The organism is Thermus tengchongensis, from assembly GCF_021462405.1.
GTDB lineage: Bacteria > Deinococcota > Deinococci > Deinococcales > Thermaceae > Thermus > Thermus tengchongensis.
The window spans coordinates 54,300-105,479 of sequence record NZ_JAKEDU010000004.1 but is presented as its reverse complement, the minus strand read 5'-3'; the positions used below and the strand labels follow the sequence as shown (position 1 = coordinate 105,479).

Annotated in this window: 70 protein-coding genes and 1 other RNA gene (2 of these 71 running past the window's edge); 42 read left to right on the top strand and 29 right to left on the bottom strand. The window is 68.7% G+C overall.

Annotation, left to right across the window (positions count from 1 at the left end; translation table 11 throughout):
• The 25 genes from rnpB to L1087_RS06580 all read right to left on the bottom strand — a co-directional run.
• Nucleotides 1-127: RNase P RNA component class A (rnpB, locus tag L1087_RS06700), an RNA gene on the bottom strand; it reaches 245 nt to the left of the window's first position.
• Between the two features lie 303 nt (nt 128-430).
• Complete coding sequence (locus tag L1087_RS13195; protein ID WP_039456918.1) at nt 431-727, bottom strand: hypothetical protein; 297 nt, start codon at nt 725-727, stop codon at nt 431-433.
• On the bottom strand, nt 685-1,875 hold the full coding sequence (locus tag L1087_RS06690) for a phage head morphogenesis protein (protein WP_234558202.1): 1,191 nt from the start codon (nt 1,873-1,875) through the stop codon (nt 685-687). The genes L1087_RS13195 and L1087_RS06690 overlap by 43 nt, the downstream gene beginning before the upstream one ends.
• A complete protein-coding gene (locus L1087_RS06685; protein WP_234558201.1) occupies nt 1,859-3,370 on the bottom strand; it encodes a phage portal protein family protein in 1,512 nt (503 codons plus the stop codon). The genes L1087_RS06690 and L1087_RS06685 overlap by 17 nt, the downstream gene beginning before the upstream one ends.
• Entirely contained in the window at nt 3,370-4,653 is a 1,284-nt protein-coding gene (locus L1087_RS06680; RefSeq protein ID WP_135342894.1) for a terminase large subunit domain-containing protein, read from the bottom strand. The genes L1087_RS06685 and L1087_RS06680 overlap by 1 nt, the downstream gene beginning before the upstream one ends.
• Nucleotides 4,643-5,176, bottom strand: coding sequence for a phage protein Gp27 family protein (locus L1087_RS06675; RefSeq protein ID WP_052155158.1), 534 nt, complete (start codon nt 5,174-5,176; stop codon nt 4,643-4,645). Before L1087_RS06675 ends, L1087_RS06680 begins: the two co-directional genes overlap by 11 nt.
• On the bottom strand, nt 5,173-5,355 hold the full coding sequence (locus tag L1087_RS06670) for a hypothetical protein (RefSeq protein WP_071677781.1): 183 nt from the start codon (nt 5,353-5,355) through the stop codon (nt 5,173-5,175). The genes L1087_RS06675 and L1087_RS06670 overlap by 4 nt, the downstream gene beginning before the upstream one ends.
• Nucleotides 5,356-5,357: 2 nt before the next feature.
• Nucleotides 5,358-5,687: a hypothetical protein gene (locus L1087_RS06665; protein ID WP_071677780.1), complete on the bottom strand. Its 330-nt coding sequence runs from the start codon at nt 5,685-5,687 to the stop codon at nt 5,358-5,360.
• A 10-nt stretch (nt 5,688-5,697) separates the two neighbouring features.
• Entirely contained in the window at nt 5,698-5,946 is a 249-nt protein-coding gene (locus L1087_RS06660; RefSeq protein ID WP_071677779.1) for a hypothetical protein, read from the bottom strand.
• A gap of 60 nt (nt 5,947-6,006) precedes the next feature.
• Nucleotides 6,007-6,453 (bottom strand): hypothetical protein, encoded by a 447-nt coding sequence (locus L1087_RS06655; RefSeq protein ID WP_234558200.1) that lies wholly within the window; start codon nt 6,451-6,453, stop codon nt 6,007-6,009.
• Entirely contained in the window at nt 6,446-7,243 is a 798-nt protein-coding gene (locus L1087_RS06650) for a helix-turn-helix domain-containing protein (RefSeq protein ID WP_234558280.1), read from the bottom strand. The genes L1087_RS06655 and L1087_RS06650 overlap by 8 nt, the downstream gene beginning before the upstream one ends.
• Nucleotides 7,243-7,506: a hypothetical protein gene (locus L1087_RS06645; protein WP_234558285.1), complete on the bottom strand. Its 264-nt coding sequence runs from the start codon at nt 7,504-7,506 to the stop codon at nt 7,243-7,245. The genes L1087_RS06650 and L1087_RS06645 overlap by 1 nt, the downstream gene beginning before the upstream one ends.
• Complete coding sequence (locus tag L1087_RS06640) at nt 7,506-7,745, bottom strand: hypothetical protein (protein WP_135342889.1); 240 nt, start codon at nt 7,743-7,745, stop codon at nt 7,506-7,508. Before L1087_RS06640 ends, L1087_RS06645 begins: the two co-directional genes overlap by 1 nt.
• Nucleotides 7,742-7,933, bottom strand: coding sequence for a hypothetical protein (locus L1087_RS06635; protein ID WP_167816940.1), 192 nt, complete (start codon nt 7,931-7,933; stop codon nt 7,742-7,744). The genes L1087_RS06640 and L1087_RS06635 overlap by 4 nt, the downstream gene beginning before the upstream one ends.
• Entirely contained in the window at nt 7,906-8,121 is a 216-nt protein-coding gene (locus L1087_RS06630; protein ID WP_234558199.1) for a hypothetical protein, read from the bottom strand. The genes L1087_RS06635 and L1087_RS06630 overlap by 28 nt, the downstream gene beginning before the upstream one ends.
• The gene (locus L1087_RS06625; protein ID WP_234558198.1) at nt 8,105-8,488 is read right to left on the bottom strand and encodes a hypothetical protein; all 384 of its coding nucleotides are present in this window, start codon (nt 8,486-8,488) and stop codon (nt 8,105-8,107) included. Before L1087_RS06625 ends, L1087_RS06630 begins: the two co-directional genes overlap by 17 nt.
• A complete protein-coding gene (locus tag L1087_RS06620; protein WP_234558197.1) occupies nt 8,485-8,865 on the bottom strand; it encodes a helix-turn-helix domain-containing protein in 381 nt (126 codons plus the stop codon). The genes L1087_RS06625 and L1087_RS06620 overlap by 4 nt, the downstream gene beginning before the upstream one ends.
• Nucleotides 8,866-9,062: 197 nt before the next feature.
• Nucleotides 9,063-9,308, bottom strand: coding sequence for a hypothetical protein (locus L1087_RS06615; protein ID WP_126170796.1), 246 nt, complete (start codon nt 9,306-9,308; stop codon nt 9,063-9,065).
• A 269-nt stretch (nt 9,309-9,577) separates the two neighbouring features.
• On the bottom strand, nt 9,578-9,859 hold the full coding sequence (locus L1087_RS06610) for a hypothetical protein (protein WP_039456873.1): 282 nt from the start codon (nt 9,857-9,859) through the stop codon (nt 9,578-9,580).
• Nucleotides 9,849-10,034, bottom strand: coding sequence for a hypothetical protein (locus tag L1087_RS06605; protein WP_234558196.1), 186 nt, complete (start codon nt 10,032-10,034; stop codon nt 9,849-9,851). The genes L1087_RS06610 and L1087_RS06605 overlap by 11 nt, the downstream gene beginning before the upstream one ends.
• Nucleotides 10,034-10,459 carry a hypothetical protein gene (locus L1087_RS06600; protein WP_234558194.1) on the bottom strand — a complete coding sequence of 142 codons (426 nt, stop codon included), beginning with the start codon at nt 10,457-10,459 and terminating at the stop codon, nt 10,034-10,036. The genes L1087_RS06605 and L1087_RS06600 overlap by 1 nt, the downstream gene beginning before the upstream one ends.
• Entirely contained in the window at nt 10,446-10,784 is a 339-nt protein-coding gene (locus tag L1087_RS06595) for a hypothetical protein (protein WP_234558193.1), read from the bottom strand. The genes L1087_RS06600 and L1087_RS06595 overlap by 14 nt, the downstream gene beginning before the upstream one ends.
• Complete coding sequence (locus L1087_RS06590; RefSeq protein ID WP_071677771.1) at nt 10,781-11,575, bottom strand: AAA family ATPase; 795 nt, start codon at nt 11,573-11,575, stop codon at nt 10,781-10,783. Before L1087_RS06590 ends, L1087_RS06595 begins: the two co-directional genes overlap by 4 nt.
• A gap of 10 nt (nt 11,576-11,585) precedes the next feature.
• Nucleotides 11,586-13,517, bottom strand: a complete 1,932-nt coding sequence (locus L1087_RS06585; RefSeq protein WP_234558192.1) for a DDE-type integrase/transposase/recombinase — start codon at nt 13,515-13,517, stop codon at nt 11,586-11,588.
• The gene (locus tag L1087_RS06580; protein WP_172962549.1) at nt 13,495-13,776 is read right to left on the bottom strand and encodes a helix-turn-helix domain-containing protein; all 282 of its coding nucleotides are present in this window, start codon (nt 13,774-13,776) and stop codon (nt 13,495-13,497) included. Before L1087_RS06580 ends, L1087_RS06585 begins: the two co-directional genes overlap by 23 nt.
• Before the next feature lie 42 nt (nt 13,777-13,818).
• Here L1087_RS06580 and L1087_RS06575 point away from each other — a divergent pair, with 42 nt between their 5' ends.
• The 34 genes from L1087_RS06575 (at nt 13,819) to L1087_RS06410 (ending at nt 41,479) form a co-directional block, all read left to right on the top strand.
• Nucleotides 13,819-14,466 carry a helix-turn-helix domain-containing protein gene (locus L1087_RS06575; protein ID WP_234558191.1) on the top strand — a complete coding sequence of 216 codons (648 nt, stop codon included), beginning with the start codon at nt 13,819-13,821 and terminating at the stop codon, nt 14,464-14,466.
• A gap of 94 nt (nt 14,467-14,560) precedes the next feature.
• On the top strand, nt 14,561-14,830 hold the full coding sequence (locus tag L1087_RS06570; RefSeq protein WP_105318015.1) for a hypothetical protein: 270 nt from the start codon (nt 14,561-14,563) through the stop codon (nt 14,828-14,830).
• Between the two features lie 71 nt (nt 14,831-14,901).
• On the top strand, nt 14,902-15,915 hold the full coding sequence (locus tag L1087_RS06565; RefSeq protein WP_071677767.1) for a phage protease: 1,014 nt from the start codon (nt 14,902-14,904) through the stop codon (nt 15,913-15,915).
• Nucleotides 15,915-16,298 (top strand): hypothetical protein, encoded by a 384-nt coding sequence (locus L1087_RS06560; protein WP_135342879.1) that lies wholly within the window; start codon nt 15,915-15,917, stop codon nt 16,296-16,298. Before L1087_RS06565 ends, L1087_RS06560 begins: the two co-directional genes overlap by 1 nt.
• Nucleotides 16,298-17,206 (top strand): Mu-like prophage major head subunit gpT family protein, encoded by a 909-nt coding sequence (locus L1087_RS06555; protein WP_234558190.1) that lies wholly within the window; start codon nt 16,298-16,300, stop codon nt 17,204-17,206. Before L1087_RS06560 ends, L1087_RS06555 begins: the two co-directional genes overlap by 1 nt.
• Nucleotides 17,203-17,640, top strand: a complete 438-nt coding sequence (locus L1087_RS06550) for a gp436 family protein (protein ID WP_039456851.1) — start codon at nt 17,203-17,205, stop codon at nt 17,638-17,640. Before L1087_RS06555 ends, L1087_RS06550 begins: the two co-directional genes overlap by 4 nt.
• Nucleotides 17,640-18,137, top strand: a complete 498-nt coding sequence (locus L1087_RS06545) for a phage virion morphogenesis protein (RefSeq protein WP_234558189.1) — start codon at nt 17,640-17,642, stop codon at nt 18,135-18,137. Before L1087_RS06550 ends, L1087_RS06545 begins: the two co-directional genes overlap by 1 nt.
• Nucleotides 18,134-18,625 carry a hypothetical protein gene (locus L1087_RS06540; RefSeq protein ID WP_234558188.1) on the top strand — a complete coding sequence of 164 codons (492 nt, stop codon included), beginning with the start codon at nt 18,134-18,136 and terminating at the stop codon, nt 18,623-18,625. The genes L1087_RS06545 and L1087_RS06540 overlap by 4 nt, the downstream gene beginning before the upstream one ends.
• 1 nt (nt 18,626) lies before the next feature.
• Complete coding sequence (locus L1087_RS06535) at nt 18,627-18,830, top strand: hypothetical protein (protein ID WP_054391861.1); 204 nt, start codon at nt 18,627-18,629, stop codon at nt 18,828-18,830.
• 14 nt (nt 18,831-18,844) lie between these two features.
• Complete coding sequence (locus L1087_RS06530) at nt 18,845-20,257, top strand: DUF2586 family protein (protein WP_234558187.1); 1,413 nt, start codon at nt 18,845-18,847, stop codon at nt 20,255-20,257.
• Nucleotides 20,258-20,268: 11 nt separating this feature from the next.
• Nucleotides 20,269-20,685 carry a hypothetical protein gene (locus L1087_RS06525; RefSeq protein ID WP_039456840.1) on the top strand — a complete coding sequence of 139 codons (417 nt, stop codon included), beginning with the start codon at nt 20,269-20,271 and terminating at the stop codon, nt 20,683-20,685.
• 8 nt (nt 20,686-20,693) lie between these two features.
• Nucleotides 20,694-20,945, top strand: coding sequence for a DUF6848 family protein (locus L1087_RS06520; protein WP_039456838.1), 252 nt, complete (start codon nt 20,694-20,696; stop codon nt 20,943-20,945).
• A gap of 1,125 nt (nt 20,946-22,070) precedes the next feature.
• Nucleotides 22,071-22,505 carry a division/cell wall cluster transcriptional repressor MraZ gene (gene mraZ / locus L1087_RS06515; protein WP_038028266.1) on the top strand — a complete coding sequence of 145 codons (435 nt, stop codon included), beginning with the start codon at nt 22,071-22,073 and terminating at the stop codon, nt 22,503-22,505.
• A gap of 6 nt (nt 22,506-22,511) precedes the next feature.
• Nucleotides 22,512-23,372: a 16S rRNA (cytosine(1402)-N(4))-methyltransferase RsmH gene (gene rsmH, locus L1087_RS06510; protein WP_234558186.1), complete on the top strand. Its 861-nt coding sequence runs from the start codon at nt 22,512-22,514 to the stop codon at nt 23,370-23,372.
• On the top strand, nt 23,372-23,635 hold the full coding sequence (locus L1087_RS06505; protein WP_135260308.1) for a hypothetical protein: 264 nt from the start codon (nt 23,372-23,374) through the stop codon (nt 23,633-23,635). The genes rsmH and L1087_RS06505 overlap by 1 nt, the downstream gene beginning before the upstream one ends.
• Complete coding sequence (locus tag L1087_RS06500) at nt 23,632-24,951, top strand: peptidoglycan D,D-transpeptidase FtsI family protein (protein ID WP_234558279.1); 1,320 nt, start codon at nt 23,632-23,634, stop codon at nt 24,949-24,951. The genes L1087_RS06505 and L1087_RS06500 overlap by 4 nt, the downstream gene beginning before the upstream one ends.
• Nucleotides 24,935-26,245 (top strand): UDP-N-acetylmuramoyl-tripeptide--D-alanyl-D-alanine ligase, encoded by a 1,311-nt coding sequence (locus L1087_RS06495; RefSeq protein WP_234558185.1) that lies wholly within the window; start codon nt 24,935-24,937, stop codon nt 26,243-26,245. The genes L1087_RS06500 and L1087_RS06495 overlap by 17 nt, the downstream gene beginning before the upstream one ends.
• Nucleotides 26,233-26,940 carry a hypothetical protein gene (locus tag L1087_RS06490; protein ID WP_234558184.1) on the top strand — a complete coding sequence of 236 codons (708 nt, stop codon included), beginning with the start codon at nt 26,233-26,235 and terminating at the stop codon, nt 26,938-26,940. Before L1087_RS06495 ends, L1087_RS06490 begins: the two co-directional genes overlap by 13 nt.
• Nucleotides 26,931-27,788: a phospho-N-acetylmuramoyl-pentapeptide-transferase gene (locus tag L1087_RS06485; protein WP_234558182.1), complete on the top strand. Its 858-nt coding sequence runs from the start codon at nt 26,931-26,933 to the stop codon at nt 27,786-27,788. Before L1087_RS06490 ends, L1087_RS06485 begins: the two co-directional genes overlap by 10 nt.
• Nucleotides 27,785-29,038, top strand: coding sequence for a Mur ligase family protein (locus L1087_RS06480; RefSeq protein ID WP_234558180.1), 1,254 nt, complete (start codon nt 27,785-27,787; stop codon nt 29,036-29,038). The genes L1087_RS06485 and L1087_RS06480 overlap by 4 nt, the downstream gene beginning before the upstream one ends.
• Nucleotides 29,017-30,075, top strand: a complete 1,059-nt coding sequence (locus tag L1087_RS06475; RefSeq protein ID WP_234558178.1) for an FtsW/RodA/SpoVE family cell cycle protein — start codon at nt 29,017-29,019, stop codon at nt 30,073-30,075. The genes L1087_RS06480 and L1087_RS06475 overlap by 22 nt, the downstream gene beginning before the upstream one ends.
• Nucleotides 30,063-31,082, top strand: a complete 1,020-nt coding sequence (locus L1087_RS06470) for a UDP-N-acetylglucosamine--N-acetylmuramyl-(pentapeptide) pyrophosphoryl-undecaprenol N-acetylglucosamine transferase (RefSeq protein WP_234558177.1) — start codon at nt 30,063-30,065, stop codon at nt 31,080-31,082. The genes L1087_RS06475 and L1087_RS06470 overlap by 13 nt, the downstream gene beginning before the upstream one ends.
• On the top strand, nt 31,079-32,419 hold the full coding sequence (gene murC / locus L1087_RS06465; RefSeq protein ID WP_234558176.1) for a UDP-N-acetylmuramate--L-alanine ligase: 1,341 nt from the start codon (nt 31,079-31,081) through the stop codon (nt 32,417-32,419). The genes L1087_RS06470 and murC overlap by 4 nt, the downstream gene beginning before the upstream one ends.
• On the top strand, nt 32,409-33,206 hold the full coding sequence (locus L1087_RS06460; protein WP_234558175.1) for a UDP-N-acetylmuramate dehydrogenase: 798 nt from the start codon (nt 32,409-32,411) through the stop codon (nt 33,204-33,206). The genes murC and L1087_RS06460 overlap by 11 nt, the downstream gene beginning before the upstream one ends.
• 33 nt (nt 33,207-33,239) lie before the next feature.
• Nucleotides 33,240-33,824 carry an FtsQ-type POTRA domain-containing protein gene (locus L1087_RS06455; protein WP_038042245.1) on the top strand — a complete coding sequence of 195 codons (585 nt, stop codon included), beginning with the start codon at nt 33,240-33,242 and terminating at the stop codon, nt 33,822-33,824.
• Nucleotides 33,821-35,065 carry a cell division protein FtsA gene (ftsA, locus tag L1087_RS06450; RefSeq protein WP_038042244.1) on the top strand — a complete coding sequence of 415 codons (1,245 nt, stop codon included), beginning with the start codon at nt 33,821-33,823 and terminating at the stop codon, nt 35,063-35,065. Before L1087_RS06455 ends, ftsA begins: the two co-directional genes overlap by 4 nt.
• A 25-nt stretch (nt 35,066-35,090) precedes the next feature.
• Nucleotides 35,091-36,146, top strand: a complete 1,056-nt coding sequence (ftsZ, locus tag L1087_RS06445; RefSeq protein ID WP_038042243.1) for a cell division protein FtsZ — start codon at nt 35,091-35,093, stop codon at nt 36,144-36,146.
• 12 nt (nt 36,147-36,158) lie between these two features.
• The gene (locus L1087_RS06440) at nt 36,159-36,659 is read left to right on the top strand and encodes a crossover junction endodeoxyribonuclease RuvC (protein WP_038042241.1); all 501 of its coding nucleotides are present in this window, start codon (nt 36,159-36,161) and stop codon (nt 36,657-36,659) included.
• A gap of 109 nt (nt 36,660-36,768) precedes the next feature.
• Nucleotides 36,769-37,308, top strand: a complete 540-nt coding sequence (locus L1087_RS06435) for a hypothetical protein (protein ID WP_234558174.1) — start codon at nt 36,769-36,771, stop codon at nt 37,306-37,308.
• Nucleotides 37,305-37,646 (top strand): DUF6992 family protein, encoded by a 342-nt coding sequence (locus L1087_RS06430; protein WP_234558173.1) that lies wholly within the window; start codon nt 37,305-37,307, stop codon nt 37,644-37,646. The genes L1087_RS06435 and L1087_RS06430 overlap by 4 nt, the downstream gene beginning before the upstream one ends.
• A 105-nt stretch (nt 37,647-37,751) precedes the next feature.
• Complete coding sequence (locus L1087_RS06425; RefSeq protein WP_234558172.1) at nt 37,752-38,417, top strand: DUF4397 domain-containing protein; 666 nt, start codon at nt 37,752-37,754, stop codon at nt 38,415-38,417.
• Between the two features lie 175 nt (nt 38,418-38,592).
• Entirely contained in the window at nt 38,593-39,183 is a 591-nt protein-coding gene (locus L1087_RS06420) for a class I SAM-dependent methyltransferase (protein WP_234558171.1), read from the top strand.
• A 17-nt stretch (nt 39,184-39,200) separates the two neighbouring features.
• On the top strand, nt 39,201-40,076 hold the full coding sequence (locus tag L1087_RS06415; protein ID WP_234558170.1) for a R2-like ligand-binding oxidase: 876 nt from the start codon (nt 39,201-39,203) through the stop codon (nt 40,074-40,076).
• 44 nt (nt 40,077-40,120) lie between these two features.
• Nucleotides 40,121-41,479: an alpha/beta fold hydrolase gene (locus tag L1087_RS06410; protein WP_234558169.1), complete on the top strand. Its 1,359-nt coding sequence runs from the start codon at nt 40,121-40,123 to the stop codon at nt 41,477-41,479.
• Here the strand turns inward: L1087_RS06410 and L1087_RS06405 are convergent.
• The gene (locus tag L1087_RS06405; RefSeq protein ID WP_234558168.1) at nt 41,411-42,805 is read right to left on the bottom strand and encodes a phytoene desaturase family protein; all 1,395 of its coding nucleotides are present in this window, start codon (nt 42,803-42,805) and stop codon (nt 41,411-41,413) included. The two genes, L1087_RS06410 and L1087_RS06405, sit on opposite strands and share 69 nt — an antisense overlap.
• 134 nt (nt 42,806-42,939) lie before the next feature.
• Here L1087_RS06405 and L1087_RS13190 point away from each other — a divergent pair, with 134 nt between their 5' ends.
• Genes L1087_RS13190 through L1087_RS06395 form a run of 3 tightly spaced genes read left to right on the top strand, consistent with a single transcriptional unit; the run spans nt 42,940 to nt 44,846 of the window.
• A complete protein-coding gene (locus L1087_RS13190; protein WP_267964759.1) occupies nt 42,940-43,068 on the top strand; it encodes a HEPN domain-containing protein in 129 nt (42 codons plus the stop codon).
• Entirely contained in the window at nt 43,038-43,388 is a 351-nt protein-coding gene (locus L1087_RS06400; protein WP_234558167.1) for a nucleotidyltransferase domain-containing protein, read from the top strand. Before L1087_RS13190 ends, L1087_RS06400 begins: the two co-directional genes overlap by 31 nt.
• A gap of 9 nt (nt 43,389-43,397) precedes the next feature.
• Nucleotides 43,398-44,846 carry an SDR family oxidoreductase gene (locus L1087_RS06395; protein ID WP_234558165.1) on the top strand — a complete coding sequence of 483 codons (1,449 nt, stop codon included), beginning with the start codon at nt 43,398-43,400 and terminating at the stop codon, nt 44,844-44,846.
• Here L1087_RS06395 and L1087_RS06390 read toward each other — a convergent pair.
• Nucleotides 44,764-45,531, bottom strand: a complete 768-nt coding sequence (locus L1087_RS06390; protein WP_234558164.1) for a beta-carotene 15,15'-dioxygenase, Brp/Blh family — start codon at nt 45,529-45,531, stop codon at nt 44,764-44,766. The genes L1087_RS06395 and L1087_RS06390 overlap by 83 nt on opposite strands.
• A gap of 152 nt (nt 45,532-45,683) precedes the next feature.
• On the opposite strand from L1087_RS06390, the gene L1087_RS06385 reads away from it, so the two are divergent.
• The 5 genes from L1087_RS06385 to uvsE all read left to right on the top strand — a co-directional run bounded on the left by L1087_RS06385 (nt 45,684) and on the right by uvsE (nt 49,108).
• Entirely contained in the window at nt 45,684-46,466 is a 783-nt protein-coding gene (locus L1087_RS06385) for a bacteriorhodopsin (RefSeq protein WP_234558163.1), read from the top strand.
• A gap of 88 nt (nt 46,467-46,554) precedes the next feature.
• Nucleotides 46,555-47,178 carry an SDR family NAD(P)-dependent oxidoreductase gene (locus L1087_RS06380; protein WP_234558162.1) on the top strand — a complete coding sequence of 208 codons (624 nt, stop codon included), beginning with the start codon at nt 46,555-46,557 and terminating at the stop codon, nt 47,176-47,178.
• Nucleotides 47,179-47,181: 3 nt separating this feature from the next.
• Nucleotides 47,182-47,694 (top strand): flavin reductase family protein, encoded by a 513-nt coding sequence (locus L1087_RS06375; RefSeq protein ID WP_234558161.1) that lies wholly within the window; start codon nt 47,182-47,184, stop codon nt 47,692-47,694.
• Nucleotides 47,691-48,200: a YceI family protein gene (locus tag L1087_RS06370; RefSeq protein ID WP_234558160.1), complete on the top strand. Its 510-nt coding sequence runs from the start codon at nt 47,691-47,693 to the stop codon at nt 48,198-48,200. Before L1087_RS06375 ends, L1087_RS06370 begins: the two co-directional genes overlap by 4 nt.
• Before the next feature lie 86 nt (nt 48,201-48,286).
• Nucleotides 48,287-49,108, top strand: a complete 822-nt coding sequence (uvsE, locus tag L1087_RS06365; RefSeq protein WP_234558159.1) for a UV DNA damage repair endonuclease UvsE — start codon at nt 48,287-48,289, stop codon at nt 49,106-49,108.
• Here the strand turns inward: uvsE and L1087_RS06360 are convergent.
• Nucleotides 49,050-49,679, bottom strand: coding sequence for a response regulator transcription factor (locus L1087_RS06360; RefSeq protein WP_135342858.1), 630 nt, complete (start codon nt 49,677-49,679; stop codon nt 49,050-49,052). The genes uvsE and L1087_RS06360 overlap by 59 nt on opposite strands.
• Nucleotides 49,676-51,180, bottom strand: the 3' portion of a protein-coding gene (locus L1087_RS13310) for an ATP-binding protein (RefSeq protein ID WP_234558158.1). Its footprint extends 184 nt past the window's final position; only the last 1,505 of its 1,689 coding nucleotides appear in the window; the start codon falls outside the window, past its right edge; the stop codon is at nt 49,676-49,678. The genes L1087_RS06360 and L1087_RS13310 overlap by 4 nt, the downstream gene beginning before the upstream one ends.

The window sequence follows — 51,180 nt, the reverse complement described above, 5'->3', positions numbered from 1 at the left end:
TCTTTTCTCTGTGGCACTTTCCGTCGGGTTACCCCGCCCAGGCGTTACCTGGCACCCCGCCCTATGGTGCCCGGACTTTCCTCACCCAGGGGGGTTGGCCCCTGAGCGCGACCGCGCCCCCGTCCCGGGGCACCCCTATTCTACCACAGGCAAAAGCATTGAGGAAATCGCTCACGCTCCAGGACAGAAACCCGCCTGAGCGCCCTCCCGGAGAGGGAAAGACGCTGTGCACAGGAGGGAGGAAACCCGGCCTGAAAGGCCCAAAAAGGCGGGGGGAGGCCGGGGCTAAGGGGAAGGCCAGGCCACCCCCTTCCCGGGCCTTCCAGGGGGGTTACAGGGCCGTGTAAGCGCTTTCAAATCGGGGGGTGGGATGGCGGGGCGGAAGAAGGGGGGCCGGGGGTTCTCCCCGGCCCCCCTGGGCCTGCCGCCCTCAGGGCTCCAGTCCCACCCGGGCGAGGAAGGCCTCCCAGGTCTCGGGAAGGGGGAAGCCGTGGGCCCGAAGCCTGGGCCCTTCAGCGAAGACCTCCCGGGCCAGGGCGAGGGCGGCCTCCCGGTCCTCCCGCGCGGCGTCCCTCAGGTACCCCCGGAAGGGGGTCCACTCCTCCACAGCGTCCAGGAGCTCGTCCGGGTCGGCCTCCTCCCCCCGGTCCAGGAGCTCCCTCACCCAGGCCACGTAGGCCCGGGCTAGGGCGAGGGGGGCGTAAGCCAGGGAGGTCTTTTGAGCCATACCACCTTGTCCCAAGGGACGTCCAGCTCGCTCAGGTCCCGCACGCTGTAGCCGGTGGCCAGCGTCCCGCTGTGGAAGGAGTATACCACGAACCAGAGGGCCTTGAGCCTGGGCCCCCGGGCCTCCTCAGGGATGAAGGAGGCGGGGGCCAGGGCGGCCAGCACCGGGCCCTGGTCCCGGGCGTAGGCGAAGAGGGCGGCCTCGGGGTGGGCCGGGGCCTCGCGGCACAGGCCCTCGTAGACCTCGGGAGGGGTGCCCGGGGCCAGGTGCCCGTCCATGACCCGCTGGGCCACGTGGAGCTCCAGGCTGGTGGCCCGCTCCCGGCCGAGAAGGGGCCTCAGCTCCTCGGGAACGGAGCGCCCCCGGCGGTTGAAGGGGGCCCGCACCATCTCCCCGGCGGCGAAGAGCCAGTCCCGAGGGGCGGGCCTCCCCTGGCCCCGGCTCTCCGCCAGGCCCCTGAGGTGGGCCCGGGCCTCGGGGAGGGCGGCGAGGGCCCGCAGGAAGGCCCGCCAGAGCTCAGGGTGGTAGCCCCGGGGGTCGGGGCTCCACTCCTCCTCCGTGGGGGGGCGGCCGAAGCCCTCCTGGGGCTCGTGGGGAGGGGGCTCCTTCCAGGCCCGCCTCTCCCCCTCCTCCCGGGTGTAGGTGACCAGGGCCGTGCGGCAGTTGTGGTGGAGGGGCGGGACGTGGGTGCGCCAGAAGGGGTGGTCGGCGGGGAGGACGATCCCCGCGAGGGGCCTGCAGATCCGGGAGGTGCGCCCGTCCAGGACCACGGAGAGGCCCCAGTAGGGCCTGAGCTCCCGGACGGAGACCGCCTCCTTCCACCGCCCCGCCCCGTAGGCTAGCTGGAGGTTGGTGCGGAAGACGGTCTCCAGGCGGTGGCGGCTCCCCTCGCCCCAGGCGTTCTTGACCCGGTCGGAAAGCTCCCTTTGGAAGTCCTCAAAGGGCCTCCCCTCTTCCAGGGCCCGGGCGAGGGCGTCCATCGTCTCCTGCACCATGTCCAGCGCGGCGAGGCCCGCCACGAAGAAGGCCCGGCGCCTCGCCTCCTCCCCCAGGGCGCGGAACTCGGGATCGGGGAGGGGAAGGCGGGCCCGGAACCAGCGGAGGGCCTCCTCGGGCCGCAGGGGGTCGGGCTCAACCGTCCAGGCCACTGTCCTGCCGCTGGGCCCATCTCCCCGCGAGCTCGGAGAGGGTGAGGGCGGCCTCCAGGAGCTGGGCGAGCTCGGCGAAGGAGATCCCGGGGAAGAGAGCGAGGAGGCGCCGCCTCAGGTCCTCGTACCCCTCGGCCTCCCCGATGGCTTGGAGGAGGGCGGAAAGCCCGGGCATGGGGGCCTTTTCCAGGAGCCTATCCCCCAGGCCGTCCACGAAGGCCTGGCCCGCCACCAGGCCCCGCTCTTTTCTCTCCTGGGGGGCGAGGAGGGGGGTGAGGACGGGGCCCTGGGGGTCGGGGGCGGGGACGCCGAACTCCTCCCGGAGCCAGGCCTCGGGGATGGAGAGGCCCATGCCCAGGAGGGTCTGGAGCACCCGGGCCCGGCTCTCCAGATCCTTCTCCTCCTCCACCTCGGGCACCACGAAGGGGGCGAGGTCCAGGAGCTCGGGGCCGAAGTTGAAGGCCACGAAGGGCTTGAGGAGGCCCTCCCGGAGGGTCTTGGCCAGGGCGCGGGCGTCGGCCCGGAGGAGGTCTATCCGCACCCGCTCGTGCACCTTGGCCAGGGCGTAGCTCCCCCCGTCCCCCTCGCTGGAGGTGAGGGTCTGGCCCAGGACGGCCTGGGCCATCTCCCGGTTGCAGAGGCGGATGAGGCGCTCGTAGACGTCTGGACCCTGGCCCTTGGCCGCCTCCAGGATCTCAATCTCCGTGTCTTTGGAGATGACCCCGGCGGCGTCGGCCCCGAGGGCGCGCACCGCCTCCTCCAGGCGCCGCCTCTCCTCCTCCCCGGCGGCCGGGTCGTACTTGCCGATGCGGTAGGGCTGGCCGTAGACCTCGGCGAAGACCACCCAGTCCTTGAGGGCGTAGTGCTTGAAGAGGTAGAGCCAGGCCACGCTGCGCATGAGCCCGGCCCGGGTGGGGAGGCCCGAGCGGGCCCTGTAGCGGTGCTCTATGGCCCCGCCGTAGGGGAGGGCCTCCCCTTCCGGCCGCTCCTGGGAGGCGAGGTAGAAGCGGTCCTCCTCGGAACGGTAGACCAGGCTCCCCGGGTGCACCCAGCGGAAGGCCTTGGGCCGCCAGAGGAGGCCGTCCCACTCCCAGGCCACGGCCACCAGGCTCACCCCCTGGGGGATGGCGGAGAGGAGGTCCAGCATGAGGCCCTCCAGGGGGAGGTCCCACCACACCTCCTCCACGGCCCGGAGGATCCGGCGGGCATCCCGGCCCTCCTCCGCGGGCTCCAGGCGCCAGTCCAGGCCGATGACGGCGAGCTTGCGGGTCTGGAGGAGGGAGAAGAGGAGGGCGTCCCTTTCCTCCATCTCCTCAAAGAGCTCGGCCTGGAGGGCGAGGTCCCCCTCGTCGGCGAGGCGGAGGACACGGGCGAGGCGCTCGGGGGTGAGCCCCCGGGCGGGGTAGACCCGGTAGGGGGAGTCCAGGGGGAGGCGGCGCGCGGAAGGCGGTGGGCTTTTGGGGATGGGGCGGCCGTAGGGGTCCAGGATGGGCATCAGTAGGCTCCTTTCCACCCGGCGAAGGCCCGGCGGAGGACCGACCTGTACTCCACGGGGCCCTTACGGGTCTCGGCGGCGTGGAGGGCGAGGGCCAGGGCCCAGAAGCGGTCGGCGTGGCCGCGCTCGCTCCTCTCCGCGTCGTAGCGGACGTTCCCGGAAGGGGTGATGATCCGCCGCACGGCGTGGAGGTCCTCCCGGAGGGCCCGGTCCTCGGGGATGCGGATCCGGCGGTCCTCAAAGAAGAGGCGGAGGCGCTGGGCGAGGTCCGCCTTGACCTCGAGGGTGAACTTCACCGGCTCCACCTTGTAGCCGAAGGCCCGGCGGGCGTTCTCGGCCAGCATCTCCCCGAGGCCCGTGGCGTCCAGGCAGGCCCGGCGCACCCGGGGGAGGAGGGCGTGGAGGCGGGCCTCCTGCTCGGCGAAGGGAGCCCGGTGGAGAGCCTCCACGAGGCGCGCCCAGTACACGTCCCCCACCCGCTCCAGGACCACGAAGACGGTGAGGTCCCGGTGGCGGCCCACGTCCATCCCCAGGTAGGCCCGCTCGGGGTCCCACTCCCCCCGGGGGTCCTCCCTGGCCTCGGCGGCGAGGATGAGGCTCCAGGGGAGGAACGCCTCCTCCTCGGAGACGAACTCGCAGAGGTATTCCTGCTGCCAGATGAAGTCGTCGGCGAGGCCCGCCCGGAGCTCCTCCGGGTCTATGGGCAGGCCCTCGGCCACCGCGTCCAGGAGGGTGACCCGGTGCCGGCTCCAGACCTCTCCCCCCTTCTCCCAGAGCTCGTAGAACTTGCCCCGGGGGCCGTTGGGGGTGCTCATGATCCTGATCTTGAGATCGGGCCTCCGCGTGATGATGGGGAACATGGCCGCCCAGATGGCCTCGGAGTCCTGGTGGAAGGCGAACTCGTCCAGGAAGACGTTCCCGGTGTAGCCGCGGGCGGTGCGGGGGTTGGCGGGGAGGAAGACGAGCCTGGACGTGTTGGGCAAGCGGATCTCCAGCTGGGTCACCTCCTCCCCCGCCTCAAAGAAGCGGCTCTCCAGGGTCTCCGCCGCCTGCTTCAGGGCCGCGAGGTGGCGCTTGGCCTTCTCCGCGAGCTCCCGGCTCTGCCGCTCGCCGGCGGAGAGGAGGATCCAGAGGGTGCCGGGGCGCTCCACCGCGTCCAGGACCACCTCCAGCGTCCCGGCGAAGCTCTTCCCCGTCTGCCTCGCCCAGAGGCCGATCTTGAAGCGGGATTGGTCCCACACCCAGCGCCGCTGGTACGGGAGGAGGAGGCGCTCAGAGTCCATAGATGTCCCGCTTGATGGCCTCAATGACCTCGGGCTCAATCTGCCGGGCGCGGAGGCTCTCCTCCACCTTCTGGGCCGCCTCCTCCCGCAGGGAGCGGTCCAGCCTCTCCAGGCTCAGGGCCACCCGGGCGGCCTCGAGGCCGAGCCGCACCACCTTCTCCGGATCCACCTCCTCCCCGAGCTCCAGGTCCTGGAGGTAGCGGAGAGCTTTGTGCACCACGATGTTGGCCAGGGCGGCGGCGTAGGAGAGGCGCTTGCCCGTGGCCTCCTCTACCGCCTCCACCAGGCGCTCCATCTGCAGGACCTGGTCCAGGGCGGGGGCCAGGTGGCGGGCGTGGCGGCGGACGCTGGAGGGGCTCACCTCGTGCCCCTGGGCCCTGAGCCAGAGGGCGATCCCCTCCATGCTGTAGGGCCTGCCGTCCTCCTCCGTCTCCTCCCCCAGGAGCATGGCGTCCACCCGGTCGCGAAGGTCCTCCGGGAGGGTGCAGACCTTGCAGAGGCGGTGGCGCTTGTAGCCCTTCACGGCCGCACCCAGCCCACCAGGGCCGCCACCAGGGCCAGGGCCAGGAGTCCCCGCTCCCAGAACCGGGCCCGGCGCTCCCTCTCCAACTCCTCCCGGAGGAGGCGGAGCTCGGCGAGGATCTCCTCGTGGTGGCGGCGGAAGGCCACGGCGAGGGCGTGGATCTCCTCCCTGAGCTCCACGGCTACCTCCTGGGCAGGAGGACCCCGGGGTCCTTCAGGTTCCCCTCCACCAGGTCCATGCCCTGGGTGGTGAGGCGGACCAGGGTGAACTCCCCGTCCTCGTCCCAAACCGCCTCCACGTAGCCCTTCTGCTGCAGGTAGCGCACGGCGGCGTTCATCTCGGAGCGGGCGGGGAGGACGTGGGAGAGTTCCATGACCCGGGCCAGGACGCCTCTCGGCATGGCGTAGGGGTCGTGGATGTTGACGGGGGCGTCCACCCCGAAGGCGTTCAGGTACAGGGCTTGGAGGATCGTGCCTCGGATCAAGCGCTGGCGGTTCGGATCCCTGAACATGGCGCTCCTTTCACGGGAAGAGCTTGTGGACGGGGAGGCCCAGGAGGCTGGCCACGATGCCGAGGAGGAGGGCCAGAACCGTCCAGAAGAGGGGGCGGCTCCAGAGGGAAGGGGCCTGGGGCTTGGGCATCATGCGGTAGAGGCGGAGGGCCCAAAGGCGCTCCCTGAGAGGGCGAAGGTCCGCCTCTGAGGCCCCCAGGCGGGCGAGGAGGGCGAGGGCCTCCTGCCAGAGCTCCAGCTCCAGATCGCGCTCATCCACGGCACCCCCAAAAGCTTGGCCCCCCGGAGCCTTCCGGGGGGCAGGTTTCCCACCTTAGGCCTATTCTACCCCGGGGGGTGGGGGGGTGTCTACCTCGGCCCGGCGGGCGAGGCGCACGAAGAGGTCCAGGAGGTCCAGGGGGGCGTGGGTCTGGAGCCGCCCCGCCGAGGGGTTGAAGCTCACCAGGGTCTGGGGCTTCCCCTTGCCCAGGTAGGCCTCCAGGAGCTGGCGCTCCCCGTACCCCAGCCCCCGGACGAAGGCCCGGGCGTCGTGCCGCCACAGGCGCAGGTTGTGCCCCTCTATGCCGAGGGGCGGGACCGGGGGGACGTAGACGGGCAGGAAGGCCGGGGCCTCGGGGGGGCGGGCGTGGAGGTCGGCGCGGCCCCCGAAGGCCCCGGGCCTGGGGTCCTGGGGGTGGACCGGGACCCAGCGGGCCTCCCCGTGTTCCACCCGCCAGAGGGCCAGGGCCACCCAGGCCGCCCGCCAGAGGTCCAGGGGCTCATGCATGGCGGCCCTCCCCGTTCAGGGTCCACCCCTGTTCCGTACGAACGACCAGCCCGGCCTCCGCCAGGCCGTTCAGCTTCCCGGCCAGGGTGGACTTGGGAATGCCCGTTCGCCGGGAGAGTTCGGACAGAGAGAGGGCTCCGCCCGCAGAACGCAAGGCGTTCACAATGGCCAGCCCCCGTTCGTCCAGGTCCACCTCCAGGGTGCGCTCCCGCTCTACCTGGCGTTCGCGGTAGCGGACGGCAGAGGCCGAACGGGAGCCCTCCTCCTGTTCAGCCTTCTCCCGAACGGCCTGAACGAACCCCCCGGAAGCCTGAACGCCCACGCCGGAAGGCTGAACGAAAGCCTGAACGGGGGGGCTTCGCCGTTCAGGCTCCAGCCGAACGGCGGGAAGGTCCTCCCGGCGGCTCTCGGCGGTGGGCTGAACGGCCACCATCTCCCCCACCACCTTCCCCACCACGTAGGTCCCCACGGGGACGAAGAGGCTCATGGCCAGGGTCTCCCAGAGGGCCACCCCGGGGGCGGCCCGGTGCATGGAGAGGGCGTTGCCGAGCCACACCAGGGCCAGGGCGGCTACCGCCCCACCCCCCGCCCAGGCCGAGCCCCGAAGGAGGGAGTTGGAGAGGAGGGAGAGGAGGAAGGCGGTGAACTCCAGGCTCGCCGCCAGGCCCCAGGCGAGCCAGGGGGGGAGCCCCCCCAGGGAAAGGGCGTACCACTGGGCCAAATGTCCGGTGCTCATGGAAAGGGTGCTCAGATAGGCCAGGATCAGCAGGGACACCAAAAACGCCTTCATCATGCTTTCCTCCCGCGCAAAAGGTCCGCCGCCTCCAAGAGGGCGAGGAGAGCCCGGCTCTTGGCGGCCTCCAGCTCCCGGAGGCGGGCCTCGAGGGCGCGGTGGCGGGCCTCGAGGCTCTCGTGAGCCCTCTCCAGGGAGGCAAGCCGGGATAGGGCCCGGGAGAGGGCTTCCGCGGCCTCGTAAACCCGGTAGACCTCCCCGCCCGCGGCCCCTTCCAGGGCCGCCTGGGCGAGGAGGGCGAGGGCCTCCTTGGGCTCCATCACTCCCCCGGGGTGAGGGGCTGCCACATCCAGCGGACCTCGCCCCCCACCTCCTTCCACCACACGAGGCCGCCGGGCACCCGGAAGGCCTCCGTGAGCCGCCCCACCCCGGGGCAGTAGGGCCACCCCTGGGCGGTGATGCCCTGGAACACGGGCCGCACCCGCGAACCGGTCTGCCTCCTGAGGAAGGCGGCCAAAAGCTCCTGGGTCTCCCAGAAGGGCACAAAGGACTCCCTCATGCCCACCTCCACGCCAGGGCCAGGAGGACCCCGAGAAGGCCGAAGAGGGCGGCGAAGAGGAGAAGGCCCACGCTGGCCCCCTCGGGGAGGGGGCCCCGCCGGGAAAGGGCCAGGTAGGCGAGGAGGAGGAGAAGCCCCACCTGGGCCGCCGCCACGTAGATCAGCGTGAGCTTGAGTAGCGCCGCCACAGGGCCTCCTCTACCGCCTCGAGGTCGTAGCCCCAGTCCAGCTCCACCAGGACCTCCCCCCGGAAAAGGGCCACCGTCCAGCGCCCCTCTTCGTCCAGGAAGGCCCACACCAGAAGCCCCCCGCGCTCGCGCGGGTAGCGCGCCACCAGCCCCTCCAGGACGGCCAGGACCTCATCGCCCTCCTCCATCGGCCACCTCAAACAGGCCGGGCTGGGCCCAGCGGGGGGAGCGGTGGACCTTCCAGTGCCGCCAGGCCAGGTCCAGACCCCGCACCGCCGCGTGCAGCTCCTCTATGCGGGAGAGGAGGCTCTGGCGGTAAGCGCGAAGCTCCTCCTCCGAGCCCGCCACCTTGTAGACCTCGTCCCCGGCGGGGGACTCGGCCACCACCACGGGGAGCACCCCGCGCTTGCGGAGCTCGGCGATGATGGCCCGGCCCCGGCGATCCCCGCCGAAGTGGCGCCCAAACTCCTCCCGCGGCACCCCCCACGCCCCCCGCATGAGCAGGAGGTCCACCGCGGCCCTAAGCTCTCCGTCCGTGATCTTGGGGACCTTCATGCCTCCTCCTCCTTCGCCAAGGCCTCGGCCAGGGCGAGGAGGGCCTCCTCGGGGGAGACCCCAAGGGCCTCCTTCCCCCCGGCCGAAGCGCGGAAGCCACCCTTTGGGTCCGTGAAAAGCTCCACCCGCAGGCCCGCCCGCTCCATGAGGCGGAGGGCGAGCCAGGCGGCCTGGGCCGCGGGCACACCCCCCTCCACCAGGCGCTCCAGGCTGGCGGCGGTGATGTAGACTTTGCGCCCCACGCGCACGGTGCGGACCCGCCCCTCCCTAATGAGGTGCTCCACGGTGGGCCGCCCCACTTCCAGCACCGCCGCCGCCTGGGCGGGGGTGAGGAGGGGGCGGTCCAGGCCCATCTCTCTAAGCCGCTCCCGGATCATACGTCCTCCCCCTTGCAGGCCCCACGACGGTCAAGTGCGGCGTGCGCCCGTACTCGGGCGGCCCCCCGTAGATCCACGTGAGCCGGAGCCGCACGGCCAGGCAGACGCAAAGCCCCACCGCTCCGTCAGGAGCCAGGGCTGGAACAGTGAGGGCCCTCTCGCACCCTTCCACCGGGCAGGGCACGAGCACCAGTCCCTTAGACCGCTCCCCCATCCTCCCCCTCCAGCCGGGCCTCCAGGATCCGCCAGGGCTCCATGACGCGAAGGGCCTCGGGCTCCGCCTTGGGCCCGTCCCAGAGGCGCAGGGGCCTCAGCCAGAACTTGAGGCCCCCGTCCTCCCACTTCACCCTCACCTCCCCCCGGCCCGTCCGCCCCACGATGGCGAGGCGGACGGGGGTCCCGGGGTTCGCCCGGGCCAGGCGGATCACGGCCTCAGGCCTCACGGCGCACCTCCACGAGGCGGCGCCCCAAAAGCTCGGGATCGCACCGCCAGCAGGGGATGTCGTCCAGCATCCCCCGCCCCCCGCACAGGTCGCAGGCCTGGGAGCGGGAGGCCCGCAGGGCCGCCTCCTGGGCCTCGGCCTCGTCCAGGTAGAGCTGGGCCAGGAAGGTCTGGCCGTGAGCGTAGGCCAGGCGGGCCCGCTCCCGCAGCTCCCCGGGGTGAGGCCGTGGCCCCGGATGGTGTCCAGGACGCTACGGAACGGCCGGGGCCTCATGGACAGGCCACCCCCTTCATGCGGTGCGGGTGGGAGAGGAGCTCCCTCGCCTTGGCGTCGTTCTCCGCCTGGGCGGCGGCCACCACCGCCAGGGCCCTGCGGGCCAGGCGCTCCAGCTCCCCCTGGTCCACCGCCTCCGTGTCCCGGGCCTCGTTGGCGGCCCGCACCATGTCCCGGGCCAGGTCATAGAGGGCGTAGGCCACCCGCATGTGCCGGGGAAGCCCCTCCTCCGCCAGCTCGTCCACCAACTCCTCCAGCTTGGTCCGCTTACCCTTCACGGCGCACCTCCCCATGCCGGGCCAGCCACTCCCGCTCGGCCTCGGCCAGGATCTCCTGAATGCCCCTTCCCGCCTCCTCCAGGGGGCGGGGGCGCGCCCCCCGGAGGGCTTCCACAAGGGCGGCCCGGACCTCCGGGTCCTCCCTGAGGAGCCGAATGAGCTCTTCCCGCGTCATCAGTTCCCTCCCCGGGGCGCCGGAGGCTTGGCCCCGAAGAAGCCCTGGGCGAGGGCCGCCTCCAGGGCCTCCGCGTGCCGGGCCACCAGCGCCCCATAGACCGCCTTTTGCTCGTGCTCCAAAACCTCCAGCTCCGCCTGGAGCTTGTCCAGCTGGACCAGGATCTGCTGCAGGCGCTTCTCCGCCTTCTGCCACTCCGGGTCCTGGGCAAGGGCCACCTTTACCCGGGCCTGGCGCTCCCGCTCCGTCTTGCCGGGGGCCTCGAGGTAGGCCTGGGCCTCCCGGGCCTCCATCCACCGCTCCAGCTCCCGCCTCTCCGCCCGGAGCGCGGTCATCTGCCGCTTCACCTCCCCGATGAGCCCGGGGAGCTCCAGAATGCGCATGACCAGGCGGGCGGCCTCGAGGGTGTAATCAACCCTGTTCACGAAGGACCTCCTTCACGGCCACATCAATCTCCTGCCAGTCGGGAACGGCCTTCACCAAGGCACGCCGCCTAAGCTGGCCGTACAGGCCCCTGGGCTGGTGGAGCTCCACCTCGTACTCCACATGGACGACCTCGTAGCGGATGCGCTTGCCCAAGCGGTTGAGGTAAAACTCCCGGCCCTCCACTACCCAGGAACCGTCCCCAAGGAGCATCACCAGGGGCTTGCGGTTTATGTTCCCCTCCTCGTCCACCTCGTAAAACTCCGTGGCCTCATCCCGGCGGATGGGGATTTTCTGGCCTGCGAAGTCAAAGAAGTAGCGCTTCACCGCGCACCCCCCGCGAGGTTCAGGCGGCTCGCCACCCGGCGCACGTGGGCCGGGGTGAAGGCGGCCTTGGTGAGGCCCCGCTCGCCGCTCCACTCCACCACCCGGTCCATCTGCCGCATGAGCCGCACGATGTCCCGGAGGATCCCCCCGGTGAGGGTGTGGACCTCGGCCAGGACCTCCGGGGAGTAGCCGGAGTCCTTGTAGATGGCCTGGGTCTCCTGGAGGGAGATGGGGCCTATCCGGGCCACGGTGCCGATGCGGCTCTCAATGTCCCGGTGGCGCCGGATCTGTCCCTCAAACTCCTCCGAGGTGATGAGGACGAAGGAGCTCCCGGTCTCGTCCGCCAGGTACTTCACCGTCTCCAGGGTTGGGCGGTCCAGGAGCTGGGCCTCGTCCACGAAGATCACCCTGGGGCTCATGAGGAGGGCGTCCCGCACCATGCTGAGGAGGACGCGGAACGTCTTGGTGCGGGTGATGCGGAGCTCCACCGCCAGATCCTCCAGGAGGGCCGCCGGAGAGTAGCTGGGCTGGGCCCGCACCCAGGGGGCCTCGTGCTCCCGGGCCCAGTAGCGGCAGGTGAGGGTCTTCCCCACCCCCGCCGGGCCCACCACCAGGGCCAGGGGGAAGCCCTCCTGGGCCACCAGGTGGAGGTGCCCCAAGAGGGCCTTCGCCCCCTCCGTGGGGATGAACCCGTCCCGGGGGTCCTTCCAGAGCTCCGCCTCCCCCATGACGATGCCCAGGGCCTCGTCAATGAGGGCCAAGGTCTGGTCGCCGTTCGCCTTCCTTCCCATGCGCTACCTCCTATTCCTCCTCGCCCCGGGGCAGCAGGCCGCGCTCCTTTAGCCACTGCTCCCCCAGGGCGATGGGGTCCAGAACCAGGTCGTCCTCCAGCTCCGCCGCGAGCTCCTCCGCCCCGCGGGCGATCTCCTCCGGGGAAGGGGCGGGAAGCTCCTGGGCCCGGAGGGTGATGCGCTCCCGCCGGGGCAGGGGGGCGAGGCCGGAGAGGCGCTCCAGCATGTCTTCCAGCCGCATGGCGGGGGAAAGCTCCTCCACCAGGCGGCGCGCCTCCTCCTGCAGGGCGCGGATGGCCGCCTTGTCCGCCGCCCGCTTGGCGCGGGCCTCGAGGCTGTCCGCCCGCAGGGGCTCGGGAAGGAGCTCCCCGAGGACCTTGAGGGTGCCGTCCGGGTTCTTGAGGGCCACCCGGAGGGGCTGGCCCGGGAGGACCTGCACGTCCAGGACCACCACCTTCTGCCCCTGCCAGGGCAGGAGGCTCCCGTGGCGGGGGTCCAAGTACCAGGTGCGCCCCCGGTACTGCACGGTGCCGTTCCCCCGCACCACCCGCTCCACCTGGTAGGCCGCGGCCAGGTAGAGGTCTTCCAGGCGGTACTCCGCGAGGCGGTGCCGGGGGACGAAGGCCCGAAAGAGGTCCAAGCGAGTGAGCCCGTCCTCCAGGGGCTCCCGGTGCCAGGTGCCGAGGAGCCACTGGAGGGCGCGGCCCTTGTACTCCTCCTCCAGGAGGAGGCGGTCGGGGTAGGGGTCCCGCTCGGGGGGCATCCCCTCCGCTACCCAGCGCCGGGTGTTCTGGAGGAGGCGGCGGAGCTCGGAGGAGTCCCGCTCCGTGGCGTCCGAGCCCGCGTAGCCGGGGAGCAGGGCCTCAAAAGTCTGGTGGAAGGCCCCGAAGAAGCGCTCCACCTTCCCCCGGGTGTGGGAGACGTGGGGCCGGGAGTAGACGAGCTCAATCCCCAGGGTGCGGGCCCAGTGCTCCGATTTCTCTGAGCGGTAGACCTTGCCGTTGTCCCAGTAGATGCGCTCGGGCACGCCCCGGACGTCCCAGTCAGGGACGAGGGGCGTCTTGTCCTGGGTCATGAGGATGAGGAGCTGGTCCGTGGGGACCTGGCTCTCCTCCCGGCTGAAGACGAGGGAGGGCACCGCCCCCGAGTAGACGTCCAGGGCCACGTGGATGCGGAGGCGGACCATGCGGTCCTCCTCGGGGAGGTAGACGAAGGTGTCGCACCTGGTCATGTCCACCATGACCATCTGCATGGGGTACTCGGCCAGGACGTGCCCCGCCCAGGTGCGGGCGAACTCCCGCCTCCCCTCCTCGGAGAGGAGGGCGTAGCGGAAGGCGGGATTGTCCTCCGCCTTCCGCAGGATGCGCCGCACCGTGGCCTCGGAAAGCCGGAACAGGGTTTCGGTGGAGTAGGGCCGGTAGAGGAGGAGGCCCGGGTCGTTGGCCTCCACGATGCGCAGGATCCGCCGGGCGCTCGCCCGGGGATGGGCGAGCTTGAGGCCCACCACGAGCTTCCTCAGCTCCGCGGGCACCCGGTGAGTTCCCCGGTCCCGCCGAGGGCGCCGTGCATATAGGAGTTGCCCCGCTTCATAGCGGCGGAGGAGCCGGGCCAGGTAGTTGGGCGTGACGCCGAGCCGCTGCGCCTCCTCCTTGATGAGGTCCCACTTGAGCCCCCGGGGGAGGTCCCGGGCCTCCGCGGCGATCCGGGGGAGGTGGGCCTCGAGGGCGGGCTGGGAGGCGGAGGAGGCCTCCACGGGCCGGGGTTCAGGGGGGGCCTCCCGCCCCAGGGCCAGAGCCAGGAGGTCGGCGTCCACCAGGGTGCGGTAGGTGCGGCCGCGCTTCTCCTTTCGGGTGGGGATGCGGTGGCGGGCCACAATCCGCCATGCCGTGCGCTCTCCGATGCCTAAAAGGGCGGCCACCTCATCCACGGGAAGCCAGGGCATCGCTTTCCTCCTTGTTGCCTACATTTGTGAAATCAGAAGACAAAGAAGAGGCCAAAATCTCCTCTACGCTTTCCAAACCCAGCGCATTTGCGAGCGCCAAAAGGGTGGCGTAAGAAGGTCTTTTGCCGCGCTTTCCAGAGAGGTAGTAGCGGATTGTGGAGGGATTTAAGCCCATGCGCTCGGCCAGGGTTCTCGGAGTCAATCCCTTGCGTTTCATGGCGGCCTTGAGCTTGGCCGGGTCAATCTTAGTTGCCAACATATGTCGCATCCTGTAGGGTATGCTATCAGGAGGGTGCGACATATGTCAAGCGCCAAGCTCAACGGGCCCTTTACCGACCTCATCCTGCAGAAGATGCGGGAGATGGGGGTGGACAGCCTGGAAGAGTTCTCCCGGCGCACCGGCATCTCCCGGGGAACCCTGTACTACCTCGTGAGGGGGCGCCAAACCAAAGCGGGAACATGGGTAAAACCAAGCGTAGATACCTTGGTGGCCCTAGCCAAAGCCCTAGACGTACCCGCGCACGAACTCCTCTACCGACTAGAACCGGAAGCCCCCGGTAGCGAATGGCGGAGCGAAAGGCATATCCCCATCCTCGGCTACGTGGGCGGCGGCCCCTCCCAGCTGGAGGAGATTGAGGAGCGCACCGTCCCCGTGCGGGTCAAGGGGGACGCCCGGCACCTCGCGGCCTTCAAGGTGCGGGGCAACTCCATGTGCGCCGGGAAGCGGCCCATCTGCGATGGGGACATCGTCATCGTCAACACCGAGGACAAGGGCCACCCGGGGGCCATCGTGGTGGCCCGGCTGGAGAACGGGGAGTACGTGGTGAAGCTCCTCAAGAACGGGGCCCTCTACTCCACCAACCCCGAGGAGAACGGGCCTCCCGTCATTCCCCTGGACCAGGTGGCGGAGATCGTGGGCCGGGTGGTGGAGGTGCGGAGCAGGCTCTAGGTTTGACACCCCCCCACCCCCTGGGTTAAACTGGGGCTAAGGTGGGAAACGTGCCCCCGGGGAAGCCCGGGGGCAAAACCTTTTGGAGGGAAGGATGCTCAAGGTCATCCGTATCGCCTACTTCGCCCTCGGGCTCGCGGTCCTGGTGGTGGAGGACCTCATGGACGGGGTCCCGGGCCTCCAGAAGAAGGAGGAGGCCATGAAGCGGGTCAAGGAGGTGGTGAACGCCATCCTCGGCTTCTGGCCCGCCTGGATCCCGGACCCCATCCTGGGGTGGGCCATTGACCAGATCGTGGCGCTCTTCAACCGGGACGGCACCTTTCGCAAGGGCGCGGGCGCTCAGCCTCAAGGGGCCGGGGCCTAGCTGGCCCCTCTCCCCGGAGACCGCGAGGGCAGAGAACCGCGCCTACTGGGGGGTGGTGCTGAGGCGGCCCTATGACGAGTTTGACCGGCTTCCCCAAGAATACCGATACCTCCACCCCGACCTTTTCCGGCACGCTGCGCGCCGCCTTGGCCGAGGCGCCTGACCGCATCCCCCTCCATCCCTTCGGGGAGTTCGTGGGGAACGGGACGGTCTTCCTCTACGACGAGGAGAGCCTCCAGGCGGCCCTGGAGGACCTTAGGACCCGGGGCGTGCCCTGGGTCCTGGACTTCCACCACCAGACGGTGCGGGTGGAGGAGGGCCAGGCCCAGGAGGCCCCCGCGGCGGGGTTCATCACCGGGCTGGTGGTGGGGGAGGACGGCTTCGTCTACGGCCTGGTGGAGTGGTCGGAGACGGGGCGGGAGCGGGTGAGCCGGGGGGAGTACGCCTACGTCTCCCCGGTCTTCTACTACGACCCCACCCCGGACGAGATGGGCAGGCACCGGGTGCTGGGCTACCACTCCTTCGCCCTCACCAACAACCCCGGCATCCGGTTCCAAAAGCGCATAGAAGCGGAGGCGGACATGCTGGAAAAGCTCAGGCAGGCCCTAGGACTGGACCCGGAGGCCACCGAGGAGGCGGCCCTCCAGGCCCTGGAGGACCTCAAGCGAGAGGCCGCCGTGGGCCGGGTGGTCCTGGAGGTGGGGCTCGGGGCCGAGGACCCCACGGAGCTCAAGGCCAAGCTCCTGCGCCTCCTGGCCGCGCAGGACGCCCTGGAGGAGCTGGAGCGCACCCGGAAGGAGCTGGAAGCCATCAAGGTCCAGACCCGGGAGGAGAAGGCCCAGGCCCTGGTGCGTAAGGCCCTGGAGGAAGGGCGCATCCTCCCCCACCAGCGGGAGTTCTGGCTCGCCCAGGCCCGGGCCGACCTCGAGGCCGCCCGCAAGGCCCTGGAGGGGATGCCCCGGCTGGTGCCCGTGGAGCTGCCCAAGGCGGAGCGGAAGGCCTTGGAGGAGGACGAGCCTCTGCGCAGGCTCGCCCAGGTCTTCAGGGTTTCCGAGGAGGCCCTGAAGCGGTTTGGAGGTGAGTGATGTTTGACACCGAGCGCTGGGCGGACGAGTACCTCATCCCCCTCCCGGTGAAGGCGAACGCCGTCATCCGGCAGGGAGCCCTGGTGATGGTGAGCGGGGGCTACGCCGAGGAGGCGGCCCCCGGCACCGGGAAGATCGCCCTGGGCGTGGCCCAGGAGACGGTGGACAACATCGGGGGGACGGACGGCGCGAAGAAGGTCCTGGTGCGCCGGGGAGTGTTCCGCTTCGGGAACGACCCCACCGACCCCGTGGGGCCCACGGAGCTCGGGCGGGACGTGTACGCCACCGGGCCCAACACCGTGGGCAAGACGGGCACGGGCCGCTCCAAGGCGGGCCGGGCCCTGAAGGTGGAACCGGACTACGTCTGGGTGGAGGTGTGGTAATGATCCTGAACCGCGAGAACCTGAGCGCCCTCAGCCGGACCCTCAAGGCCCTGGTCTTTGAGGCCAAGGAGGGGTACACCCCCCTTTGGCCGAAGCTGGCCCTGGAGGTCCAGTCCAACGGCCGGGCCAACTACTACGCCTGGATGGAGAACATGCCCACCATGCGCCTCTGGGAGGGGGAGCGGCAGGTCCAGAACCTCACCGCCGAGACCTTCGCCATCACCAACGCCGACTGGGAGGCCACCTTCGCCGTGTCCCGCACGGACGTGGAAGACGACCAGATGGACCTCATCCGCATCACCGCCCTCCAGTACGCCCGGAGGTGGGCCGAGCACGACGACCTCCTCATCGCCGACCTCCTGCGCAAGGGGTTCCAGCAGAAGGGCTACGACGGCCGCCCCTTCTTCGGCCCCCACACGGTGGGGAAGCGGACCTTCCAGAACGCGAGCAATGCTCCCCTGACCCGGGAGGCCTTCCGTCAGGCCCTGAGCCAGATGAGGCAGCTCACCGACGCCCGAGGCTACCCCCTGGGCTTCTTCTTGCAAAAGCCCATCTACCTGGTGGTGGGCCCCGGGCTGGAGAGCACCGCCTACGAGATCGTGGGGGTGCCCACCCTGCCCTCGGGCGGGGCCAACCCCGACTACGGGAAGGCCGAGATCCTGGTCAGCCCCTGGCTGGTGGAGGAGTACGAGACCTACTGGTTCCTGGTGGACGGGAGCCAGGCCATCCGCCCCTTCGTCCTCCAGCGGCGGAGCCGCCCCGAGTGGGTGGCGAAGGACGACCCCGAGACCTCCGACGAGGTCTTCAAGCGCAACGTCTTCATCTACGGGGTCTACGAGCGTAAAGCGGCGGGCTATCTCTTCTGGCAGCTGGCCTACGGCTCCACCGGCACCGGCACCGGCGCATGATCACCCTCGAGGACCTCCGCCAAGCCCTCCCCCTAGACGTCCTCCTCTACCTGGTGGACGAGGAGGGGGCGGGGGTCCTCACGCCCGAGGGCCAGGCCCGGGCCGAAGCCGCCCTGAGGGAGGCCTGGGCCGAGGTGGAAAGCTACCTCGCCCAGCGCTACGCCCTCCCCCTCCCCTCCCTCCCCGAGGTGCTGAAGGCCAAGGCGGTGGACATCGCCGTCTACCGCCTCATGCTCCGCCGGGGCATCCGGCCCGGCACCGCCGACGAGGCCGCCCTCACCCGATACCGGGACGCCGTGGCCTTCCTTCGGGACGTGGCCGTGGGCAAGGCCTCCCTGCCCCTCCCCCCCACGGGGGAGCCCGCGAGGCCCAAGGGCGGGGCCGCCGTCCGGGGGAAGCGGGTCTTCTCCCGGGAAAGCCTGGAGGACTTCTGATGGGCGTGCGCCTCAAAGGGGACTGGCGGGAGCTAAACGAGGCCCTGAGAAAGCTCGGGCGGGGCGTCCCCCAGAAGGTCAAGGAGGCCATCGCCGAGGGGATCCTCGCCCGCACCCACCGCCGCTTTGAGGAGAGCCGGGCCCCGGACGGCTCCCTCTGGCCGCCCCTCTCCCCCGCCACCCTGGCGAAGGAGGTGCGGCCCAGGGACCGGCTCAAGCGGGGCGGGATCTCCGCCGCCGCCCAGAGGCGCGTGGCCCTGCGCAAGCCCCTGGTCGTCACGGCCCGCCTGAAGAACTCCATCTCCTGGAAGGTGGCGGGAAGCCGCATCTACGTGGGCACTAACCTGGAGTACGCCCGCATCCACCAGTTCGGGGGCTACGCCGGGAGGGGGCGGAAGGTCTACATCCCCGCCCGCCCCTTCCTGGGCCTCACCGAGGAAGACCGCGAGGAGGCCAAGGCCCTCCTCCTGGAGTGGATGAAGGAGGCGACGCGGTGATCGCCCCGGTGCTGGAGTACCTCAAGGCGGCCTGCGCCCACGCGGGCCTTCCCCCCGCCCGGGTCCTGGTGGGCAAGGCCCGAGAGGAGGCCTACCGGGTGGCCCCCGCCGCCCTGATCCAGCCCCTCACCGGCGCCCTCAAGCGGGACGGGAGCCGGGTAGTGGCCGGGCCCGTCAAGACCCGGCGCAGGCTCTATGGAGGCACCTTACGTATCCGCCTGGAGCTTTATGCCCGCTCCGGCGAGGAGCTGGACCAGCTCCTCGCCGGGGTTCTCCTCTATATGTGGGACACCCCCCTGCACGTGGGGGAGGACTATCACGCCAAGCTGAACGATATCGCCCTCTCCTATCTGGACGAGGAAGGCCTCCTGGTGGGGGAAAACGCCCTGGCCCTGGAAGTCCCCGTGGAGATTGTCCTCTACGAGGACACCGCCTGGGTGCCCGTCCGGGTGGAGGTGGAAGAGGCCGTCTTGGAAGAGGAGGTATAGCATGCCCAAGGAAACCAAAGAAGAGGTGAAGGAAGCGCAAGAGGAGCTCCCCACCATTGAGGAGCACGCCCAGGCCCTGGGGGTGCCCCCCTGGGCCTTCGCGGGGCTCAAGGTCTATGCCGGTTGGGCCGAGGGGACCCGGGTCTCCCGCGCCCAGTTTGAGAAGGCCCTGAAGGAGTTCCTCCAGGGGCCCACCCACAGGTAGGAGGTAGATAGAGGATGGCAAGGCTACCCGGCGTCTACCCAGAGATCCAAGACGGGGGCCTGGGCATCGTGGCCCCGAGCGGCGAGGGCCAGCGGGTGGTGGTGGGCGTCTCCAGCCAGGGGCCCGTGAACCGGGTCCTGGCCTTCAGCGACCTCGCCGCCGTCCCCGGCGTCCTGGGCACCGGGCCCCTGGCCCGGGCCGTGGCCGACCAGCTGGCCTACGGGGGCGGCCAGGTCTACGCGGTGCGGGCGCAAGCCGACATCGCGGGGAGCGTGGCCGCGGACAGCGACAACCCCTCTTCCCCCGCCGTCACCATCACGGGAAGCCCCCTGGACGCCTACGAGATCGTGGTAAGGATAGCCAAGGGAGGGGCCCTGGGCACGGCCACCTTCACCTACAGCCTGGACGGCGGGGACACCACCAGCCAGGAGATCGCCACCGCCGCCACCTACACCCTGCCGGGGACCGGGCTCACCTTGAACTTCGCCACCGGCACCTACGCCGCGGGGGCCACCTACCGCTTCCAGGCCACCGCCCCCCAGGCCAGCGTCTCTAGCGTCCAGGCCGCCGTCCGCGCCGCCCTCAACACCAACCTGCAGTACGAGTACATCCAGGTGGCCCAGCCCACCGGCCCCGCCATGTGGGCCGCCCTGGGCGCCCTGGCCGACGAGGCCGAGGCGAACTTCCGCTACATCTTCTTCCTCACCGAGACCCTGCCCCCGGGGAACGACCCCGACGCCTGGGTCAACGCCCGCTTGAGCGAGAAGGCGAGCTTCAGCCACAAACGGGTGATGATCGTGGCCGCCTGGGGGGAGGTGGTGGACACCCTCACGGGCAGGCTGGAAGTGCAGAGCCTCGCCTCCCGCGTGGGGGCCCGCATCTCCAGCCAGCGGGTCCACGTCTCCCCCGCCTGGGTCCAGCTCGGGCCACTGAGCGGGGTGGTGCAGGTGGCCCCCTTCGTGGACACCCCCTTCGGCAAGCAGTCCCTCTTCAACAACGCCCACGCCCTGGCCCTGGACCAGGCGGGCTTCACCACCGTCTACCGCCTCATCGGCCGGGACGGGTGGTTCCTCGTGGAGGGCCGCACCGCCGCCGCCCCCACCAGCGATTACAAGGTGATTCAGAACCGCCGGGTCATGGACAAGGCCACCTACCAGGTGCGCCAGGCCCTCCTGGACTTCGTGCAGTGGCACGTGGACCCGACCGACCTCAAGGCCAGCCTGGCGAGCCTCCTGGCCCGGGCCAACACCCCCCTCCGCCTCATGCAGGCCGCCGGGGAGATCGCCCGGGGCCGCGTGGTGGCCCCTCCCGGCCAGGACATCCTGGCCTCCCAGACCCTTCGCCTCCAGATCCGCATCGTCCCTCTGGGCTACCTGCGGGAGATCGTCATGGACATCGGCTTTGAAAACCCCTTCCTGGTGGGGTGAGGAGGTGAAGCATGCCCATTAACGGCCGCTACTACGACTGGGAGCACATCAGCATCCAGGTGAAGGGCGTGCCCCTGGCGGACGTCCTCTCCATTGACTACGAGGACTCCGAAAAGGTCAACGCCATCTACGGCAAGGGCCGCACCCCCAGGGGCTACACCAAGGGCAACTGGGAGGCCTCGGGGAAGCTCACCCTCCTGCGGGAAGAGTACGACCGCCTCCGCGCCGCCGCCCCCGAGGGAAACGTCTACAAGCTGGACCCCTTTGACATCGTCATCTCCTACGACAAGGGCAACGGCACCGCCGTCACCGACACCCTGAAGGACTGCCTCTTCACCAAGCGTTCCTTCGGCGGGGTGGAGCAGGACACGGAGCGGATCACCGTGGAGCTGGAGTTCGTGGTGCTCGGAGAGATCCAGCACGGCTAGGAGGCTAGATGGAACGGGAGAAGCCCTTCTACACCTTCACCCACGGCGAGAGCACCTTCGCCTTCCGCAGGCCCGACATCGCCCAGGTGGACCGCTTCACCAGCCGCATGGCCCGGGCGCCCTTGAGCGCCGCCCTGGACTTCACCCGTGAGCTCGCCCTGGACCAGGAGGCCTGGGCCCGCGCCACCGCGGAGAAGCCCGGCCTCGCCCTCACCGCCGCCAACGGCATCCTGGAGGCCCTGGGTTTCCAGGCCGGTTAGCGGAGCTGGAGCGTGACCCTCCACCCCTCGCCCAGCTTTCCGCCCTCATCCGCCACTGGCTCCACCGCGAGCCTCCAGACGACCCGGAAGACTTCCTAGAGCTGGCCCGCCAGGCCCTTTGGCTGGAAAGGCGCTACCTCCGGCAGACCCCCAGGTGAAGGCCTGGGGGTTGCGCTTTGGGGGCGGGGCTACCAGGAGGAGGGGGTAGGCGAAACATTATGGTACACCAGATGAGTTTTTCATTAGCATACTCTAAAGAACTCTTTAGCAATAGGGCTGGCACAGCGTCACGCAGTGCCAGCTATGCAAAGAATGCATAATGCGATAACGAAGGCTTTTGTGCCCAACTCGGACGCTGTGCCACGCCGTGCCACGCTGTGCCACACCCCCCTTTCACGCCGTGCCACGCTGTGCCACCTATACAAACGACTGCATAGCGGCATTTCCCGGCTCCTGTAGCCGCTTTCTTCCTCTCATCAAGCATGCGCCACCCTTTATCAACCAGGCTCACATCAAGGGGTGTTTTTGCCTTCCTCAAGGCCCGCTTTTAGTGTCCTGAAAGCGTGAGCGATTTGCCCCAAAAGCATGACTGACCTCAGTCAAAGATTGCCCCGGTCAGCGGCTCCAGGTCAACAAAAATCAACCTGGCACAGCGTCCTTTTCCGATGAGCATCGTACTGACCCGCATTACTGTCCTAAAAGCGTGAGCGATTGCCCTCCGCCAAACCGCCGCCTTTTTTCGGGAACCCGCCGCTTCTTTTCGCCTTCTTTATCGGCTTCTTTCGCTTTGCTTCGCCTTTAGTCGGGCCCGGCCCAACTAACAACAAGCGCGCTCCATTACAATAACCCCTGGGATGGGCCGCTTGAGGCCGGCGGCGACGCCGGTCCCAGAGAGATGACCGCCAAAAACAGAACCCGGCTTACGCCCTGTCCTGGGGCTCCCCAAGCTTCGGCTTGGGGTTTTTCTTTGCATCCGGAGTGGGAAATAAGTGGGACCTAGGTGGGAGATAGTGGAAAACTGTGGGGAATCCGTGCTATACTCCTGGGCAAGAACTCCTCTGTGGGTAAGGCTCCAAACCGGATGCCCAAGCCCAGCCAGCCCCAGAGGGTGGGACCAGGTGGGAAATGCCCTTCGGCGAGTACCAGTACAGCCTGGACGACAAGGGACGGGTGGTGATCCCCGGTCCCTTCCGGGACTTCCTCGAGGACGGCCTGGTGCTCACCCGCGGAATGGAGGGCTGCCTCTACGTCTTTCCCTCAGACCGCTGGCGCAAGATTGAGGAGCAGCTGGTCAACCTCCCCCTCACCGACGCCCAGGCCAGGGCCTTCGTGCGCTTCTTCTACTCCGGGGCCCACAAAACCCGCATGGACAACGCCTCCCGGGTCCTGATTCCCCCACCCCTCCGTCAATTCGCAGGTCTTCAGGAAGGTGGGGAGGTGGTGATCGCCGGTGCCCCGGGACGGCTGGAGATCTGGAGCCAGGAACGGTGGTGGAAGACCATTGAGGAGATCATGCAAAACCCCCCGGCCCCCGAGGCCCTCAAGGGGCTTATCGGATAGGAGACTATGGACGTCATTACCGAGCACATTCCCGTTCTTTACGAAGAAGTTCTAAACCTCTTGCGAGTACGCCCGGGGCAGGTGTACGTGGACGCTACCCTGGGGGGGGCTGGGCACACCAAGGGCATCCTGGAACGCGGAGGCCTGGTCATCGGCCTGGACCAGGACCCCGAGGCCGTGGCCCGGGCGAGGGCCCTGGGACTCCCTGGGCTCAGGGTTTTTCAGCGGAACTTCCGCCATCTAAAGGAGGTCCTCCAGGAGGCCGGGGTTAGCCAGGTGGCGGGCATCCTGGCGGATCTAGGGGTAAGCAGCTTCCACCTGGAGGATCCCAAGCGGGGCTTCAGCTACCAAAGGGAAGGCCCCTTAGACATGCGCATGGGAGAGGAGGGCCCCACCGCCTACGAGGTGGTCAACACCCTTTCCTTGGAAGACCTCCGGCGGATCCTGCGGGACCTGGGGGAGGAGAAAGAGGCCCATCGCATCGCCAAGGCCATTGTGGAGAGAAGGCGGAAAGCCCCCATCCGCACCACCTTGGAGCTCGCCGAGGTGGTGCGACGGGCGGTGGGCTTCCGCAAGGCGGGCCACCCCGCCCGTAAAACCTTCCAGGCCATCCGGATGTACGTGAACGACGAGCTAGGTGCCCTGGAAGAGTTCCTTAGGCAAGCCGAGGAGGTCCTGGCTCCTGGGGGAAGGCTTTTGATCATCACTTTTCATTCCCTGGAAGACCGCGTGGTGAAGCGCTTCCTGAAGGAAAGCAGCCTTAAGGTGCTCACCAAGAAGCCCATCACCCCAAGCCCAGAGGAGGTGGCGAAGAACCCCAGGTCCCGTAGCGCCAAGCTCAGGGCGGCGGAGAAGGAGGTGGCCTGATGCACCGCCAGGGAAGCCTGGGCACAACCCTTCGCTTCGGCCTCCTCTACCTCCTAGCCCTCCTTTTTGTCTTCGCCGTGGGCCACCGCAACCAAATGGAGAAGGCGCACCTGGCCGAGATAAAGGCGGAACTCGCCAGGTTAAAAGCCCGGGAGGAAACCTTGCTCAAGGAAAGGTGGCAGGCCACCGAGCCCCACCGGGTGCTCTCCTGGGCCAAGGAAAAGGGCTTCGTGCCCATGAGCCAAGGGAGGTGGGCGGAGTGACCGCAGGGGTAAGCCGGGTCTCCTGGGTTTTTCTGGGGTTCGCCCTCTGGCTGGCCCTCTTCGGCTTGGGCCTTTACAGCCTGATCGCCCACCCTCCAAGGCTCTCCGCTCCCCTGCCTCCCGCTGCTCCCCCTCGAGGCACCCTGTACGCCCAGGATGGCACCCCCTTGGCCCTGGACCTAAAGGGAGGGCGCTACTACCCCTTGGGCAAAAGCGCCAGCCAGCTCCTGGGCTTCGGAGAACGGGGCACGGGAAAGGGGCTTGAGGGGCTGGAACGGGATTTGAACGGGGCCCTGGAGGCGGGCCGCTCCTTCACCCTCACCCTGGACCCCTGGATCCAGGCCCTAGCGGAGAAGGCCCTCTGGGAAGGCCTGGCACGAAGCCGGGGAGCCTTTGGCACCCTGCTGGTCATGGACCGGGAAGGCAACCTCAGGGCCGTGGCCAACGGGCCAGCCTTTGATCCTCTAGCCCCCAGGGGGGATCCCAACCGGGACATCTCCTGGCGGAACCACGCCTTTCTGGTACCCCTGGAGCCGGGCTCCACCATGAAGGCCCTCACCGCGGCCATGCTCCTGGAGGAAGGAGTAGCCAGCCTCACCACCCGCGTGGAAGCCCCCATGCGACGCGTGGTGGACGGATGGACCATCCGGGACGTGATTCCCCACCCTTCCGTCCTCACCCTGGCCGAGGTGCTTCGCTACTCCTCCAACGTGGGCATCAGCCTGCTGGCCGAGGCCCTGCCCAAGCAGGTGTTTTACCGTTATATGGAACGCCTACACCTCACTGACCCCACCCCCCTGCCCGGGGTTAGGGTGGCTAGCCCAATCGCTACCCCTCCCCGTACCTGGAGCTCCGCCGCCTACGCCAACCACACCTTCGGCCAGGGTTTCCTCATCACTCCCCTTCACCTCACCGCTGCCTTCAACACCCTGGTGGACGGCCTCTACCGCCCACCCAGGCTCTTCGCCCAGCAAGAAGGCCAGCCGGAGCGGGTCTTCTCCCCTACCACCGCCAGGGCCATCCGCCGAGCCCTCCAGGAAGGCCTTGCTCCCCGAGCCTCCCTGGCAGGGTACCCCTTGGCAGGTAAGACCGGAACCGCCCAGGTGGTGGTAAACGGAAGGTATTCCCAGGAAGTCTTCACCGCTTGGTTTGCCGGCTTCGTGCCCGGGGATGAACCCCTCTACACCGTGGTGGTGGCTGTCCACCATCCCAAAGGGGAGATCCACGGTAGCCTGGTGGCCGCCCCCATCTTCCGGGAGGTGGCCGCCGGGCTCTTGGCGTACCGGGGCATACCCCCCTATGCTGAAGGGCGGTGAGTGGCTTGTGTATGTTGGTCATATTAGGGAAGTAACGCCGGAGTGGGTGGCCAGGGCCACCGGGGGAAGGCTTTACCCTGGGGGAAAACCCGTGCGCGACCTCCACTGGGATAGTCGCGAGACCACCCCCGGCAGCCTCTTCGTGGCCCTGCCCGGGAAGCGGGTCCATGGGCGGGCCTACGCGGACGAAGCCCGGGCCAAGGGAGCCCACCTGGTCCTTTCCGACCAACCCGGACCGGCCACGGTGGAGGTGAGGGACACCTACCGGGCCCTTTTGGCTCTGGGAGAAAGGTTAAGGGACCTTTTTCCGGGAACGGTGGTGGCCGTGGGGGGAAGCTCCGGCAAAACCACCACCAAGGAGGCCATCGCCCAGGCCCTCGGCTTTCCCGCACCCCAGGGGAACCAGAACACTGCCCCTCCCCTGGCCCGCTTCTTCCTGGGGCTTGACCCCAAGGCCCCTGGGTGCGTGGTGGAACTGGGGGTGGACCGGGTGGGGGAAATGGCTGAACTCATGGGCCTGGCCAAGCCCCACCTTGCGGTGCTCACCGCCTTGGGAGAGGAACACCTGGAAGCCTTCGGCAGCCTCCAGGGAGTGGTGGAGGAGGAAGCAGGCCTGCTGTCCGCCCCCCAGGCCCTGGTGAGCCTCCAGGCGGCCGAGGTCCTGGAGCGCTTTGGCCTTGGCCGGGACCTCCCCACTTACGGCTTTGGCGAGGCCACTTTCCGGGGAGAGGATCTGAGGCTTCTCCTTCACGAAAGCCACTTCCGCTATGGGGCCCTCGAGGTCCATATCCCCTACCCCGGCATGGGCCCGGCCCTGGCCGCCTTGGCCGCCTTGGGGGTGGCGGAGATGCTGGGCCTAGATCCCAAGGAAGTGGCGGAAAGGCTAGCCCATCTGGTGCTTCCCCCAGGACGGATGGAGCGGCGGGAAAAGGGTGGGGTGGCGTTCTTGAACGACGCCTACAACGCCAATCCCCTCTCGGTGAAAGCGGGCTTGGCCTGGCTGGCCCAGCAACCCGGCAGGAAGTGGGTGGTCTTGGGGGAGATGCGGGAACTGGGGGAGGAGGCCCTAAGGCTTCACCTGGAAGTGGCCAAGGAAGCAGCCCGGTTGGGCCTTAAACCCCTGTACCTGGGCCCCTACGCCAAGGCCCAGGCCTCCTTAGGCGGGGAAGCGGTGGAAAGCCTCCAGGAAGCCATAGGTTGGCTCAAGGAACGGGTTCAGCCTGGGGACCTGGTCTACCTGAAGGCCTCCAGGAGCGTGGGCCTGGAGAGGATTCTGGAGCTATGGGACGCTTGAACGCCCTGCCCCTTCTCGCCCTCCTCAGCGCCTGTGCTCCCCTCCAGGCCACTGCCCCTGTGCTTCCCTACCCAGGCGGCTTCGCCGAGGGAGGGTGGGTGACGGGCCGCTTCTCCGTGGCCCTGCCAGGGGCTCCCCTCTTGCTGGATGCTGACCAGCAAAGCCTCTACGCCGCCTACCCGTACCAGCTTCTCATCTACCGGGATGGCCATTGGCAAAGCCTTCCCCTACCGGGCACCCCGCGATTTCTTAGGGCCTCTTCAGGGAAGGTGGTGGTGGGGCTAGGAGAAGGCGTGTACACGGAGGAAGGGTTTCTCCCCTACCCTGCCCGGGACGCCGCCTGGGGCCAAGAAGGGCTCTTCTGGGTAGGAGAAAAGGGGCTTTACCGGGAAACCACCCTGCTCCGCCCAGGGGCTTTCTCCCAGGTGGTGGCCTTGGACACCGGGGTGGTGGCCCTGGGCCAGGAAGCCTACTTTTACCCGGAAGGCCTCCTCCTCCCCCTGCCCCAGGTTGTCCGCAAAGCCCAGGCCGGGGCCTGCGGGGTGGTGGCCCTCATGGAGGGCTGGGTCTACCTGGTGCGGCCCGAGGGAGCCAAACCGGTGGCGGAAGCCCAAGACTTCGCCGCTTGGGGAGAAGCCATCTACCTTACCCCAGGCCAACGGGTGGTTTCCTGCAAGGAGGTGGTATGGCCCTAGCCCTTCTCTTCTCCTGGTTTCTCACTGCGGTCTGGATCGTGTTCATGAGAAGCCTGGGCCTGGGCAAGAAGGTCCGTGCCGACGGACCCCAAAACCATCTGGCCAAACAGGGTACCCCCAGCATGGGGGGCGTGGCCTTCCTCCTAGCGGGTTTTCTGGCCTACAGCCTGATAGGGCGGGACGGGTTCGCCGGCCTTTGGCTCCTGGGCCTGGGCTTCGCCCTCCTGGGGCTTTTGGACGACCTGGGGGGCAGCCTCGCCCGGCCCCTAAGGGCCCGCGAAAAACTCGCCCTACAGACCCTAATGGCCTTGATCTTCGCTCTTTGGGCGGTGCGGCAGGTGGCCTACACCCCCTGGCCCCTCGCGGATGTGCTCCTCGTCCTTCTGGCGGTGGTGGGTGCGGCCAATGCCTTCAACCTCACGGATGGCCTGGATGGGCTTTTAGCCAGCGTGGCCGCCGTGCTCCTCCTTCCCTTTTACCCTTACCCCATTGCCCAAACCCTCCTGGGGGCTCTCCTGGGCTTCCTCTGGCACAACGCCCCCCGGGCCAAGGTCTTCATGGGGGACACGGGAAGCCAGGCCCTGGGGGCCATGCTGGCCGGGCTTTTCACCCTTACGGGAAAGCTTTGGCTTCTCCCCCTGGCCGGCATCATCCCCGTACTGGAGGTGCTCTCCGTGGTGGTTCAGGTCCTCTACTTCCGGAGGACGGGGAAGCGCCTTCTGCGCATGAGCCCCTTGCACCACCACCTGGAGCTTTCCGGATGGGAGGAAAGCAAAATCGTCTTCCGCTTCACCATCCTCACCGCCTTGGCCACGGCCTTGGCCTTCAACCTTGGGGGAGGAGCATGATCCTGGTCTATGGCCTGGGACGAAGCGGACTTGGGGTTTTGCGCTTCTTGAAGAAGCGGGGACTTCCCGCCCGCTTCTACGACGACTGGCCCAAGGAGATAGAGGTACAGGAGGCTTTGAGGCTGGGCTTCACCCCGGACTGGAACCTGGAGGGGGACTACCCGGAGGTGGTGGCCGCCCCCGGGGTACCCCTTTCCCACCCCAACCTCGAGGCCCTGAAGGCCCGCGGGACTCTGATCCTTGGGGAAGCGGAGCTGGCCTACCGCCTCTCTTCCACCCCCATCATCGGCATCACCGGCACCGCCGGCAAGACCTCCACCACCCTCTTCACCGCCCATCTCCTTAGGGGGCAGGGGCTTAAGGCCCTCGAGGGGGGCAACGTGGATCCCCCCTTGGTCAGCGTGGTGGACGAGGCCGAGGTGGTAGTGGCCGAGCTCTCCAGCTTCCAGCTGGAAAGGATCCACGTCTTCCGCCCCCGGGTGGCGGTCCTCCTCAACCTGGGGGTGGACCACCTGGACCGGCACGGGAGCGTGGAGGCCTACCACCAAGCCAAGCTGAACCTCCTCAAGAACCTAACCCCTGAGGACGCCCTGGTCTACAACGAAGGAGACCCCAAGGTGCGGCGGGCGGCCCTGGCCTCCCCCGCCCGGCTCTACCCCTTTACCCCCGGAAACTCCCCCAGGGAAACCAACCAAAGGGCGGCCCTCGAAGCGACCCGGGCCTACCTGGAACTCCTGGGCCGCCCCTTGAACACGGATCTTCTCGAAGAAAGTTTAAAAACCCTCCCCTCCCCCCCCCATCGCTTCCAGATCTTTGCCCGGAAGGGGGAGGTGGTTTTCATCGATGATTCCATCGCCACCCGCACTCCCTCGGTGGCCGCTGCCCTGGAGGCCGCCCCAGCCCCTATCGCCTGGATCCTGGGCGGGGAGGACAAGGGAGCTGACCTCGAGCCCCTTCGCCCCCTCCTTTCCCGGGTACGGGTGGTTTTGGCCATCGGTCGGGATGGCCCCAAGATGGCCGAGGCCTTAGGGGGTGGGGTGGAGGTGGTGGTCCTCCCCCAGGCCGATGGACGGGCCGCCCTGCGGCAAGCGGTGGCCGAGGCCTTAAAGCGCCTGGAACGGGGAAGCGTCCTCCTGGCTCCCCTGGCCGCCAGCTTCGATCAGTTCCGGGACTACCGGGACCGCGCCCAGGCCTTCCGGGAAGCGGTCTACGTCCTAGGAGGTGAGCCATGGATCCCGTCCTCCTCCTAAGCGCCCTTCTCCTCATGGCCTTCGGCCTCCTGGGCGTGGGGGTGGCAGAGCCCAATCTCCTCCCTAGCCACCTCCTCCGCATTGGAGCCGCGCTTGGGGCCATGATCCTGGGCCTTCTCCTGCCTCCCGCCAGGCTCCTTCGCCACGCCCGCCTCCTCCTTGCCGCCACCTTCCTTCTCCTCGCGTTGGTCCTCATGGTGGGAAGCGGCCCAGGAGAGGTGCGGCGGTGGTTTTACCTTGGGCCCTTAGCCTTCCAACCCTCGGAACTCGCCAAGGTGGTGCTGGTCTACTACCTGGCCTCCTTTGTGGGGCGGAAGGGAAACGACTACCCCATCGTGGGGGCCGCAGCCCTGGTGGGCCTCACCGCAGGGTTGGTGCTGGTAGAACCCGACTTCGCCACCGCCCTCTTCCTGGTAACCCTAGCCGGCCTCCTCTTCATTCTGGCGGGGGTACCCTGGCGAAGGCTCATCATGGTGAGCCTGGCAGGGACCTTGGTCCTAGCCCCCTTTTCCGGGATCTACTTCGCCCGCTTCCGCTACGTGTCCGAGCGCTTTACGGGCTTTGTGGATTACCTTCAGGGTGAGGCCAGCCCCTCCCAGACCGCCTACCAGGTTCTCCAGGCCCAGAAGGCCCTGATCCTGGGCGGTCCTCTTGGCCAGGGTCCTTCGGGAAACCTTCCGCACCTGCCCGAGGCCCACAACGACATGGTCTTTGCCAGCGTGGTCTTCGCCACCGGCTGGCTAGGAGGGTTCATGGTGCTCTTGCTCTTTTTTCTGATCTTTACCCGGGGGCTCTCCCTGGCCCTCAGGCTTCCTGGACCCTTGGGGTTGGTGGCCCTGGGCCTTACCCTTTACCTCACCCTGCAGGCTGCTTTGAACATCGGGGTGACTGTGGGATTCCTGCCGGTCACGGGGGTACCGCTCCCCCTGGTTTCCTATGGGGGAAGCTCCCTTTTGGTTTCCGGCTTCGCCGTGGGCGCCCTGATGCGCCTGGCCCGAGAAGCGTCCAGGAAGGGGGTGGAGCCGTGGTCCTCCTAACCGGGGGCGGAACCGGGGGGCACCTTTTCCCCGCCTTGGCGGTGGCAGAGGAGCTTAGGAAGCGGGGCCTCGAGGTCTTCTACCTGGGAAGCCAAGGGGGCCTCGAGGCCCGCCTCCTCCCCGAAACCTCTATCCCCCACGCCTTGATCCCCGCAGGTAAGCTGGACCGAGGTGCCTTCAGGCCAAAGGAAGCCCAGAAACTCCTCCTAGGCCTTGGGGCCGCCTGGCGCCTTCTTGTTGGGAAAAGGCCCAGGGCCATCCTCTCCACCGGGGGGTATGCCGGGTTTCCCGGGGCCATGGTGGGGGAACTTAAGGGGATTCCCGTCCTCCTCCACGAGCAAAACGCCAAGCTGGGCCTGGCCATAAGGCTCCTCGCCCCCATGGCCCAGGGCCTGGCCCTCTCCGTGCCGGTAACCCTGGCCCCGAGGCTTGCCCGCAAGGCCCGGGTCACCGGTTACCCCGTGCGGGAGGTGCGCTACCCCAAGGCCGAGGCCAAGGCCAGGCTGGGCTTCCCCCCGGACAAGCCCTTGCTCCTCATCCTCGGGGGAAGCCAGGGTAGCCTGGAACTCAACGAGAAGCTCCCTCCCCTGCTCAAACCCCTAGGCCTCCCTGTCCTTCACCAGGTGGGGGAGCGCTGGCTGGAGCGTTACCGGCATCTGGAAGAAGACCACTACCGGATTGCGGGCTTCGTGGACACCCCCCTGGCCATGAGCGCCGCGGATCTCCTCCTCGCCCGGGCCGGGGCAGGTACCCTGGCGGAGGCCGCCTACCACCGCCTGCCCGCCTTGCTGTTTCCCCTTTCCCCCAGCCTGGACGGAGGTGCCCAGGCGGCCAACGCCCAAGCCTACCGGAAGGCAGGCGGGGTGGAGCTTGGGGATCTGGCCCGGCTGGCCGAGCAGGTGGAGAGGATCCTGGCGCGCCCCGAGCCCTACCAGGAGGGTATGGCCCGCCTTTCCCCTGAGGGCGCCGCGGGGCGGCTGGCGGATTGGCTGGAGGAATTCCTATGAAACGGGTACACATCATGGGCCTCGAGGGAGTGGGCATGAGCGCCTTGGCGCGCCTCCTACTGGGGGAAGGCATAGGGGTAACCGGGTGCGACCTAGCCCCTGGCCGGCGGGCGGAAAGCCTAGGGGTCCCGGTCCATAGGGGTCACGATCCTGCCCATCTCCAGGAGGAGGACACCCTGGTGGTTCCCACCCCCATTCCCTTGGACCACCCCGAGGTGGAAGAAGCCAGGCGCAAGGGGATGCGGGTGCTGAGGAGGATGGAGCTTCTTGCCCATCTGCTAAGGCAAAGACCCTCCTTGGGGGTTACCGGTACCCACGGCAAGACCACCACCACGGGGATGCTGGCCAGTATCCTTCTGGCCGCGGACCTGGACCCCTGGGTGCTCCTCGGGGGCGAGCTTTCCCTCCTACCTGGAAACGCCCGCTTCGGCCTCGGTCCCCGCCTGGCGGAGGTGGACGAGTCCGATCCCCTCTTCCAGGAGGTGGAGGTGGAGGTGGCGGTGGCCACCAACCTCGAGGCGGACCACATCGCCCCCGCCGGGCAAAGGGCCCCCAACTACCACGCAAGCCTGGAGGAGTTGGAAAAAGCCATGCGGGGCTTTTTGAGCAGGGCCAAGACGGTGGTGGTGCCCGCCTTTGACCCCAGGCTCCTAAGGCTTTCCCAAGGACTCCCCAGGAAGCTTTTCGGGGAGGGAGGGGACCTTTGGGCCGAGGAAGCTGAGCTTGGCCCCACGGGGAGCCGTTTCCAACTCGTGTACCAAGGCCGGACCCTGGGGGAGGCCAGGCTCCAAGTTCCGGGCGCTCACAACGTGCAGAACGCCCTGGCTGCCGCCTTAGCCGCCCTGAGCTTCGGGGTGGAGCCTTGGGCCATTCTCCAGGGCCTCGCCCTCTTTCCGGGGGTGGGGCGTCGGTTCCAAAAGGTGGGGGAGGTACGGGGCGCCTGGGTGGTGGACGACTACGCCCACCACCCCACGGAGGTGAAGGCCACCCTAGCCACCGCCATGCTCCTGGGCCGCCGGGTGCGGGTGCTCTTCCAGCCCCACCGTCTCCTCCGCACCCAGGAGCTTTGGGAAGGCTTTGCCGAGGCCCTATCCTCCGCACACGAGGTGGTGGTTCTTCCCGTGTACACCGCAGGGGAAAAGGCGGGTATCTCCCCCGAAGCCCTTTCCCAAAGGATCGCCGAACGGCTTCTGGCCCTGGGAAAAGCTGCCCGTTTTCTGGACAAGGAGGAGGCCTTGGCCTACGCCAGGGCCACCGCCGCCCCAGAGGACCTCTGGCTCACCCTGGGGGCCGGGGACGTGACGGAGCTCGCCTGGAGGCTCGTCCATGAGGGTTGAACGGGTGCTCCTTAAGGACTACACCACCTTAGGGGTGGGAGGCCCAGCGGAGCTTTGGACCGTGGAAACCCAGGAGGACCTCCTAAAGGCCACGGAGGCCCCTTACCGGGTCCTGGGGAATGGCTCCAACCTTCTGGTCATGGACGAGGGGGTGCCTGAAAGGGTGATCCGCCTTGCAGGGGAGTTCGCCACCTATGACTTAAGGGGCTGGGTGGGAGCGGGGGTCCTCCTTCCCCTTTTGGTACAGGAGGCTGCCCGCCAAGGGCTTTCCGGCCTCGAGGGTCTCCTCGGCATCCCCGCCCAGGTGGGAGGTGCGGTCAAGATGAATGCGGGAACCCGGTTCGGGGAGATGGCGGATGCCCTCGAGGCGGTGGAGATCTTCCACGAGGGCTCTTTTCACGTCTACCTCCCCCAGGAACTGGGCTTCGGCTACCGCCAAAGCCGGCTTCCCCCAGGGGGCATCGTGACCCGGGTCCGCCTGAAACTGAGAGAACGCCCTCTGGAGGAGATAAGGCGGCGCATGGCCGAGGTGGACGCCGCCAGAAAAGGTCAACCCAAGCGAAAAAGCGCCGGCTGCGCCTTTAAAAACCCGCCGGGCCAGTCAGCAGGCCGGCTCATTGACGAGAGGGGGTTTAAAGGCCTAAGGATAGGCGACGCCATGGTATCCCTAGAACATGGAAACTTTATCGTTAACTTGGGACAGGCCACGGCCAGGGACGTGCTGGAAATCCTAAATCGAATCCAGGAAGAACTGCCCCTGGAGCTGGAGTGGGAGGTGTGGCCTTGAAGTTTAGTGGCTTTTTCACAGGGGGAGATTAAGATGTGGGGGATGAGGCTTCTGCTGGCCTTGCTCCTCGCCGCCACCTTATATGTGGCCAGCCTGGTGCTCTTCCCCGTGGAACACATCACGGTGATAGGCAACCGGCACCTGAAAACCGAGGAGATCCTCGCCCGCACCCAGCTCTATGCGGGTGAGCCCTGGCTTTGGATTCGCTCTGACCGCCTCCAAGGCCTTCTGCGGGATCCTTGGGTGGCGGAAGCCCGGCTGGAGAAGCCTCGGATAGGAGAGGTTCGCCTGATCCTGAGGGAACGTGAGCCCTTCCTCCCCCTGGCAGACGGCAACGCCTTGGCCACGGACGGGACCGTGCTCCCAGGAGGGGCCCCCATGGCCAAGGGCCCCCGGGTGGAGGGCCAAGGCCCCCTGCCCGTCCAAGACCTCCTGGCCCTGGCCCGCGCCTACCCCAAGGCCACCCGGCTCCGCTACACGCCCGCCGGGTTTTGGGTGGAAACACCTCAGGGCGTAGTTTTTGCCCCTGAAGCCCAGCTTCTAGTAAAATACGCCCATTTGGGTATGCCAAAGGGCAGGGTTTACCTGTACTCTTGGGGGGTGAGTGTAAGCCCATGATTATCGCTGGATTGGACGTCGGCACCAGCAAGGTCACCACCGTGATCGGGGAACTGGCCCCCGATGGCGTTTTGGACATCATCGGCGAGGGCAGCGTGCCCTCCCAGGGCTTGAAGCGGGGCGTGGTGGTTAACCTGGAACGCACCACGGAGGCCATCCGCCAAAGCGTCCACCAGGCGGAGAGGGTAGCCGGGGTCAAAGTGGAGCGGGTCCTCCTGGGGGTAGGAGGACCCCATCTCAAGAGCGTGACCAGCCATGGCCTGGCCGCCATCCGCCGGGGCCAGAGCATCGGCGCGGCCGATGTGGAGCGGGCCATCGAGCAGGCCAAGGCGTATCCCTTTGACGCCGAGTTGGAGCTCCTTCACGCCCTTCCCTTGGAGTTCAAGGTGGACGGCCAGGAGGGCATCCGTGACCCCGTGGGCATGGCGGGAGTGCGCCTCGAGGTGGACGTCCACCTGGTGGCCGCGGGCCGGGGGCCCTTGGCCAACTTGCGGCGGGCGGTGGAGGAGGCAGGGCTGGACATCGAGGCCCTAGTGGCCCAGACCCTGGCCAGCGGCCTAGGGGTCTTGGGTCCAGAAGAGGAGCACATGACCGTCCTTCTCCTGGACGTGGGCGGGGGCACCACCGATGTGGCCGTCTTCCGGGAAGGCCGTCTGGCCCACTCCTCCGTTCTGCCCCTGGGTGGGGATCACGTGACCCAGGACATCGCCCAGCTCCTGAAGATCCCCTTCGAGGAAGCGGAAAGGGTGAAGCGCAAGTACGGGGCCGCCTTACCCGAGCTTGCGGATCCCGAGTTGGTTTTGGAGATCAACCAGGAAAGCGGATCCTTGGGAGAGGTGCCCGCTCCTGAACTGGCCCGCATCATCCGCCCCCGCCTGCGGGAGATACTGCACCTGGCCCGCCAGTCGGTGGACGAGGCCTTGGGACCCTTGGAGATTAAGGTCAACCGGGTGATCCTCACCGGCGGGAGCGCCCTCCTCCGAGGCTTTGACCTCCTGGCTCGCCAACAGTACGGGCTCCCGGTGCGGGTGGGCAAACCCCATGGGGTCTCCGGCCTCACCGATGTGGTGGCCACCCCCGCTCATGCCACCGCCGTGGGCTTGGTCCGGTACGCCACCACTCTGCCCCAGACCGCACCTGAACCCCGGAGGGCCAGGGAAAGGAGGGGACAGCGTGAGGAAAAAGCTAAGGGTGAAAGTATTTGGACACGGATCAAGGAGATCTTGAATAACCTGTTTTAGTTCTATTTTTGGAGAGGAGGCAGAAATGGAAGGAGCGGTTATCAAGGTCATCGGTCTCGGGGGAGCAGGGAACAACGCGGTGAACCGCATGATTGAGGCGGGGCTTGTGGGGGTGGAGTTCATCGCCGCCAACACCGACGCTCAGGTCCTGGCTAAGAGCTTGGCGGACGTGCGCATCCAGCTGGGGGAGAAGCTCACCCGGGGCCTGGGGGCTGGCGGCAACCCCGAGATCGGGGAGAAGGCGGCCCTTGAGACCGAAGACCTCATCGCCGAGGCCCTGGAGGGGGCCGATCTGGTCTTCCTCACCGCCGGCATGGGGGGCGGCACGGGCACGGGAAGCGCCCCGGTGGTGGCGGAGATCGCCAAGCGGCTGGGAGCCCTCACCGTGGCCGTGGTCACCCGTCCCTTCAGCTTCGAAGGCCCCAAGCGCCTAAAGGCGGCGGAAGAGGGCATCCGGCGCCTCAAGGAAAAGGTGGACGCCATGGTGGTGGTGCAAAACGACCGCCTCCTCTCCGCGGTGGACAAGAAGGTAAGCCTCAAGGACGCCTTCCTCATCGCCGACCGGGTCCTGTACCACGGGGTCAAGGGCATCACCGACGTCATCAATCTCCCCGGCCTCATCAACGTGGACTTCGCCGACGTGAAAACCCTTTTGGAAGGGGCAGGTCAGGTGCTTATGGGCATCGGTGCGGGACGGGGCGAAAACCGCGTGGAGGAAGCCGCCAAAACCGCCACCCACAGCCCCCTCCTGGAACGTTCCATTGAGGGTGCCAAGCGGCTTCTCCTCAACGTGGTGGGCTCCGAGGATCTCTCCCTCATGGAGGCCGCCGAGGTGGTGGAACGGGTACGGGAGGCCACGGGCCACGAAGACGTGGACATCCTCTACGGGGTCACTTACGACGACCGGGCCCAGGACGAGCTCAGGGTGATCCTGATCGCTGCAGGCTTTGGGGAAAGCACCGTGGTGCCCAAACCGCTTAGACCGGTGGACTTCCCCACCCATGCCGATCTCTACAACTTTGACATCCCCGCCTTTATCCGCTATGGGGATGCGGACTACCCCCCCAGAAAGGGCAACTAGAGCCCCCAGGGTATGGTGGTTTTGGGCATAGACCCCGGCATCACCCACCTGGGCCTGGGAGTAGTGGAGGTGGAGCCCAAGGGAACCCTCAAAGCCCGCCTCCTCCACGGGGAGGTGGTGAAGACCTCCCACAAGGAGCCCGCCCAGGAACGGGTGGGGCGGATCCACGCCCGGGTGAAGGAGGCCCTCCTCCGCTTTTGCCCGGAGGCCCTGGCGGTGGAGGAGCAGTACTTCTACCGGCAGAACGAGCTGGCCTACAAGGTGGGCTGGGCCCTGGGGGCGGTGCTGGTGGCGGCCTTTGAGGCGGGGGTGCCGGTCTTTGCCTACGGCCCCATGCAGGTGAAGCAGGCCCTGGCCGGACACGGCCACGCCCCCAAGGAGGAGGTGGCCCTCATGGTGCGGGGGATGCTGGGCCTTAAGGAAGCCCCCAAGCCCAGCCACCTGGCGGACGCCTTGGCCATCGCCCTGACCCACGCCTTTTACGCCCGCCTCGAGGCGGCCAAGCCCCTCTGAACCCCCTTCCCCTGGCGGAGGCCCTGGGTGCCCCTTCGCCGGGGCCCCCTCCCCGGCCCCTGGGGCCCAGGCCACCCTCTGGCCCCGGGGCTGGGGTTAGGCTGGGCCCATGGTCAAGCGCCTCTTTGGAACCCTGGTCCTGAGCAGCCTCTTGGCCCTGGCCCACCAGCCCTTTTGGAACCCCGGCTCCCCGAGTCCCGAGGCCGCCTACCCCGTGGCCCGCCCCGAGGTGGCCCAGGCCCTCTTGGGCCGCCTGGGGCCCGGGGAGTGGGCCTTCTTCCGCCTTGAGGTTCCGGAGGGCTTCCCCTTGAGGGCTTCCCTCTTCGTGGGCGGGGGCTGCCCTGAGGACTTCCGCCCCGTCCTTTGGCTCCTGGGGCAGGGGCTCGGAGGGGAGGCCCCCCTTCCCCTGCCCCCGGGGTGGGGGGGCCTGAGGCGGGAAGCGGTGGCCTGGACCCCCTACCGGGGCCACGGGCTGGAGGCCCGGCGGGGGCCCCGCCTGGAGGTGGAGTTGCGGGGAGGCACGTACCTCTTGGCGGTGGAGGCGGGAATGGGAGAGGGGTACTACCTCCTCTCCCTGGACGGGCGGGAGGTACCGGGGGGGAGCCTCGAGGGCCTGGCCGCCATCCCCCGGTTCAACCGCTGCCGATGACCGCCCTGGCCTCGGGCCTCCTCTCCCTGGGGGCAGCCCTCCTCGGCCTGTGGTGGGCGCAACACCCCTTCTGGCGGGGCTTCTTCTTCATGAATGGGGCCTGGGGCCTGGTGGATGGGGCCCTGGGTCTCTACTCCCTGGGGCGGGAGGCCCCGGGAAACCTGCGGGAGATCCTCCTCCTCAACGCAGGGCTGGACGTCCTCTACCTCCTAGGGGGAACCCTTCTCCTCCCCCGGGGCCGGAAGCCCCAGCACCGGGACTTCGGCCTGGCCATCCTGGTGCAGGGGGGGTTCCTCCTGATCTTCGACCTGGGGCACGCCCTGCGTACCCTTCCTTGAAAACCCTGCTGTCCAAAAGTTGCTAAGTTGCTCACAGTCTATTCGTAGGCTAGACAAAAGTTTTACAAACCAACCGCCCCTATGCTGGCCCTGGGAGGTGAAAGCATGAAAAAGTTTTTCGGTTTGCTGTTGGCGCTGGCGGTGGGCGGTTTGGCTCTGGCCCAAGGGGCGATGGTACGGGTGGCCCATCTTTCCCCCGACGCCCCGGCGGTGGACATCCTGGTGAACGGGCAGCGGGCCATCACGGGGCTGGCCTTCAAGGAGGTGACCCCTTACCTGGCCCTGCCCGCCGCCCGGGTGCGGGTGCAGGTGGTGCCCGCGGGGCAGGACGCCCCGGTGGTGATCGACGCGGAGCTGGACCTGCGGGAGGGGATCTACTACACCGTGGCCGCCACCGGCTTCCTGGCCCAAATTCGGCCCCAAGTTTACACGGACGCTTTGGCCGGACTCTTCCCCCGGGCGGGCTACGCTCGGGTGAGGGTGGTGCATACCTCCCCCGACGCCCCAGCGGTGGACGTGGCGGTGAAAGGCGGCCCGGTGCTCTTCAGCAACCTGCCCTTCCCCCGGGCCGGCCAGTACCTGGTGGTGCCCGCAGGGCGGTATGACCTCGAGGTCCGGGTGGCGGGCACCACCACCGTGGCCCTGGAGCTTCCCGGGGTGGTGCTGGAAAGCGGCAAGACCTACACCGTCTTCGCGGTGGGCAGCGTCCAGGCGGGCACCCTCACCGTGGTGCCCGTGGTGGATGCGGCCGCTTTGGGCGGGAACCGCTGAGGAAAGGCTGCCGGCCCCCCGGGCCCTCCGGGGGGCCTCCCTTGTTGCCGTGGTATCCCTTCCCCCCTGGCTCCTCCCCCTCCTGGCCTGCCCCCGCTGCCAAGGGCCCTTGGAAGTGGGGGGGGGAGGCCCGTTGCCTCGGTTGCGGGGCCCGCTACCCCTTCCGGGGGGCTTCTTGGACCTGCGGGCCGGGCGGGAACGGCCCCACCTCTGGCTGGCGAACCGCTTGCCCCCCATTCCCCTCCTCTACGACGCCTGGCGACGGCGCTCCACGGGCCTTCTCTCCGGGAAAAAGCTTTCCCATGCGGAGGAGCTCGCCCGCCTACGGGAATGGCTCCTGCCCACCGGGGGACCCTTTTTGGACGTGGGCACAGGCACCGGGGTCTACTGGGAGGCGCTAGGGAATGGTGCGGTGGGCCTGGACCCCTCCCCCGCCTTCCTCCGGGTGGCCCGGAGGCGGCGGCCTGGGGCCTACCTCCTGGGCCATGGGGAACACCTCCCCTTTCGGACGGGGGCTTTCGGGGGGGTGGCCATGGGCCCCACCTGGAACGAGTTCTGGGACCCCCTGAGGGCCGCCCAGGAGGCCCGCCGGGTACTCCGGCCTGGAGGGCGGCTTTTTGGCATGCTCCTCTTGGGGCCAGGAGCCACTTTCGGCCTCTTCCGCCCCAAGGAGGAAGAGCTCCTGCACCTCCTGGAAAGGGCGGGGTTCCGTCCCCATCTGGAGCGGTTCGGTGCCCTCGGCCTCCTACGGGCCGAGGTAAGCTGAAGACGAAGGAGGCACGCATGCGCACCGGCTTCCACACGGTGGAAAGGGGCCTTCGGGAGGAGTTTCCCCTGCGCCTTTACCAGAAGGCCAAGCGGCTCTTTTGGGACCCAGCCACCCTGGACTTCCAGCAGGACCGCGCCACCTTCCAAAACCTGCCCCCTGAGGGCCAGGACCTGGTGTTGCGCCTGGCCAGCCTTTTCTTAGGAGGGGAGGAGGCGGTGACCCTGGACCTCCTGCCCCTCCTCCAGGCGGTGGCCCGGGAGGGACGGGTGGAGGAGGAGATGTACCTCACCACCTTCCTCTTGGAAGAGGCCAAGCACGTGGAGTTCTTCGCCCGCTTCCTGGCGGAGGTGGGAGGGCAGAAGGGGAACCTGGCCCGGTACCACGGCCCCCACTACCGCCGGATCTTCCAGGAAATCTTGCCGGAGAGCATGGAACGGCTCTGGCAGGACGGAAGTCCCGAGGCCCAGGTGGAAGCCGCCCTCACCTACAACGTGGTGGTGGAGGGCGTGCTGGCGGAAACGGGCTACCAGGGCTTCTACCGGCTGACGGAACGGCTGGAAGCGGCCGGCCAGGCTATGCCGGGAACCTTGGCGGGCATCCGCAACGTCCAGAGGGACGAGAGTCGCCACATCGCCTACGGCCTCTACCTGATCTCCCGCCACCTGGGGGAACACCCCGGGCTTTGGAGGAGGGTGGAAGGCCGGCTGGCCCTCCTCCTCCCCGAAGCGATGGGGGTGGTGGGGGAGCTCTTCGCTGCCTACCCGGAGGGGGCCCCCTTGGGCCTCTCACCGGAGGAGTTTTTCGCTTACGCCTCAGGCCAGTTCCAGGCCCGGATGCGCCTTTTGGAAAAGGCACGAGCCGAAGGGACCGCGGCCTTGGAAGACCTGTAGCCCAGGCCCTGGCAAGTGCTCTCCGTCTAGGGGAAATTCTCCCTATGAGGGCGGGGGTGGTCCCCTTATTCCTCCTTCTGGCCTTCGGCCAGGAATACCGATCCCTACCGGGAGCCCAAACCGGCTACCCGCAGTTGGACCGAAGCTACGCCCTGGTCTACGAGGCGGAGGCTCCCAAGGCGGTCCTCCTCCTGGTGCCGGGCCTCCTGGGCGGGAGCACCAACTTCGCCCTCCTGGCAGAGCACCTAAGGCGGGAAGCCCCTTGGCTGGAGGTCTGGGCCTGGGAGCGGCGGGCCAACGGCTTGGAAGACCGCCGGGGCTTCCTCACGCAAGACCCTACGGCCTACTACCGGGATCTCCCCGAGCCAGACCTCACCCCTCTGCGTTCCTGGGGGCTGGAGGTGCACCTGAAGGACCTGGACCTGGCGGTGGAGGCCGCCCGGCAAAGGGCCCCCGTGGTCCTGGCGGGCCACTCCTTGGGAGCGAGCCTTGCCACCCTATACGCCTTCCGCCACGGGGAAAGGCTAAAGGGCCTCGTCCTCCTGGACGGGAGCCTGCGCCTCCCCCAGGAGGCCCTAGGCCAGGAGGTGGACCGGGAAACCCTGGCGCGGGGGGCCTCCACCCCCTTCGGCCGCCTCCCCGGCCTGGAGGACCTCCTCCAGGGACGGGCCGACCCCGTCTTCCGCCTCCCCTTCCTGGGGCCGCGGGACCTCGCCCTGGCGGAGGCGGAGGCCTTCCTGGCGGCAAAGCGCCCCCTGGAGCCCGTGCCCTACGGCCCCTACCGGGCCACCCGGGAGGCGAGGGCCCTCCTGCGGGTGGACGACCACTACAGCCTCTTCCCCGCCTTCAGCGTGAGCGTGGGCCGGGCCTGGGCCCGGGAAGGGCTCAGCCTTTTGGGACTCCTGCAAGGGCGGCTCGTCCTCACCGTGCGGGGCCCCCGGGGGCGGATCATCGAGTGGCGGGACACCGGGGAGGCCACGGACCCCAGGGCCTTCCTCCGGGCCTTCGCCCGGCCCGAGACCGGGTTTTCCGAGTGGTACTTCCCCTACCGCCTCCTCCTGGAGGTGGCGGCCTACCCCCTGGTGGCCCCGGACCTGAGGCCAAGGCCCCTCCCCTACCCCGTCCTGGCCCTGGGGGCGGGGCGGGGGCTTGTGGCCCGCCCGGAGGGCTTCCGCCTGGCGGAAACCTTCCCCCGCACCCCCACCCGGGCCCAGGTCCTCCCCGGCCTCACCCACCTGGACCTCCTCACGGAAAGGGAGGGGCGCACCGCCCGGGCCCTCCGGGAGTACGTGGAAGGCCTCCTACTCCCCGGCCCCAGGGCCTCCCGTAGCAAGTTAGCCGCGCCCGAGGGGCTCGGGCACCCCCCTCTGGAAGGCCTCCAGGCCCAGGGCCCGCAAGATTAGCCGCGCCGCCCGCAGGCCGGAAAGGGCCGCCGCGGGGACGCTCTGCCCGGGGAAGATCCCCTCCCCCACCCGAAAGACGTTGGGAAAGAGGCGCACCCGGGGGAAGCGGAAGGGGTGGGTCTGGGGGTACCCCCCCACCCAGGCCCGCCCGGCGAAGCGGCGGTAGGTGCGGGGGGTAGCGGCGAAAAGGAGCTCAGCTTCCCTGAGGCCAGGGAGGAGCTCCTCCCCCAGGGCCAGGGCCCTCTCCTGCCAGTGAGCCTTAAGGGCCCGGTAGGCCTCCGCCTCGAGGCCCTCCCAGGGGGCCAGGGGGGTGTGGAGGGAGAGGGAGAAGACGGTCCTCTCCCCTTCCGGAAAAAGGGAGAGGAAGGCGAAGGGCCGCTCCCGGGCGTTTTGCCGGTAAAAGGGAGGGTCCACCCGGAAGGGCAGAACCCCGTAAAGGGCGAAGGCCCCCCAGGCATCCTTGGGCGTTCGCTGGGGAAGGCCCAGGAGGGGCTCAGGAGGCACATTGAGGAGGAAAAAGTCCCCGAAGACCACCTCCTTCTCCCCCCGCCTTCTCCCCCCATAGGCCACCTCCACCCCGTAGGCCCGCCCCTCCCGCAGGAGGAGCCGGGTGGCCCGGGCCCGGTAGCGCACCCCCAGGCCCTCCGCCAACGCCCGGGCCACCCCTCCCACCCCGCCCGGCACCCGCGCCGGTCCCAGGTGGGGCAGGTCCAGGGCCAAGGCGGCGTAGAGGGCGTAGGGGTCTTCCGTCTGGGCGGCGATGAGGAGCTGGGCCCGGAGGAAGAGGCGGAAATCGGAGTCTTCCGGGGCTAGGCGGGAGGCCCGGCGGAAGAGATCGGGAAGCAAGGGGAGAAGCTCGGGGAAAAGGCGGAGGAGGGCGGGGATCTCCTCCCTCTCCGGGGGCCAGGGGAGCCTGGGGGCCAGGGCCTTGAGCCTATCGGCCCGCTCCCCCTGCCAGCGCCAGAAGGGGAGGACCTTGGGCCCGAAGAAGTCCCCCTGGGCTTCCCGCTCCGCCTCCCGCCCCACGGGGCGGAGGAGCCTCCCCCGGGGGAGGACCACCTCCATCAGAGGGAAGCCCTCTGGGTAAGGCTCCACGGGGAAGCGCAGGGCTAGGAGGCCTTCCAGGAGGGCCAGGGGCCCCCCAGAGGCGAAGCCCGAGAGGAGGGTGGCCCCCGCGGGGAAGCGGTGGCCCCGGTGCCAGAAGTCCCCCGCCAGGCCCCCGGGGTAGGTGTGGGCCTCGAGGACCACCACCTCCAGGCCCGCCCCCTGGAGGAGCCTGGCCGCCACCAGCCCCCCGATCCCCGCCCCCACCACCACCGCACGCACGGGACCCAGGCTATCTGGAAGGGGGCAGGCCGACCTTGGCCCAGGCTAAGATGGGTAAGGGATGCGGCTCGAGGCGGAACGGCTCCTGGCGCAGGCCCGCGAGGACCTGACCACTGCCCGGGTGCTCCTCCAAGGTGAACCGCTACCCGGACGCCGCCGGCACCCTGCCTGCCCGGCTTTACGGCAGGGCCCAGGCGGAAGCCCGCCTGCAGGCGGCGGAGGAGGTGCTCACATGGGCGGAGAGGTCGGTTGGGCAAAGCTGAGGGAAGCCCTAGCCCAGGCCCCCCTGCCCATCGCCCTGGCCCTGCTCTTCGGTTCCCGGGCCCGGGGAGAGGCCCAGTTGGACAGCGACTGGGACCTCCTGGTGGTCTCCCCGGCCTTTCGGGGCATGGACCACCTGGAAAGGCTCCTTCTTCTCCACCGCGCCCTGCCCCTCCGCCACGTGGAGTACGTGGCCCTTACCCCGGAGGAATGGGCGGCCCGGCAAGGGGAGGTCGGGGTGGTGGGGGAGGCGGCCCGGGAAGGGATCGTCCTGCTGCAAACCCCCTCCCCGGCCACCCTGCCCCAAGGCCCAAACCCCTAGGCTAGGGGCATGCACGTCCTGGTCACCGGGGCCACGGGGTACGTGGGGGGGAGGCTGGTCCCCCGCCTCCTGGAGGCGGGGCACCGGGTGCGGGTCCTGGTACGGGACCCCTCCCGCCTGGAGGGCCGCCCCTGGGCGGGGCAGGTGGAGGTGGTGCGGGGGAGCCTCGAGGACCCCCAGGCTCTCCACCAAGCCCTCCTAGGGGTGGAGGCCGCCTATTACCTGGTCCACGCCATGCTCTCTGAAAGGGAGTTCCAAAAGGCTGAGGAGCGCCAAGCCCGAGTCTTCGCCCAGGTGGCCCAGGAAGTGGGCCTGCGGCACGTGATCTATCTGGGCGGGCTCCTGCCCAAGGAAGGAAGGCCCTCCCCCCACCTGCAAAGCCGCGCCCGGGTGGGGGAGATCCTGAGGGCCCACCTGCCCGCCACGGAGTTCCGCGCCGGGCCCATCGTGGGCTCAGGCTCGGCCAGCTTTGAAATGGTCCGCTACCTCACCGAGCGCCTGCCCGTCATGGTGGCCCCCCGCTGGGTCTTGAACCCCGTCTCCCCCATCGCCATCCGGGACGTGCTCGCCTACCTCCTCCTGGCCCTCTCCCGGGGGCCTGCGGGGGTGGTGGAGATCGGGGCGCCACCCCTCACCTTCAAGGGCATGATGGAGGCCTACGCCCGGGTGCGGGGGCTCAGGCGCCTCATCCTCCCCGTGCCCGTGCTGGCCCCCAGGCTGGCCGCCCTGTGGGTGGGCCTAGTGACCCCCATCCCCAACCGCCTGGCCCTCCCCCTGGTGGAGGGCATCCTCCACCCCCTGGTGGCGGACACCCAAAAGGCCCAGGCCCTTTTCCCGGAGGTGCGGCCCCTCCCCTACAAGGAGGCGGTGGCCCTGGCCCTAAGGCGCATCGCCCTAGGCGAGGTGGAGACCCGCTGGTCGGGGGCCCTCCATGGGCGGGCCTACTTCCTGGAGGACCGGGAAGGCGTTATCCGCGAGGTGCGGAGCCTGCGGGCGAAGGCTACCCCCGAGGCCCTCTTCCGGGTCTTCACCAGCCTCGGAGGAGAGCGCGGCTGGCTCGTCTGGAGCTGGGCCTGGGCCCTGCGGGGCCTCCTGGACCGGATGGTGGGGGGCCCGGGCCTGAGGCGGGGACGGCGCCACCCGCAGGAGCTCCTCCCGGGGGAGGCGGTGGACTTCTGGCGGGTGGAGCGGGTAGAGCCGGGGAGGCTTTTGCGCCTGCGGGCGGAGATGCGCCTGCCGGGCAAGGCCTGGCTGGAGTGGCAGGCCCTTCCCGAGGGGGAGGGGGCCCGGCTGGTGCAGACCGCCTACTTCGAGCCCGTGGGCCTCACCGGCTTCCTCTACTGGTGGCTCCTCTACCCCCTCCACCGCCGCATCTTCAGCGACCTGGCGCGGGCCATCGTGCGGGAGGCAGAGGGCGCCTTAGCCAAGCCTCCATCGCCAGGGCGTGGGGCAGGGTGAGGGCGAAGACCGCCGCCATGTAGGCGGCCAGGGGGTCCCGGAAGGCGGGGTAGAGGGCCAAGGCCAGGAGGATAGCCCCGAAGGTGGCCCCGTATACGGGAAGCCAGTCCCTTCCCCTCACGCCCACGAGGCGCAGGCTGTCCAGGCTGTGCTGCAGGAGGAAGTACCCGGCCAGGGCGGCGTAGGGGTGGGCTAGGGCGGCCACCAGGGCGAGGAGGGCCGTGTCCCCCCAAAGCCTCGGGGACGCGCCTTGCCGCAAGGCCCAGAGGAAGAGGCCGGCCAAGAGAAAGAGGGCTGCCCAGGGGGGCAGGGCAAAGCCCCCCACAAAGGCCTGCAGGAAGGGGGCAATGCGCTCTCCGTGGAGGAGGAAGGGGAAGAGGAGGACCGTCCCTGCCCGCAGGTAGCCTAAAGGGCCCTTGCCCTCCACCCGGCCCCAGTGCAGGAGGGCCAGGAGGAGAAAGGCCAGAAGGCCCGCCTGGGGGTAGAAGAGGAGCAGGGCCAGAGGTAAAAGCGCCAGGAGGAGGTAAAGGCCCACGAAGGGGAGGAGGGGCCAACCGAGCCTGCGGGCCACCAAGAGGTCCGCCGCCCCGTGGGGCAGGCCGAGGACCAGGGCGGACAGGAGGAGGAGGGCCAGGGCCCACCCCTCGGGGAGGAGGACGAGGGGGAGCAGGTAGAGGCTGGGCATGTTCTCATAATCTTCACAGGTCTTTTCCGCTTTCTGTAGCCCACAGAAAGCTCTTGTCCAAGAGTTGTCCAGGTTACACACCCGGGGAACCTTGGGACTTTTAATGGACTTGACCCGCACGGGGGCGGGCTTGCCCCTGAAGGAGGTAAGCCATGCGCGAAATGCCAGAACTCACCTTCGGACAGTACTGGCTGGTCTTCAACATGCTCTCCCTGACCATCGCCGGGATGCTAGCCGCCTTCGTCTTCTTCCTCCTGGCGAGGAGCTATGTGGCCCAGCGCTACCACATCGCCTTGTACCTCTCGGCCCTCATTGTCTTCATCGCCGGCTACCACTACCTGCGCATCTTCGAGAGCTGGGTGGGGGCCTACCAGCTGGCGGACGGGGTCTACGTGCCCACCGGCAAGCCCTTCAACGACTTCTACCGCTACGCCGACTGGCTCCTGACGGTACCCCTGCTCCTCCTGGAGCTCATCCTGGTCCTGGGGCTTTCCGCCGCCCGCACCTGGAACCTGGGGATCAAGCTGGTGGTGGCGTCGGTGCTCATGCTGGGGCTCGGGTACGTGGGAGAGGTGAACACCGAACCTGGGCCCAGGACGCTTTGGGGCGCGCTTTCCTCCATCCCCTTCTTCTACATCCTCTACGTGCTCTGGGTGGAGCTGGGCCAGGCCATACGGGAGGCCAAGTTCGGGGCTAGGGTCCTGGAGCTCCTCAACGCCACCCGGTATGTCCTCCTCATGTCCTGGGGCTTCTATCCCATCGCCTACGCCCTGGGCACCTGGCTCCCGGGAGGAGCGGCCCAGGAGGTGGCCATCCAGATTGGGTACAGCCTAGCCGACCTGATCGCCAAGCCCGTCTACGGCCTCCTGATCTTCGCCATCGCCCGGGCGAAGAGCCTCGAGGAGGGCTTCGGAGCGGAGGTGAAGGCCGCTTGAATCCAGCTGGGCAAGCCCGCCCGGGCCCCTCGGGCCCACTTCTTTTTGGACTACAAACCCCCCTTGGGGAAAGGGGTAGCTTCCAAGCATGCGGGTTCTGATCCTGGGAGCCACGGGAGGCCTGGGAAGCGCCTTGGCCCGCCTGCTGCGGGGGGAAGAGCTCCTCCTTTCGGCCCGCCGGGCGGAAGCCCTCCGGGCGCTGGCCGCGGAAGTGGGAGGCCGCGCCCTTCCCGCCGACCTCTCCGACGAACTGGAGGCCAAAGCCCTCTTGGAAGAGGCGGGCCCCCTGGACCTCCTGGTCCACGCCGTGGGCAAGGCGGGCAGAGCCGGGGTGCGGGAAGTAAGCCGGGATGCCCTGGAAGGAATGCTCACAAGCCACTTCCTGACCGCCAGTTTTGTCCTAAAGCACGCCCACTTTCGCCAAGGAGCCCGAGCGGTCTTCTTCGGGGCCTACCCCGCCTACGTGCGGGTGCCGGGCTTTGGGGCCTACGCCGCGGCCAAGGGGGCCCTCGAGGCCTATGTGGAGACGGCCCGGAAGGAGCTCCGGCGCCAGGGCGTGCAACTCGTCCTGGTGCGCCTGCCGGCGGTGGCCACGGGGCTTTGGACCCCCCTGGGCGGCCCCCCCAAGGGAGCCCTGGCCCCCGAGGAGGCGGCCAGGCGGGTGCTGGAGGGCGTCCTCCGGGAACCTCCCCCTGAGGTGTTGGAGCTTTAGGCCATGGAGCAGGAAACCCCTCAAGCCCCCTACCGGGCCTTCTTCTACCCCATGCGCCTGGCCCTCTTGTGCGTGGGGGAGAACTTCATGCCCCTGGCCTGGTGGACCCCAGTGTCCAAAAAGCCCTTCCGCTTCCTCTTCGCCATGGACCGGGAAAACCACACCCTCACCCTCCTGCGGGAGCTGGGGGAAGCCGCCCTCGCCTTCCTCCCCTGGGAGGCCCGGGGCTGGGTGGTGCGCTCCGGCTACCTCTCGGGGCGGAAGGTGCGCAAGGCGGAAAGGCTGGGGGTAGCCCTGCGCCCGGCGAGGAAACTGGAGCATACCCAGGTACCGGAAGGGACCCTAGCGGTGTACGAGCTCAAGGTGAGCGAGCTTCCCCTAGAAGGCGACCACGCCCTCTTCCTGGGGGAGGTGGTCCACGTGGAAGGCTCCCAGGAGGCCAAGGAGCGGCCCATCCTCTTCCTGGGCTTCCGCGACTTCGCCACCCTAGGGGAGCGCTGGAGGTATAGGCCGTGAGGCGGCTTCTCCCCTTCCTCCTCCCCCTGTTGGCCCTGGCCCAGGCCCCCTACCGGGTGGAGGGGGAGGCCCGGTACCGGGGCTTCTACCCCCTGGGGAGCTGGGAGGGCAGGAACCCCACCGCCCGGGGGGAGGTCTTTTGGAATGGCGAGCAGGCCTCGGGCCGGGTCTGCCTGGAGCAGGCCGCCTGGGACTCCGGGGTAGCCGAGCGGGACAAGAAGGCCCTGGAGATCCTCAAGGCCAAGAGCTACCCTCAGGCCTGCCTCTACCCCCAAAGGGCCCGCCACGAGGGGAGCCGCTTCGTGGTGGAGGGGGAGCTGGAACTGGTGGGCAGGCGCCTGCCGGTGCGCATTGAAGGCGAGCTCCTGGGCCCGCCCGAAAGGGGCCGCTTCCGGGGCGCCTTCCGCACCCGCTTCTCCGACTGGGGCCTGGAACGCCCCCGCTTCCTCTTCCTGGAGGTGCGGGACGAGGTGGAGGTCTACCTGGAGGCGGAGGTGCGGCGGTGATCCGCCTGGGCTACCCCTGCGAGAACCTGACCCTAAAGGCCAGCACCAACCACACCCTCCGCCTGGCCTCCCTCACCTAGGAAAGGGTGCGGGCCAAGGTGGCGGAGAACCTGAAGGACCTAAAGCGCATCCTGCGCTGGAACGCCGAGGCGGGCTTCCGCCTCTTCCGCATCGGCCAGCACCTCATCCCCTTCGCCTCCCACCCCCTTTTCCCCTACGACTGGGAGAAGGCCCATGGAGAGGAGCTTGGGCGGCTTGGGGCCCTCGCCAAGGCCTTGGGCCAGCGGCTTTCCCTGCACCCCGGGCAATACGTGAACCCGGGAAGCCCAAGCCCAAAGGTGGTGGAGCGCTCCCTGGCCGAGCTCCGCTACTCGGCCCGGGTGCTGAGCCTCCTGGGTGCGGAGGACGGGGTCTTGGTCCTCCATCTGGGCGGGGTTTACGGGGACCGGGAGAGGGCCCTTAGGCGCTTCGTGGAAAACCTCAGGGGGGAAAGGGAGGTTTTGCGCTTCCTGGCCCTGGAAAACGACGAGCGGCTTTGGGACGCGGAGGGGGTCCTGAAGGCCGCCGAGGCCCTGGGGGTGCCGGTGGTGGTGGACACCCTGCACCATGCCTTAAACCCTGGGCGGCTCTCCCTGGCGGAGGCCCTCCGTCTGGCCTTCCCCACCTGGCGGGGAAGGCCCAAGGTACACCTGGCCAGCCAGGATCCCGCAAAGCGCCCCGGGGCCCACGCCTTCGCCGTGGAGGAAGCGGACTGGGAAAGGCTCCTGGCCGCCCTCCCCGGCCCCGCCGATGTGATGGTGGAGGCCAAGGGGAAGGAGGGGGGGCTTCCCCGAGGGGTAACCCCTCACCTCAACCCTTCAACCACCCTCGCCGCGCCGCGTAACGCAAGAGATCGCTCCGGGTCCTGAGCCCCAGCTTCTCCATCCCCCGTTCCCTGTAAGTGGCCACGGTTTTCTCCGAAATGGCTAGGCGCTCCGCCACCTCCTTGTGGGAAAGCCCTTGGGCCAAGAGCCGGAGCACCTCCTCCTCCCTAGGGGAGAGGGCCGCCTCCTTCGCCTCTTCCCGCACCATTTCCATGGCCAAGCGCATGGCCAAGGAAGGGTTCAGGTACCGCTCCCCCCGAGCCACGGCCAAGACCGCGTCCAGGAGCTCGTGGTCTACCGCGGCCTTGCTCACGTAGCCCTGGCCCCCCGCTTGCAGAAAACCCTTCACGTACTCCAGGTCCTCGTGCATGGAAAGGGCCAGCAGGCGAAGACGGGGTTGGCGTTCCTTCAGCGCCCGGCAAAGCTCAATCCCCGTGCCGTCGGGAAGGGACACATCCAGGATGGCCACGTCGGCCTCCACCCTCTCCAGGAGGGCAAGGGCCTCTGCTACGCTGCCCGCCTCTCCCACCACCTGGACAGGGCCCCGGGCCTCGAGGAGGTGGCGGATCCCCGAGCGCACCAGCACGTGGTCCTCCACCAGCACCACCCGGATCACGCCGCCACCTCCAGAGGAAGCCTCACCTGCACCCGAGTTCCCTCCCCAGGGGCGCTTTCCAGGAGAAGCCTCCCTCCCACCAGCTCCACCCGCTCCCGCATCCCCACAAGCCCCTGGTGGCCCAGGCCCACCTTCCGCAGGTCAAAACCCCGGCCCTCGTCCTCCACAAAGACCCGCACCTCCCCTTCCACCTCCAAGACGCCCACTGCCGCCTTCGGGCTCCCCGAGTGGCGGGCTACGTTGGTAAGGGCCTCCTGCACCACCCGGTAGATGACCGTTTCCAACTCCGGGGAAAGGGGCCGGGAAAGGTGAAAGGAGAGGTCCACCTCGATCCCCGTGCGGTCGGAGAACTCCCGCACGTAGCGGCGCAGGGCGGCCTCGAGGCCCAAGTGGTCCAAAACGCTGGGCCGAAGGTCCAGGGCCAGCCGCCGCACCTCGGCGAGGGTGTAGCGGGCCAGCTCCTTCAAGGCTACAGCCTTCTCTCCAGGGAGCCCCTCCAGCCCCAGGATGAGACCCGTGAGGGCCTGGCCCACCTCGTCGTGCAGCTCGCGGGCGATGCGCCCCCGCTCCTCCTCTTGCGCCTTTAGCCAGGCCCTTAGAAGCTCAGCCCTCTGCGCCTCCTTCTCCTGCAGAAGGCCGTAGAGCCTGGCGTTTTCCAAAGCGGTGGAGAGAGGGCCGGAAAGCGCGGTAAGGAGCTCACGGATCCAGGCCTCCTCCCCCGAAGGCAGTCCGTACAGCACCAACGCCCCTCGGGGAGGGACGGGCACAACCACGCTCTGCCCCCGCCAAAGAACCTGGCCCAGGCGCAAGGCTTCTTCCGCCAGCCCCTGGACCTCATCCAGCGGGCACAGGGCTTGGCAGGTGCGGCAGCGGAGGACCCGTCCCTCCACCCAGAGATGCCCGCAAACGAAGGCCAACTCCCTCACCAAAAGGGAGAGCACCCGCTCGGCCAGCTCCTCCACCCTCAGAGCGTGGCTTTCCGCAAGGACCCGGTTGAGTAGGGAAAGCTGCCTCTGCCGCCTTTCCACCTCTTCCTCCATGCGGTTCAGCGCCCGCCCCAAATCCCCCAGCTCGCTCTTGGGCTCCGGGAAGCGCACCCTTTCCCCTCGCCCCAGAAGAGCGGCTCCCTCCGCCATCCGAGCCAAGGGCTCCAAAGCCTGGGTAAGGAGGAGGTAGCCAAGCCCCACCCCCAGACCCACGGCCCAAAGGAGGCCGAAGAGCCCCGTGCGCACCACCTTGCCTACCTCTTCCCAAAGGGGTGCCTGGTAAAGGGCGAGGCGGACGGTCCCTGCCCGGCCACCATAAATCCCAGCCTCGGCCTGGTAGACCACCTTGCCTTCCAGGCGAAAGCTCCTCTCCCCCGGAAGGCCCAAAAGCGCCTCCGGGACCCCCTCGGGAAAGGTGTGGGCCAAGACCCGCCCCTCCGGGTCCAGGACGTAAGCGAAGGCAAAGCCTGGATAGCGGGCCGAAGCGCTTCCCAGCTTGGTGCGCACGGCGAGGA

What these genes read in the sequence shown, in the direction of transcription:
- L1087_RS13195 (WP_039456918.1), bottom strand. Translation starts at nt 727, where the DNA reads ATGGCTCAAAAGACCTCCCTGGCTTACGCCCCCCTCGCCCTAGCCCGG.
- L1087_RS06685 (WP_234558201.1), bottom strand. Translation starts at nt 3,370, where the DNA reads ATGCCCATCCTGGACCCCTACGGCCGCCCCATCCCCAAAAGCCCACCG.
- L1087_RS06680 (WP_135342894.1), bottom strand. Translation starts at nt 4,653, where the DNA reads ATGGACTCTGAGCGCCTCCTCCTCCCGTACCAGCGGCGCTGGGTGTGG.
- L1087_RS06665 (WP_071677780.1), bottom strand. Translation starts at nt 5,687, where the DNA reads ATGTTCAGGGATCCGAACCGCCAGCGCTTGATCCGAGGCACGATCCTC.
- L1087_RS06655 (WP_234558200.1), bottom strand. Translation starts at nt 6,453, where the DNA reads ATGCATGAGCCCCTGGACCTCTGGCGGGCGGCCTGGGTGGCCCTGGCC.
- L1087_RS06650 (WP_234558280.1), bottom strand. Translation starts at nt 7,243, where the DNA reads ATGAAGGCGTTTTTGGTGTCCCTGCTGATCCTGGCCTATCTGAGCACC.
- L1087_RS06645 (WP_234558285.1), bottom strand. Translation starts at nt 7,506, where the DNA reads ATGGAGCCCAAGGAGGCCCTCGCCCTCCTCGCCCAGGCGGCCCTGGAA.
- L1087_RS06640 (WP_135342889.1), bottom strand. Translation starts at nt 7,745, where the DNA reads ATGAGGGAGTCCTTTGTGCCCTTCTGGGAGACCCAGGAGCTTTTGGCC.
- L1087_RS06630 (WP_234558199.1), bottom strand. Translation starts at nt 8,121, where the DNA reads ATGGAGGAGGGCGATGAGGTCCTGGCCGTCCTGGAGGGGCTGGTGGCG.
- L1087_RS06625 (WP_234558198.1), bottom strand. Translation starts at nt 8,488, where the DNA reads ATGAAGGTCCCCAAGATCACGGACGGAGAGCTTAGGGCCGCGGTGGAC.
- L1087_RS06620 (WP_234558197.1), bottom strand. Translation starts at nt 8,865, where the DNA reads ATGATCCGGGAGCGGCTTAGAGAGATGGGCCTGGACCGCCCCCTCCTC.
- L1087_RS06605 (WP_234558196.1), bottom strand. Translation starts at nt 10,034, where the DNA reads ATGACGCGGGAAGAGCTCATTCGGCTCCTCAGGGAGGACCCGGAGGTC.
- L1087_RS06590 (WP_071677771.1), bottom strand. Translation starts at nt 11,575, where the DNA reads ATGGGAAGGAAGGCGAACGGCGACCAGACCTTGGCCCTCATTGACGAG.
- L1087_RS06585 (WP_234558192.1), bottom strand. Translation starts at nt 13,517, where the DNA reads ATGCCCTGGCTTCCCGTGGATGAGGTGGCCGCCCTTTTAGGCATCGGA.
- L1087_RS06580 (WP_172962549.1), bottom strand. Translation starts at nt 13,776, where the DNA reads ATGTTGGCAACTAAGATTGACCCGGCCAAGCTCAAGGCCGCCATGAAA.
- L1087_RS06575 (WP_234558191.1), top strand. Translation starts at nt 13,819, where the DNA reads ATGTCAAGCGCCAAGCTCAACGGGCCCTTTACCGACCTCATCCTGCAG.
- L1087_RS06570 (WP_105318015.1), top strand. Translation starts at nt 14,561, where the DNA reads ATGCTCAAGGTCATCCGTATCGCCTACTTCGCCCTCGGGCTCGCGGTC.
- L1087_RS06565 (WP_071677767.1), top strand. Translation starts at nt 14,902, where the DNA reads ATGACGAGTTTGACCGGCTTCCCCAAGAATACCGATACCTCCACCCCG.
- L1087_RS06560 (WP_135342879.1), top strand. Translation starts at nt 15,915, where the DNA reads ATGTTTGACACCGAGCGCTGGGCGGACGAGTACCTCATCCCCCTCCCG.
- L1087_RS06555 (WP_234558190.1), top strand. Translation starts at nt 16,298, where the DNA reads ATGATCCTGAACCGCGAGAACCTGAGCGCCCTCAGCCGGACCCTCAAG.
- L1087_RS06550 (WP_039456851.1), top strand. Translation starts at nt 17,203, where the DNA reads ATGATCACCCTCGAGGACCTCCGCCAAGCCCTCCCCCTAGACGTCCTC.
- L1087_RS06545 (WP_234558189.1), top strand. Translation starts at nt 17,640, where the DNA reads ATGGGCGTGCGCCTCAAAGGGGACTGGCGGGAGCTAAACGAGGCCCTG.
- L1087_RS06535 (WP_054391861.1), top strand. Translation starts at nt 18,627, where the DNA reads ATGCCCAAGGAAACCAAAGAAGAGGTGAAGGAAGCGCAAGAGGAGCTC.
- L1087_RS06530 (WP_234558187.1), top strand. Translation starts at nt 18,845, where the DNA reads ATGGCAAGGCTACCCGGCGTCTACCCAGAGATCCAAGACGGGGGCCTG.
- L1087_RS06525 (WP_039456840.1), top strand. Translation starts at nt 20,269, where the DNA reads ATGCCCATTAACGGCCGCTACTACGACTGGGAGCACATCAGCATCCAG.
- L1087_RS06520 (WP_039456838.1), top strand. Translation starts at nt 20,694, where the DNA reads ATGGAACGGGAGAAGCCCTTCTACACCTTCACCCACGGCGAGAGCACC.
- mraZ (WP_038028266.1), top strand. Translation starts at nt 22,071, where the DNA reads ATGCCCTTCGGCGAGTACCAGTACAGCCTGGACGACAAGGGACGGGTG.
- rsmH (WP_234558186.1), top strand. Translation starts at nt 22,512, where the DNA reads ATGGACGTCATTACCGAGCACATTCCCGTTCTTTACGAAGAAGTTCTA.
- L1087_RS06505 (WP_135260308.1), top strand. Translation starts at nt 23,372, where the DNA reads ATGCACCGCCAGGGAAGCCTGGGCACAACCCTTCGCTTCGGCCTCCTC.
- L1087_RS06495 (WP_234558185.1), top strand. Translation starts at nt 24,935, where the DNA reads ATGCTGAAGGGCGGTGAGTGGCTTGTGTATGTTGGTCATATTAGGGAA.
- L1087_RS06490 (WP_234558184.1), top strand. Translation starts at nt 26,233, where the DNA reads ATGGGACGCTTGAACGCCCTGCCCCTTCTCGCCCTCCTCAGCGCCTGT.
- L1087_RS06485 (WP_234558182.1), top strand. Translation starts at nt 26,931, where the DNA reads ATGGCCCTAGCCCTTCTCTTCTCCTGGTTTCTCACTGCGGTCTGGATC.
- L1087_RS06480 (WP_234558180.1), top strand. Translation starts at nt 27,785, where the DNA reads ATGATCCTGGTCTATGGCCTGGGACGAAGCGGACTTGGGGTTTTGCGC.
- L1087_RS06475 (WP_234558178.1), top strand. Translation starts at nt 29,017, where the DNA reads ATGGATCCCGTCCTCCTCCTAAGCGCCCTTCTCCTCATGGCCTTCGGC.
- murC (WP_234558176.1), top strand. Translation starts at nt 31,079, where the DNA reads ATGAAACGGGTACACATCATGGGCCTCGAGGGAGTGGGCATGAGCGCC.
- L1087_RS06460 (WP_234558175.1), top strand. Translation starts at nt 32,409, where the DNA reads ATGAGGGTTGAACGGGTGCTCCTTAAGGACTACACCACCTTAGGGGTG.
- L1087_RS06455 (WP_038042245.1), top strand. Translation starts at nt 33,240, where the DNA reads ATGTGGGGGATGAGGCTTCTGCTGGCCTTGCTCCTCGCCGCCACCTTA.
- ftsA (WP_038042244.1), top strand. Translation starts at nt 33,821, where the DNA reads ATGATTATCGCTGGATTGGACGTCGGCACCAGCAAGGTCACCACCGTG.
- ftsZ (WP_038042243.1), top strand. Translation starts at nt 35,091, where the DNA reads ATGGAAGGAGCGGTTATCAAGGTCATCGGTCTCGGGGGAGCAGGGAAC.
- L1087_RS06440 (WP_038042241.1), top strand. Translation starts at nt 36,159, where the DNA reads ATGGTGGTTTTGGGCATAGACCCCGGCATCACCCACCTGGGCCTGGGA.
- L1087_RS06435 (WP_234558174.1), top strand. Translation starts at nt 36,769, where the DNA reads ATGGTCAAGCGCCTCTTTGGAACCCTGGTCCTGAGCAGCCTCTTGGCC.
- L1087_RS06430 (WP_234558173.1), top strand. Translation starts at nt 37,305, where the DNA reads ATGACCGCCCTGGCCTCGGGCCTCCTCTCCCTGGGGGCAGCCCTCCTC.
- L1087_RS06425 (WP_234558172.1), top strand. Translation starts at nt 37,752, where the DNA reads ATGAAAAAGTTTTTCGGTTTGCTGTTGGCGCTGGCGGTGGGCGGTTTG.
- L1087_RS06415 (WP_234558170.1), top strand. Translation starts at nt 39,201, where the DNA reads ATGCGCACCGGCTTCCACACGGTGGAAAGGGGCCTTCGGGAGGAGTTT.
- L1087_RS06410 (WP_234558169.1), top strand. Translation starts at nt 40,121, where the DNA reads ATGAGGGCGGGGGTGGTCCCCTTATTCCTCCTTCTGGCCTTCGGCCAG.
- L1087_RS06400 (WP_234558167.1), top strand. Translation starts at nt 43,038, where the DNA reads ATGGGCGGAGAGGTCGGTTGGGCAAAGCTGAGGGAAGCCCTAGCCCAG.
- L1087_RS06395 (WP_234558165.1), top strand. Translation starts at nt 43,398, where the DNA reads ATGCACGTCCTGGTCACCGGGGCCACGGGGTACGTGGGGGGGAGGCTG.
- L1087_RS06390 (WP_234558164.1), bottom strand. Translation starts at nt 45,531, where the DNA reads ATGCCCAGCCTCTACCTGCTCCCCCTCGTCCTCCTCCCCGAGGGGTGG.
- L1087_RS06385 (WP_234558163.1), top strand. Translation starts at nt 45,684, where the DNA reads ATGCGCGAAATGCCAGAACTCACCTTCGGACAGTACTGGCTGGTCTTC.
- L1087_RS06380 (WP_234558162.1), top strand. Translation starts at nt 46,555, where the DNA reads ATGCGGGTTCTGATCCTGGGAGCCACGGGAGGCCTGGGAAGCGCCTTG.
- L1087_RS06375 (WP_234558161.1), top strand. Translation starts at nt 47,182, where the DNA reads ATGGAGCAGGAAACCCCTCAAGCCCCCTACCGGGCCTTCTTCTACCCC.